This window comes from Nitrospirota bacterium (assembly GCA_016214845.1).
GTDB lineage: Bacteria > Nitrospirota > Thermodesulfovibrionia > UBA6902 > UBA6902 > SURF-23.
This window is the reverse complement of record JACRMS010000030.1, coordinates 1-55253: the sequence shown is the minus strand read 5'-3', so window position 1 is coordinate 55253 and position 55253 is coordinate 1. Positions and strand designations below refer to the sequence as shown.

The 55253-nt window shown below is 45.7% G+C and carries 70 protein-coding genes (1 of these 70 running past the window's edge); 34 read left to right on the top strand and 36 right to left on the bottom strand.

Features of this window, described 5'->3' with window-relative positions; all coding sequences use genetic code 11:
• The 10 genes from HZB61_10255 to HZB61_10210 all read right to left on the bottom strand — a co-directional run.
• Positions 1-144, bottom strand: partial view of a hypothetical protein gene (locus HZB61_10255; protein ID MBI5056983.1) — the beginning only. It extends 156 nt beyond the left edge of the window; 144 of the gene's 300 nt are visible here — the first part of the coding sequence; it begins with the start codon at positions 142-144; the stop codon falls past the left edge of the window.
• Positions 145-176: 32 nt separating this feature from the next.
• Positions 177-332 carry a hypothetical protein gene (locus HZB61_10250; GenBank protein MBI5056982.1) on the bottom strand — a complete coding sequence of 52 codons (156 nt, stop codon included), beginning with the start codon at positions 330-332 and terminating at the stop codon, positions 177-179.
• The gene (locus tag HZB61_10245; GenBank protein MBI5056981.1) at positions 325-567 is read right to left on the bottom strand and encodes a hypothetical protein; all 243 of its coding nucleotides are present in this window, start codon (positions 565-567) and stop codon (positions 325-327) included. Before HZB61_10245 ends, HZB61_10250 begins: the two co-directional genes overlap by 8 nt.
• 53 nt (positions 568-620) lie before the next feature.
• Positions 621-794 (bottom strand): hypothetical protein, encoded by a 174-nt coding sequence (locus HZB61_10240; GenBank protein ID MBI5056980.1) that lies wholly within the window; start codon positions 792-794, stop codon positions 621-623.
• 4 nt (positions 795-798) lie between these two features.
• The gene (locus HZB61_10235; protein ID MBI5056979.1) at positions 799-1059 is read right to left on the bottom strand and encodes a hypothetical protein; all 261 of its coding nucleotides are present in this window, start codon (positions 1057-1059) and stop codon (positions 799-801) included.
• Positions 1060-1201: 142 nt separating this feature from the next.
• The gene (locus HZB61_10230; GenBank protein ID MBI5056978.1) at positions 1202-1486 is read right to left on the bottom strand and encodes a hypothetical protein; all 285 of its coding nucleotides are present in this window, start codon (positions 1484-1486) and stop codon (positions 1202-1204) included.
• Between the two features lie 57 nt (positions 1487-1543).
• Positions 1544-2185, bottom strand: coding sequence for a hypothetical protein (locus HZB61_10225; protein MBI5056977.1), 642 nt, complete (start codon positions 2183-2185; stop codon positions 1544-1546).
• Positions 2175-2849 carry a hypothetical protein gene (locus HZB61_10220; GenBank protein ID MBI5056976.1) on the bottom strand — a complete coding sequence of 225 codons (675 nt, stop codon included), beginning with the start codon at positions 2847-2849 and terminating at the stop codon, positions 2175-2177. Before HZB61_10220 ends, HZB61_10225 begins: the two co-directional genes overlap by 11 nt.
• Complete coding sequence (locus tag HZB61_10215) at positions 2833-3504, bottom strand: hypothetical protein (GenBank protein MBI5056975.1); 672 nt, start codon at positions 3502-3504, stop codon at positions 2833-2835. The genes HZB61_10220 and HZB61_10215 overlap by 17 nt, the downstream gene beginning before the upstream one ends.
• The gene (locus HZB61_10210) at positions 3486-4712 is read right to left on the bottom strand and encodes a hypothetical protein (protein ID MBI5056974.1); all 1227 of its coding nucleotides are present in this window, start codon (positions 4710-4712) and stop codon (positions 3486-3488) included. The genes HZB61_10215 and HZB61_10210 overlap by 19 nt, the downstream gene beginning before the upstream one ends.
• A gap of 208 nt (positions 4713-4920) precedes the next feature.
• Here HZB61_10210 and HZB61_10205 point away from each other — a divergent pair, with 208 nt between their 5' ends.
• Entirely contained in the window at positions 4921-5184 is a 264-nt protein-coding gene (locus tag HZB61_10205) for a hypothetical protein (protein ID MBI5056973.1), read from the top strand.
• Positions 5184-5324, top strand: coding sequence for a hypothetical protein (locus HZB61_10200; GenBank protein ID MBI5056972.1), 141 nt, complete (start codon positions 5184-5186; stop codon positions 5322-5324). The genes HZB61_10205 and HZB61_10200 overlap by 1 nt, the downstream gene beginning before the upstream one ends.
• 219 nt (positions 5325-5543) lie before the next feature.
• On the opposite strand, the gene HZB61_10195 is transcribed toward HZB61_10200, so the two are convergent.
• The 18 genes from HZB61_10195 to HZB61_10110 all read right to left on the bottom strand — a co-directional run bounded on the left by HZB61_10195 (position 5544) and on the right by HZB61_10110 (position 14355).
• Positions 5544-5762: an ORF6N domain-containing protein gene (locus tag HZB61_10195; protein ID MBI5056971.1), complete on the bottom strand. Its 219-nt coding sequence runs from the start codon at positions 5760-5762 to the stop codon at positions 5544-5546.
• Between the two features lie 24 nt (positions 5763-5786).
• Entirely contained in the window at positions 5787-6002 is a 216-nt protein-coding gene (locus HZB61_10190) for a hypothetical protein (GenBank protein ID MBI5056970.1), read from the bottom strand.
• Between the two features lie 4 nt (positions 6003-6006).
• Positions 6007-6318 carry a hypothetical protein gene (locus tag HZB61_10185; protein ID MBI5056969.1) on the bottom strand — a complete coding sequence of 104 codons (312 nt, stop codon included), beginning with the start codon at positions 6316-6318 and terminating at the stop codon, positions 6007-6009.
• 214 nt (positions 6319-6532) lie between these two features.
• The gene (locus tag HZB61_10180; protein ID MBI5056968.1) at positions 6533-6775 is read right to left on the bottom strand and encodes a hypothetical protein; all 243 of its coding nucleotides are present in this window, start codon (positions 6773-6775) and stop codon (positions 6533-6535) included.
• A 112-nt stretch (positions 6776-6887) separates the two neighbouring features.
• Positions 6888-7109, bottom strand: coding sequence for a hypothetical protein (locus HZB61_10175; GenBank protein ID MBI5056967.1), 222 nt, complete (start codon positions 7107-7109; stop codon positions 6888-6890).
• A gap of 46 nt (positions 7110-7155) precedes the next feature.
• Positions 7156-7509, bottom strand: a complete 354-nt coding sequence (locus tag HZB61_10170) for a fibronectin type III domain-containing protein (GenBank protein MBI5056966.1) — start codon at positions 7507-7509, stop codon at positions 7156-7158.
• A gap of 197 nt (positions 7510-7706) precedes the next feature.
• Entirely contained in the window at positions 7707-8246 is a 540-nt protein-coding gene (locus tag HZB61_10165) for a hypothetical protein (GenBank protein MBI5056965.1), read from the bottom strand.
• 167 nt (positions 8247-8413) lie between these two features.
• On the bottom strand, positions 8414-8581 hold the full coding sequence (locus HZB61_10160; protein ID MBI5056964.1) for a hypothetical protein: 168 nt from the start codon (positions 8579-8581) through the stop codon (positions 8414-8416).
• Complete coding sequence (locus HZB61_10155) at positions 8578-8802, bottom strand: hypothetical protein (protein ID MBI5056963.1); 225 nt, start codon at positions 8800-8802, stop codon at positions 8578-8580. The genes HZB61_10160 and HZB61_10155 overlap by 4 nt, the downstream gene beginning before the upstream one ends.
• Before the next feature lie 111 nt (positions 8803-8913).
• Positions 8914-9498, bottom strand: coding sequence for a DUF1018 domain-containing protein (locus tag HZB61_10150; GenBank protein ID MBI5056962.1), 585 nt, complete (start codon positions 9496-9498; stop codon positions 8914-8916).
• 2 nt (positions 9499-9500) lie between these two features.
• Positions 9501-9824 (bottom strand): hypothetical protein, encoded by a 324-nt coding sequence (locus HZB61_10145; protein ID MBI5056961.1) that lies wholly within the window; start codon positions 9822-9824, stop codon positions 9501-9503.
• Positions 9808-10128 carry a hypothetical protein gene (locus tag HZB61_10140; protein MBI5056960.1) on the bottom strand — a complete coding sequence of 107 codons (321 nt, stop codon included), beginning with the start codon at positions 10126-10128 and terminating at the stop codon, positions 9808-9810. The genes HZB61_10145 and HZB61_10140 overlap by 17 nt, the downstream gene beginning before the upstream one ends.
• Positions 10125-10817 carry an ATP-binding protein gene (locus tag HZB61_10135; GenBank protein ID MBI5056959.1) on the bottom strand — a complete coding sequence of 231 codons (693 nt, stop codon included), beginning with the start codon at positions 10815-10817 and terminating at the stop codon, positions 10125-10127. The genes HZB61_10140 and HZB61_10135 overlap by 4 nt, the downstream gene beginning before the upstream one ends.
• Before the next feature lie 65 nt (positions 10818-10882).
• Positions 10883-12913, bottom strand: coding sequence for a Mu transposase C-terminal domain-containing protein (locus HZB61_10130; GenBank protein MBI5056958.1), 2031 nt, complete (start codon positions 12911-12913; stop codon positions 10883-10885).
• Positions 12910-13680, bottom strand: a complete 771-nt coding sequence (locus HZB61_10125) for a hypothetical protein (GenBank protein ID MBI5056957.1) — start codon at positions 13678-13680, stop codon at positions 12910-12912. Before HZB61_10125 ends, HZB61_10130 begins: the two co-directional genes overlap by 4 nt.
• A gap of 18 nt (positions 13681-13698) precedes the next feature.
• A complete protein-coding gene (locus HZB61_10120; protein MBI5056956.1) occupies positions 13699-13917 on the bottom strand; it encodes a hypothetical protein in 219 nt (72 codons plus the stop codon).
• A complete protein-coding gene (locus tag HZB61_10115; protein MBI5056955.1) occupies positions 13917-14147 on the bottom strand; it encodes a hypothetical protein in 231 nt (76 codons plus the stop codon). Before HZB61_10115 ends, HZB61_10120 begins: the two co-directional genes overlap by 1 nt.
• A gap of 4 nt (positions 14148-14151) precedes the next feature.
• The gene (locus HZB61_10110; protein MBI5056954.1) at positions 14152-14355 is read right to left on the bottom strand and encodes a hypothetical protein; all 204 of its coding nucleotides are present in this window, start codon (positions 14353-14355) and stop codon (positions 14152-14154) included.
• A 308-nt stretch (positions 14356-14663) separates the two neighbouring features.
• Between HZB61_10110 and HZB61_10105 the strand changes: the two genes are divergently transcribed.
• Together HZB61_10105 and HZB61_10100 are read left to right on the top strand one after the other, a co-directional pair.
• Entirely contained in the window at positions 14664-15041 is a 378-nt protein-coding gene (locus HZB61_10105) for a helix-turn-helix transcriptional regulator (GenBank protein MBI5056953.1), read from the top strand.
• A complete protein-coding gene (locus HZB61_10100; GenBank protein ID MBI5056952.1) occupies positions 15038-15526 on the top strand; it encodes a hypothetical protein in 489 nt (162 codons plus the stop codon). Before HZB61_10105 ends, HZB61_10100 begins: the two co-directional genes overlap by 4 nt.
• A gap of 153 nt (positions 15527-15679) precedes the next feature.
• On the opposite strand, the gene HZB61_10095 is transcribed toward HZB61_10100, so the two are convergent.
• Entirely contained in the window at positions 15680-15850 is a 171-nt protein-coding gene (locus HZB61_10095) for a hypothetical protein (GenBank protein ID MBI5056951.1), read from the bottom strand.
• A gap of 188 nt (positions 15851-16038) precedes the next feature.
• Here HZB61_10095 and HZB61_10090 point away from each other — a divergent pair, with 188 nt between their 5' ends.
• The 10 genes from HZB61_10090 to HZB61_10045 all read left to right on the top strand — a co-directional run bounded on the left by HZB61_10090 (position 16039) and on the right by HZB61_10045 (position 26873).
• On the top strand, positions 16039-17349 hold the full coding sequence (locus tag HZB61_10090; GenBank protein ID MBI5056950.1) for a GGDEF domain-containing protein: 1311 nt from the start codon (positions 16039-16041) through the stop codon (positions 17347-17349).
• Positions 17350-17498: 149 nt separating this feature from the next.
• Positions 17499-18917 (top strand): HEAT repeat domain-containing protein, encoded by a 1419-nt coding sequence (locus HZB61_10085; GenBank protein MBI5056949.1) that lies wholly within the window; start codon positions 17499-17501, stop codon positions 18915-18917.
• Positions 18911-19732: a protein-glutamate O-methyltransferase CheR gene (locus HZB61_10080; protein ID MBI5056948.1), complete on the top strand. Its 822-nt coding sequence runs from the start codon at positions 18911-18913 to the stop codon at positions 19730-19732. The genes HZB61_10085 and HZB61_10080 overlap by 7 nt, the downstream gene beginning before the upstream one ends.
• 82 nt (positions 19733-19814) lie before the next feature.
• Entirely contained in the window at positions 19815-20201 is a 387-nt protein-coding gene (locus tag HZB61_10075) for a response regulator (GenBank protein ID MBI5056947.1), read from the top strand.
• Between the two features lie 11 nt (positions 20202-20212).
• Entirely contained in the window at positions 20213-20593 is a 381-nt protein-coding gene (locus HZB61_10070) for a chemotaxis response regulator CheY (GenBank protein MBI5056946.1), read from the top strand.
• Positions 20594-20683: 90 nt separating this feature from the next.
• Complete coding sequence (locus HZB61_10065; GenBank protein ID MBI5056945.1) at positions 20684-22564, top strand: chemotaxis protein CheA; 1881 nt, start codon at positions 20684-20686, stop codon at positions 22562-22564.
• Positions 22565-22627: 63 nt separating this feature from the next.
• A complete protein-coding gene (locus HZB61_10060; GenBank protein MBI5056944.1) occupies positions 22628-24070 on the top strand; it encodes a hypothetical protein in 1443 nt (480 codons plus the stop codon).
• Positions 24071-24090: 20 nt separating this feature from the next.
• Positions 24091-25326, top strand: coding sequence for a protein phosphatase CheZ (locus tag HZB61_10055; GenBank protein MBI5056943.1), 1236 nt, complete (start codon positions 24091-24093; stop codon positions 25324-25326).
• 24 nt (positions 25327-25350) lie between these two features.
• Positions 25351-25818: a chemotaxis protein CheW gene (locus tag HZB61_10050; GenBank protein ID MBI5056942.1), complete on the top strand. Its 468-nt coding sequence runs from the start codon at positions 25351-25353 to the stop codon at positions 25816-25818.
• A 14-nt stretch (positions 25819-25832) separates the two neighbouring features.
• Complete coding sequence (locus HZB61_10045; protein MBI5056941.1) at positions 25833-26873, top strand: chemotaxis response regulator protein-glutamate methylesterase; 1041 nt, start codon at positions 25833-25835, stop codon at positions 26871-26873.
• A 79-nt stretch (positions 26874-26952) separates the two neighbouring features.
• On the opposite strand, the gene HZB61_10040 is transcribed toward HZB61_10045, so the two are convergent.
• From HZB61_10040 to HZB61_10030, 3 genes are read right to left on the bottom strand one after another with little or no spacing between them, the layout of a single operon-like run.
• On the bottom strand, positions 26953-28230 hold the full coding sequence (locus HZB61_10040) for a flagellar hook protein FlgE (GenBank protein MBI5056940.1): 1278 nt from the start codon (positions 28228-28230) through the stop codon (positions 26953-26955).
• A gap of 54 nt (positions 28231-28284) precedes the next feature.
• Positions 28285-28929, bottom strand: a complete 645-nt coding sequence (locus tag HZB61_10035) for a hypothetical protein (protein ID MBI5056939.1) — start codon at positions 28927-28929, stop codon at positions 28285-28287.
• A gap of 12 nt (positions 28930-28941) precedes the next feature.
• Positions 28942-30453, bottom strand: a complete 1512-nt coding sequence (locus HZB61_10030) for a flagellar hook-length control protein FliK (protein MBI5056938.1) — start codon at positions 30451-30453, stop codon at positions 28942-28944.
• 311 nt (positions 30454-30764) lie between these two features.
• Between HZB61_10030 and pyrR the strand changes: the two genes are divergently transcribed.
• The 7 genes from pyrR (at position 30765) to rpsU (ending at position 38921) form a co-directional block, all read left to right on the top strand.
• The gene (pyrR, locus tag HZB61_10025) at positions 30765-31298 is read left to right on the top strand and encodes a bifunctional pyr operon transcriptional regulator/uracil phosphoribosyltransferase PyrR (GenBank protein MBI5056937.1); all 534 of its coding nucleotides are present in this window, start codon (positions 30765-30767) and stop codon (positions 31296-31298) included.
• Between the two features lie 59 nt (positions 31299-31357).
• Entirely contained in the window at positions 31358-32278 is a 921-nt protein-coding gene (locus tag HZB61_10020; protein MBI5056936.1) for an aspartate carbamoyltransferase catalytic subunit, read from the top strand.
• The gene (locus HZB61_10015; GenBank protein ID MBI5056935.1) at positions 32275-33549 is read left to right on the top strand and encodes a dihydroorotase; all 1275 of its coding nucleotides are present in this window, start codon (positions 32275-32277) and stop codon (positions 33547-33549) included. Before HZB61_10020 ends, HZB61_10015 begins: the two co-directional genes overlap by 4 nt.
• A 166-nt stretch (positions 33550-33715) precedes the next feature.
• Positions 33716-34843, top strand: coding sequence for a glutamine-hydrolyzing carbamoyl-phosphate synthase small subunit (carA, locus tag HZB61_10010; GenBank protein MBI5056934.1), 1128 nt, complete (start codon positions 33716-33718; stop codon positions 34841-34843).
• A gap of 2 nt (positions 34844-34845) precedes the next feature.
• Positions 34846-38160, top strand: a complete 3315-nt coding sequence (gene carB, locus HZB61_10005) for a carbamoyl-phosphate synthase large subunit (GenBank protein MBI5056933.1) — start codon at positions 34846-34848, stop codon at positions 38158-38160.
• Positions 38161-38330: 170 nt separating this feature from the next.
• Positions 38331-38714, top strand: coding sequence for an RNA-binding protein (locus HZB61_10000; protein MBI5056932.1), 384 nt, complete (start codon positions 38331-38333; stop codon positions 38712-38714).
• A 6-nt stretch (positions 38715-38720) separates the two neighbouring features.
• Positions 38721-38921: a 30S ribosomal protein S21 gene (gene rpsU / locus HZB61_09995; GenBank protein MBI5056931.1), complete on the top strand. Its 201-nt coding sequence runs from the start codon at positions 38721-38723 to the stop codon at positions 38919-38921.
• Between the two features lie 11 nt (positions 38922-38932).
• On the opposite strand, the gene HZB61_09990 is transcribed toward rpsU, so the two are convergent.
• On the bottom strand, positions 38933-39322 hold the full coding sequence (locus HZB61_09990) for a hypothetical protein (GenBank protein ID MBI5056930.1): 390 nt from the start codon (positions 39320-39322) through the stop codon (positions 38933-38935).
• Positions 39323-39576: 254 nt separating this feature from the next.
• On the opposite strand from HZB61_09990, the gene greA reads away from it, so the two are divergent.
• Genes greA through HZB61_09965 form a run of 5 tightly spaced genes read left to right on the top strand, consistent with a single transcriptional unit; the run spans position 39577 to position 43560 of the window.
• On the top strand, positions 39577-40050 hold the full coding sequence (gene greA / locus HZB61_09985; protein ID MBI5056929.1) for a transcription elongation factor GreA: 474 nt from the start codon (positions 39577-39579) through the stop codon (positions 40048-40050).
• Positions 40043-40816, top strand: coding sequence for a dihydroorotate dehydrogenase electron transfer subunit (locus HZB61_09980; GenBank protein MBI5056928.1), 774 nt, complete (start codon positions 40043-40045; stop codon positions 40814-40816). The genes greA and HZB61_09980 overlap by 8 nt, the downstream gene beginning before the upstream one ends.
• A complete protein-coding gene (locus tag HZB61_09975) occupies positions 40813-41718 on the top strand; it encodes a dihydroorotate dehydrogenase (protein ID MBI5056927.1) in 906 nt (301 codons plus the stop codon). Before HZB61_09980 ends, HZB61_09975 begins: the two co-directional genes overlap by 4 nt.
• A gap of 8 nt (positions 41719-41726) precedes the next feature.
• Positions 41727-42524: an SAM-dependent chlorinase/fluorinase gene (locus tag HZB61_09970; protein MBI5056926.1), complete on the top strand. Its 798-nt coding sequence runs from the start codon at positions 41727-41729 to the stop codon at positions 42522-42524.
• A 1-nt stretch (position 42525) separates the two neighbouring features.
• Positions 42526-43560: a hypothetical protein gene (locus HZB61_09965; protein ID MBI5056925.1), complete on the top strand. Its 1035-nt coding sequence runs from the start codon at positions 42526-42528 to the stop codon at positions 43558-43560.
• Here HZB61_09965 and HZB61_09960 read toward each other — a convergent pair.
• Both HZB61_09960 and HZB61_09955 read right to left on the bottom strand, forming a co-directional pair.
• The gene (locus HZB61_09960; protein MBI5056924.1) at positions 43557-45140 is read right to left on the bottom strand and encodes a B12-binding domain-containing radical SAM protein; all 1584 of its coding nucleotides are present in this window, start codon (positions 45138-45140) and stop codon (positions 43557-43559) included. The genes HZB61_09965 and HZB61_09960 overlap by 4 nt on opposite strands.
• A gap of 91 nt (positions 45141-45231) precedes the next feature.
• Positions 45232-46812, bottom strand: coding sequence for a B12-binding domain-containing radical SAM protein (locus HZB61_09955; protein ID MBI5056923.1), 1581 nt, complete (start codon positions 46810-46812; stop codon positions 45232-45234).
• A 67-nt stretch (positions 46813-46879) separates the two neighbouring features.
• On the opposite strand from HZB61_09955, the gene HZB61_09950 reads away from it, so the two are divergent.
• The 7 genes from HZB61_09950 (at position 46880) to HZB61_09920 (ending at position 52749) form a co-directional block, all read left to right on the top strand.
• Positions 46880-47380 carry an Rrf2 family transcriptional regulator gene (locus HZB61_09950; GenBank protein ID MBI5056922.1) on the top strand — a complete coding sequence of 167 codons (501 nt, stop codon included), beginning with the start codon at positions 46880-46882 and terminating at the stop codon, positions 47378-47380.
• A gap of 30 nt (positions 47381-47410) precedes the next feature.
• Complete coding sequence (locus HZB61_09945) at positions 47411-47689, top strand: sulfurtransferase TusA family protein (protein ID MBI5056921.1); 279 nt, start codon at positions 47411-47413, stop codon at positions 47687-47689.
• Entirely contained in the window at positions 47686-48882 is a 1197-nt protein-coding gene (locus HZB61_09940; protein ID MBI5056920.1) for a cysteine desulfurase, read from the top strand. The genes HZB61_09945 and HZB61_09940 overlap by 4 nt, the downstream gene beginning before the upstream one ends.
• A complete protein-coding gene (nifU, locus tag HZB61_09935) occupies positions 48864-49235 on the top strand; it encodes a Fe-S cluster assembly scaffold protein NifU (protein ID MBI5056919.1) in 372 nt (123 codons plus the stop codon). The genes HZB61_09940 and nifU overlap by 19 nt, the downstream gene beginning before the upstream one ends.
• Positions 49236-49393: 158 nt before the next feature.
• On the top strand, positions 49394-50254 hold the full coding sequence (locus HZB61_09930) for a 1,4-dihydroxy-6-naphthoate synthase (protein ID MBI5056918.1): 861 nt from the start codon (positions 49394-49396) through the stop codon (positions 50252-50254).
• 168 nt (positions 50255-50422) lie between these two features.
• A complete protein-coding gene (locus HZB61_09925; GenBank protein ID MBI5056917.1) occupies positions 50423-51667 on the top strand; it encodes a hypothetical protein in 1245 nt (414 codons plus the stop codon).
• Positions 51668-51672: 5 nt separating this feature from the next.
• Positions 51673-52749, top strand: coding sequence for an SGNH/GDSL hydrolase family protein (locus tag HZB61_09920; GenBank protein MBI5056916.1), 1077 nt, complete (start codon positions 51673-51675; stop codon positions 52747-52749).
• 33 nt (positions 52750-52782) lie between these two features.
• On the opposite strand, the gene HZB61_09915 is transcribed toward HZB61_09920, so the two are convergent.
• A complete protein-coding gene (locus HZB61_09915) occupies positions 52783-53640 on the bottom strand; it encodes an HDOD domain-containing protein (protein ID MBI5056915.1) in 858 nt (285 codons plus the stop codon).
• Positions 53641-53921: 281 nt separating this feature from the next.
• On the opposite strand from HZB61_09915, the gene HZB61_09910 reads away from it, so the two are divergent.
• Positions 53922-54965 (top strand): hypothetical protein, encoded by a 1044-nt coding sequence (locus HZB61_09910; protein ID MBI5056914.1) that lies wholly within the window; start codon positions 53922-53924, stop codon positions 54963-54965.
• Positions 54966-55253: the final 288 nt, after the last annotated feature.

Here is a 55253-nt window from a genome sequence, read left to right as displayed (position 1 = left end):
ATCATGATCTACTATTGTCATCTCCCTCCGCAGCTCCGGCAGGATCGGAGGATAATCCGGGGCAGGAGACTCAAGCCGCTTTCGCTCCTTAGCCTCCCGCGCCGCCTTGAGTTTTCTACTGTATTTATCGCTCTTACGGTACATTCTTTACCTTGCACGGTTCGGATATTGTGTTGTTATGCGTTGCGTTTCTCTTGCTGATATTTCGCTCTTAGGCTGGCAGGATGATTTACTATGCTGCCGGTCGATGCCCTTAAATATTGCCGTGGTATTCTCTGTGATACATCACCATAGACCTTCTTTCTCAATGATCTTGCCTTACGTTCACTCATAGCCTCTCCTTATTTCTTTACTTAATTGTTTAGATTGTTCTGCGAGATTTTTTATTTCAATTCTTTGCTTTGCTACATCTTCTCCAAGATTCAATGCGATCAATGCCAAGACAATAATTATTATAAAAAGAATATGTGGCAAGAAACGCATAACAAGGCGCTCAAGATGAACGAGTGTCACACGACACTTTTTAGCCTTGTTTATGCCTTCTGTTTTTGATTGTTTATGCTGCATTGGTTATCCTCAAGTGACCCTCGTCACTTAGCTTTACGTTAGGCGAGGCCAGTTCATGACCCCGCCTTTGTTTCAACGTCAAACGGCATTTCCTTGACCGCTCCGCAATCCGGACATTCAATCTGATAGCTCCTGAGCACATGAAATAAGACGCTTCCGCATTTACATGTGTAGCATTCATCCATCAGCCTTGCCCGTTCCTTGAAGTCGTCAAGCGTAAAGTCCATTGAGTTACTTCCCTGCTGGACGCTTATCGAGGCCCTTTTCAGTCAGGATTGCCGCAAGGTCGTCCATGTGCAGGCAATCGCATAGACACGCCCCAACAACCGGACCGCCGATAATCGATGCAATACTTCCGTTGCAGTGGGCATTGCCGGGGACGGCATCAAATAAAATGCCTATGGCATTGATGTTTAAAGGGCTGCTGCCGTATCCTGCCAGAGATACAACCTTGTCACCATTCTTTGCTTCTCTTCCGTTTCTGTAATGCATTAGTCCTCCTAAAAAAACGCCTAACAATTAGATGGACGGTGAACGAGTACCACAGGCGTCATTATGGTTTCGTTCAGTTTTCTCCGTCAATCGGTTTATGTGCTTGTTCATACTCTTCAGGTACTCGTCAGTCATCATGATGTTATGTGCTTTCGCTTTCCGGTTGCTTTTCTTTAAGTTCCAATATTTCTTTTGCCTCGCGGTGATGCATTTCAAGATTAAAATGAATCAATACCGCTTCAATGATATCTTTAATTTGCTTCCCGGTATACGTATCAAATCCACATGCATTCTTGCCTGTGGGGATTGTGATTTCGGTTCTATTTTGAATTGCCCTCTCTGCGTCCCCCATGCGGCTTGAGAGGCGTTGAACATCTTTTTCTAACTCTGCTATCCTCTTTTCTAAATCGTTTTTGCTAACCCACATTCTGCCCTCCTTTTTAAAAAGTTAATAAGCCACGCACATAACAACTGGCGTTATGCATTAAATCTTTTCTTCAACCTCACAGCATCTTACCTTGCCGCAGTTGTTCCAATATGGCGGCCTCGGCCTCACGAGTCGGGGAGCATCGGCAAGCGGAAGCCAGCGCATTTTAACCCCGTCTTTTTCCATCGAGTAATCCTGCTCTATCGTTTCGACATCAATACTGATTACAGCCCCTTTTCCATAGACTCTTTTTTTGCCGAGGTAGCGCACATGCTTTTTGAGGATGTGTCTTACCCGCCCGGCATCGCCGACTGCAAAGGCTATCATGCTCTTGCAGAGTAATAGCGGCAGCGGCGTATTGTATTCGCGGTAGACGCCGTTTGTGAGGCTTGGAGATCCTTTTGTCAGTTCAATCTGGGACTGCCTAAATTTCTTCCGCCAGAATTGTAGTGCATCGGCAGTGTCGCCGTCCGGGAATAATGCGCTTGCCTTCCATCCCCATGTCCCGTTCATATGCCATTTTGCAAGAGGTAGAGGGATATCAAAAGGCTCTTCATCCCTGCCCGGCGGTTCGCCTTTGCAATGGAAGGGCGCAAGGCCCCAGGCGAGAAGCGCGTCAAGATGTATCGGCTCGGACGGGTCGTAATAGAGGCCGGTGCCGTCGAGGTGGAAAGTTATTTTCATGGGTTTATAGCTCATTGTCGTCACTCCATCTTTTCCGCATTTTAGCTGCGTTAGAACTGTTCATTAAATCCACAGCGCGTTCTGTATAGGAACCGGGCCGCGCGCCTGTGCTTGTTCTGACTTCAAGACCAAAGCGATGATAAGGCCGCAATAGCGGCAAATCATTAACAGCGATATAAGCGGCAAGATCATCTTGAGTCCACTTCCCCATAGGGTAACAACGCGCTATATTCCCCGTCTCAAAAATGCTATCATGCCCTGCCACCCTCACCGCTTGACTGCGGCCTTTACTTTCATAAGCGCAGAGGCCAATAAAAACGCCGTTAAAGTCCTTGTCTTTCACCCATTCAGTTATTGCAGCCCGTAGCACTTTTCCCCTCTGAAGTTCAATGTATTTAAGCGGGAATCGAGAGAGGAATAAGTTTTTTACCTCTTCAAAGTTCCCGATCAATTCAGCGTCCGGCCCCGTCCAATGAACGGCCTGGACATCCGCATTCACCGAGCGTACTAAATGCGCGAGGACAATACTCTGTTTCCCCCATGAAAGAGCTACATAACTGTGTGGATGCCGCTTAAGCATGTTAGAGATATCTAACCCTGCCTTTCTTACAAGGCCGCGCCATTGCGGTAATATCGCATGTATCCGCCCTTTTTTTAGTTGTTCATTCAGGATACTCATTTTTCAACTCCTCCTGACTCGGAAGTAAATAACAAAGAAAGCGATAAAGCGCGCCCTGGAAAAGTGGCCGTGCAAATCGCTCAAAATCTATCCAGCGGCCCGCGCCGATCTGCCTGAGAAGAAACGGCGGACAGAGAAGCGACTCGAGTACGCCCCGGCCTATGCCGCCTCTCAATTCCACATTGAGCCTATCCCATATCGCCATCAGTCGCGCATGGTCAGAGCAATCGACATCGCGCATTTCAAAACGCCAGACAATACGGTCACCGCTATTAACCTTTGCAAAAAGGCTTCCGTGTTTTTTATAGCTCGTAGTGGCATAGCCTGCCCACTGCGCACCGTATTCGGCATTCAATACCATAGTGCGCACGCCCTGACGGTCAAGCCGTTCAAATTTCTCTCCGTCACAATACCACGACGACATCCTTTCCCACTTATAGGTAAGCGCCAGATAGGCATCAATCCCAATGTGCGGAGATTCAGGCGCAGCGAGGAGGTCGCCGTTAGTAAAACTTTTGCCGAGCAGTTCCTTGCGCGGCAGGCAATCCCCTTTTTCCCCAGTCACACAGCAAATACCCTTAATGGTATCACAGGGCAATTCAGGACGTTTAAAAGGCACTTCAAGCGCAGCCGCTATCAGCTCAACAGTGTGCATTGTATCGCCCCCAGCTTTTCGAGATATTCGGCTATGTTGTTTTTTTGCTCAGACAGATATTTTTCATACGGCTCCGGGGTAGGCGCATTTTCTATATTCACGCTGACGCGGCCCATGCCTCTACGATTCTCCGCGCCGATATATCCGCGCTCCGCAAGTAACTTCAATGCCCGCCCCAATGCCGACCGCTCAAGCTCATTGGCGTGGACATCAAGATCGATGCCGCCATAAAGGACCGTGCCCGCCCGCAAGCATTCTGTATTTGCAATCATGCCGCTATGGTCCGCGTGTTCCTCATGGTCTTCGCGGCGAGTGAGATATAGCCACTCAAAAAGCTGAGCTGCGTCAACCTCTCCATTGCCCCACTGCTTACATGATGGTCGCAGGTCGGCAAACTTAGCGCGCCCGCAGAGGATGCGATTACCAAGAGCGCAGCCGAGCAATGAAAGCCCCGGCAGCGTATCGCGGAACTCATGGATGCCCTGGGCCTTAACAGTGCCGTCGCCGCCGAGTTCTTTTTTTAGCTTCTTTGCAGCTTCACTATTTTCCTCAAGCGCGCCGCCCGCATAGAGCGCATGGAAAAACCAGAGGGCTACAGGCGGCTTGTCTCGGCGAGGGACAAGTCCGAGGGACTTGATAAGATCATCCGCGAGTATGTCGCGTATCAGTCCACGCAGGGCATTCCCCGCGTAGAAGGGCAGCGACAATACCGCGCCCGTCGTGGACAGCACATGCATGCGGCGGAAGAGGGTTGCATTACCCGCCTTTGTGTCGGAGCCATGCGCAAGCGGGGAAAGGCAGGTCATCGAGATTTCTATCTCGTGTTTTCCTGCGGGAAGCGCAGTCCCGCTTTCACCGGCATCCTCCGGTAATTCAAGCGTGCTTATAGTGTCCTCATAATCTCCGGCTTTCAACATCGTGAGCATTGCGGCCACGCGGGGATATTCGCGGAGCCAGCGAAGGGCAGCGGCGGCATTGCCGTCACTGCATGCCTTTACAAACGCCGCAAGCGCAGGTTGATAGACTTCCCCCGGAGCAGCATTGATAAGCCCGGAAAGCCTCTCTATCGCAGAGAGCAGTGAGGGCTCGGCTGATGCTTGTACAATCTTATCAGCGAGGAAGTCTGTGAAGTTTCTTTTTGTTTTAACTTGTGAGGCCTGAGATATTGTCCTCACCATGTCCAGCGTTGCTTTTAATGTTTCGTTCATATTGCCTCCTTTAAAAAAAGATTCATAGAAATGTTGTTTTGCTTGTTCATGTTTTTCATGGCACTCGTCAGTTAGCTTGTGTGTTAGGGCCTCCCGCCCCAGATAATATTTTTTTTTGCATACCCAAAAAAAGACTTGACAAAACCCAAGCGGCTTTGGTAATATTAAATATAAGGTAATTAATAACCCTCAAAAAAGGAGAGGACAAATGAAAAAGATCACGCTCAGCAACGAGTTTCACAACACCGAAGCAACTGTAATCCCGCAAGAGATTACCGAAGGACGCTTTAAGGGCTTCCACATGATCAGCCGGGCGACGGCTCGCAAACTTAAGAATAAACTTTGTGGATCCACTGATTGTACTTGTGGTGATTCCTTCGGCTCTCGCGGTGGCGTCCATCTCGACGTAATCAACGAGGATTATGACCGCAGTTATATTATCGATCTGCGGTCCAGTGGAGGGTTGGAGTAATGGCACTCCCCAAGACCATAAGTAATTACATGCGTGAGATAGGCAAGAGAGGCGGGGGATCAACCTCCGCCTCAAAGGCCGAAGCAGCCCGCGCCAACGGCAAGAAAGGGGGACGCCCCAAAAAGAAAAAGAAGGAGTAAGTCCCGGCCCTAACAAAGCGCTGGACAGCGAACGAGCACCACACGGCTCATTTCCCTGTCCAGCGTTTTTTATTGTGTAATATTTATTTTGCATATCTAATGTCTTTTCTGTGCTCGTGGCCTTGAAATAGTGTTTCACCAAACCCCGCTGAATCGTCCAGCTCAGGTCATCGGTGAAAGACTTTGCAAGCATCAGGTAGCCGGAGAGAGTGAGGAAAATCATGTTCTCTCTGCTGCCGCCTTTTGACCGGGACAATGACCCCTTTGAGCGGGACAAATTGTCCCCCTCGGAATAAACCGGTTTTTGTTCCTGTTGAAGTTTCTACGGGCGTTCCCTTCGGGTAGCTTATGCGCCCTGTCCACCATCGGCAGGCTTACGACTGCCTGCCCGTTCCAGTTCACTCTCAAATCGTCTTTATGCCAGTTATTATTTTTCATGCGCCTCGTCACTCAACTTGTGTGTTATAACTTCCGCCCGCATCTCGGACAAAACTTAATATTGACCAATATCACATTCTTACCCGGTGTGTAGATCGAGATATTCGGGAGCCCGTGTTTTTTCATCTCCATAAAAACCTTGCAGCACCAGTCCCCGTCCGCCTGCCGGAATAAATCCCATAGTGGATCGGTCGCAGGAGTGGACGGCGTTTCTTTCTTAAAAGGATTTTTAAAGAACATTTAACTACTCCTTAAATTCGATCCTGCCCTGGTTAAAAACATCTTCAAGAGACTGCTTTTTAATTCTTGAGGCTCTATATAAGATTAAGATTCCGCGATGTCTGAGTGATTCGCAGACTTCATCAACTTCTTTGGGATCAACTATTTGATAATAGCCCCGGCTGTAACTGCCGATAAGGCAGCCGTGCTGATTTATTAAATGCGAGATTGTCTGTCTGACATCATAATATGATATGCCGGTGAGAGTGGCGATTTTTGCCCCCAGCATTGCGGCCTCTTTGCCTTTGCAGGTCTGTAGTATATTTATAATTTTCATTTCTTCATTCGTCAGCTCAAAATTAAACTGTGTTTGGTCCATGGCAATTACATGGCTTCTCGATGCCGTCAGGATTGATGATCTAAGATCTCGCAGTTTGGGTCATGGCATTCTATTTTTTTTGTGCAATTTTCACAGAATAAAATCACTTCTCCTGCCTTATGATAATGCGGCGGGAGGTCCGCGCCGCACTTGCAGGATGATTTGCATTCACTCATATTAAATTCCCCTGTGTGTTCCTGCGCCATTTGTATTGACAATCGTCGTAAGACGCCGGGCATAGTCTGCGCTCGTCGCATTCGTTGTTTGTGATCCAGCATTTGATCGGGCGGCCTTTGACGCAATCGATGAGCTCCGCAACTCCGCGCGCATTGTGCAGCGGGCAGGCCGATAGAGACGCCATTAATGGCGTCTCTACAATTATTTCAATGCATCCACATTCGTATCTGTACGTCATTTCATCTCCCAAAAAGGACAAAAATCCATCATGCATTCATACGGGCAGATATCCGTGAAATTGCAATGTACGCTGAATGTGTCGAATGCGAGAGTGGAATAATTTAAAAGTATCATCCTAACGAGTCCTTTATTTTCCATAGCCACAATCTTTGTTTCTTTGTCATCAGCGACCAGGGCTCAGCTCCGCGTTTATAGGCGTGGACGAAAGAATACGCCTTCGCCCAGTACGGCTGATCGCTCGCGTTCATTTTCTTCTCAAGCAACGCCAACTCCGCTTTTGTAAATATCGGGGATATCCCATCACCTGTCATTATGTTATTTAGGTTGTTCATGTTCCCTCTGTAGAGACGCCATTAATGGCGTCTCTACGTTTATATTTCAGTTCATATTCACCGGAGCTCCCGGCATTACTTCAGCACGTTTACAAACTTCGTTTGATACTCCACATGTGCCGGCGCCGACTGCGCCGTATGATTCCGCATTGACGCAGTAGACAGCGGGTTTTAATCCTGTCAGCGTGTAGGTCGTGACCTTACCAACGTCCACTGTCTGATAAGCGGTCTCACTCTCTAATCTGTAATTCAACTTGTATCCGCCGATGTCCTGGTCTGCTATTTGCTGATTAGTCCCGCATTCCATCGTGGGCGCGTCCCATTGCAGTTTCAATGATGCCGCGCACGCCGTCAGCGGCAGGAGTATCAATAACGCGATGCTTGTTATGATTGTCTTCATCGTCTATTCACCTCCCTTCTTTTTTAAAATCTTCGCACACAACAGACAATTTCCGCCTTCGGTTATGTGCCTCAGAACTTTATCAAATTGACAATAGACATGTGTTTTCCCGCAGAGAGAATATCTTCCTTCGTCAATAAAGCAATGCCATTTCGGACGCCCCGCCTTAAGCTCTATTCGTATCCATCCCGCAGTCTTCACGCCGCCTCCTCTTTATACTCTTCGCTCAGCTCCTCGATCTGCACTTTGATCAGCGAGTTGAGAATCTTCTGTACAGTCGTATCAATCGACTCGATGACAATGCGATCGTCTTTGTCGATGATAGCGACGTTGATTTTCACCATCTCCTTTTCGGTCAATTTTTTAATGACTGATTTTCTAAGTTCATACTTAGTTTCCAGGAGATATTCTTCCTGCTCCGGCAAATGCTTTTTGATGAGCTTAATTGTCAAGTCTTCATCCTCGACAAAGAGTTTTCCTTTCCCTTTCATTAAGCCGATCTTGATACCATCAAATATCTGAGTGCGAGGCTTCTCGAAAAGGTCTGTATTGTCACCTATGGCCCTATATAGCGCCTGATGTTTTTTTGCAATCTTACCCATTACGGCCTTGAGCTTCGGCGTAAATTCCCGTTTCAGTGTTTCTGTCCTCTCGCTGATCTCCGACACGAGTTCATCAAACTCGCGCTTTGCTGCTGCATAATCGTCCGTTGTTTTTTCAATCTCCTGTAATGTCATTACACTCCTCTCCTCACCGGCAGCAGCAGGCACGTGCTGCAGAGCTGCCCTTCGTTATTATGCTGTTGCTGGCAGATTACGCATATTTTCATCATTGCTTCCCCGCGGCGCAAATCGCTAAGATCATAAATCCGAAAATCCCTCCGATAACAAACCCGATCAAAAAATTAATCATGACCGTACCCTCCCTTATTTTCGTTGAATGTCTGGATTCCCGCCTGCGCGGGAATGACGCTTTGATATTTCCTCTCCGCTATCATACCGCCGCAGAGAACGCCGAGCGCGAATGCTGCGACGATGATAAATACAAAAACCGTCTCCTCTTTTATTTTCATCCCTTCACCTCCAATGCCTTCATGCCCTCCGCTGTCAATTCAACCGTGCAATCAAAATCTTCCGGGTTTGCGATGCTGTCGATGTACGCCTTCATCGTCACGCACATCTTTTCACCGCACTGCGGGCAGACACCTTTGCCGTATACCTCTTCAATTGCAACGTGGTGGATATGTCCGCAGTTGATACATATCTGCGCGTCTTTGAAATCTATAGTGAGCATGCGGCCTCCTTTTCTTCCCCTCTAATAAGAGGGGATTCAGGGGTGTGTTTACTTTCTTTCTTCTCTGCCTCATTCATCGTCGGGATGATGCCCGACAACAGCATCGTTGATTTACTCCCGCACTCCGGGCATTGCGTCATGTCCTTTATCCCGCAGATCAGGCTGCGGAGCTGGTCGAAGATCGTCTCGCAGCCAACACATAATCTTGCTGTTGTTAATTTCACTCTTCCCTCCTTTTTTCATTGATTCGATTGATTTGATTAACTTCGATGCGTCTCGTGATTCTAAAAATGTCAGATCATCCCTTTTTGTGATCCTGAAACAGTAATGCCGCAAGGCCTGCGCTCTCTGCGCAGGGTCATGCAGAAAGCTCTTTTGCGCCCACATAAATTCAATCAGCCGGAGCTGTGCGGGTGAGGCCATGCCGGGGCGATGACCGAGGTTGTCGTATTTTTTCTTTTTGTCCCCTCTATCAAGAGGGGATTCAGGGGTGTGTTTCGTCCACACGCCTCTTTCAACCGCCTCTTTCTCCATGTCTTTTGTGAGGGCGGCGGCTTCAGCATAGGACAAGCTAAGGGATGATCCATCAAAGCCGCTGCTATGCCCCATCACGCGGGAGCGATAGTCTTCGTCAGATAGTTTCAGCGCGCCCTTGAGGCAATGGATTATTTTTATTTGAGCTTTTGTGATCTGCATTATTAATTCCTTCTTACACTGCAATTAAGGCACTTTTTATAGAGCTTTAACGTCTCCGGATTGCTGGCTTTCATACCGATCTTTTTAGCCTTGTTCCATGTCTCCGCGCAGCGCAGCGGGGTGATGATCTCAAGCACCGGGCAGAGGACGTTGCCGTCATGGCCGTAGACCTTTTTCACGCGCTCGATGACCTTATCCGTGCTCGCCTGGTATTTGTCCTGGCATACAAGATCGACTGTTGTCCGGTTGATGCCGAGTTCCTGCGCAACGACTTTCGGGCCTTTTGCGTCCACCTCACGTTTTAATATCTCAATCCACTGGGACACAGTCTTTCACCTCCGTAAGCGTATTGAGATTTGGGTCGAGCAGGCAGCGGCGAAGCAGCGGCGCTTTCGGTCCGGTATTTTTTATAAGCCGCCAGACTTTTGAGCGTGGGGCAAATCCCGGGCAATCTTTTCGGAGGCCGACACGCCTGATATATTCAGCCCGCGAAAGTGAGGAGACATAAACGCTAATGCTCCCACGAGGAAGCCCTGTGATTATTTGAATATCGTGAATCGTGAAATCGCGGACAATGCGGATAGTTTTCCAGATTACATCCTGAGCAGTGGTTTTCTTCTCTGTGCTCATTTCCGCCTCCATGCCTGCAGGTGTGCCCCGGTAATTTCTTTCAGGCTGTTTCGCTTGGCTATTGCCTCGCAGCGGTATAGCTGGATCACGATCTTTCTAAACCGGCTGCCTTGTGAATGGATGTATCTGATAGCATCGTCAGTCACTTTCACGTCGCACATTTCATCCGCGATAGTGCGGACGTCAAGCTCTGTGAGGTCCTGGAATTTTACGATCTCGGAAAACCTGTCGTATAGATGTCTGTACCTCGACAGCTTTTTTTCCGCCTCTGCCATGCCTACCAGCACAATAGGCGTCCCTGTATCGTCATGCAGATCTCTGAGTGTCTCTATTACACGCGCATCGTGACAGAGATAATCAACCTCATCGAAAAATACGGTGCACTGTTTCTCCATTAAAATATTCCGCGCCTGTCTGTAGAGATCAGGGACGCGCTTATCAGCCTGTTCGCCAAGCTCGGAGACCAGCTCTTCAAGCAGCCACCTGCCTGTCATCAGTTTTTTGGTACGGATAAAAAAAGAGTTATTGACATTCTGCGCGCACCATGATGCAACTGCTTTTGTTTTCCCAAGTCCAGGCTCGCCGTAGATCAGCGCCATGCCGGGCACCTGCTCTTCCCTGCTCTGTAAACGATCAATGGCAGCCTTGAACTTCTTAACGTTGTCTGTATTGACAAATCCTCTTTTCAAAAGTTATCCTCCCTCTTAGATATGTTTTTAATTGTTATGGCTGCCCTTGCCCGGCAGCCGTTTTTTTATCCTGCCGCGTTCTCCTGCTTGCCGTAGATACTCTTGTATTCATTGGATGCCTTGTAATCCTCAAGCCACTGCATTTCTTCCGGGGTCATTTCATCCTGCTGCATCAGATGTTCATACCGCTGCCATGCTTCGTCAAATATCTGCGGGGTATCTTCTGGATTCCCGCCTTCGCGGGAATGACAGTCAACCATTTCCTCCGGGATATGGATCTCTGTCTCCATTGTGCCGTTGCGCTCAGCCTGCACTTCGCTGATCTTGTCTTCAAGCCTCTTGAGTCTGCCCTGTGCCCTGCGCTCTCTGGCTTGCTCGATGACTGAGACGGGGAAATAGCTGCGCTTGTTGGCCTCGAAAACTGCCTCGCAGATCAGCCGCTGCTGCCGGTCCCTGACCCATACGAGTTTTGGATCGTGTATGTCGTAATTCACACACACCTGGTCGCCGTGATAGTGCTCAAGTATTTTGTTGTAGTAGATATTGCCGAAGACGCGGACCATGCCATTGCGCGCGATGCAGGTTATCTGCGGCTTAAAGAGGTCCCTGATCTCATCATCATTCAGGGTTGTCGCCTGCCAGCCGTCCCCAACGAATCTGCCCCACATCTCAAGCGGCGTCATGTGCCTGCGAAAGCCCTGCTCGCTCGTGATTTTTGGTAATGCGGAATGAGGGCGGTTGTTATATGCGTCAACGGTCTGCTGGCAGAACTCTAAAAATTGCGGCCATGAGAGCATTTGATTAGGGATACGATTTTCTTTGATGTCTTTCTCTACGAGCCGGATGGTTTTGCGATATGAGAGGTTGTCCATGTTCGCGCCGGTGAATGTCGGCAGCATACGGGCGGCGCGCACCCACATTGTCTTTTGAAGTACCTCGATAATGCCCCGGCCCATCGGGTTGCCGGGAATGCCGATCTTTAGCTGTGTGCCTATGCGCGCGAGGATGCCAGTGACCTCGGCGGAGATCATCTTTGCCTTGTTCCCCGCGCCGCCGTCTGTGTAGAGGATCGCCATGACCCCGCCGTGGAGCTTGCGCTCATTGACCGTCACCGCGTGCCGTAATGCGTCGGCGACGATCTGCGCGGACTCTGCAAGCCCTGCGGACCAGCCGAGGCACACGCGCGTGCGCACGTCTATAATGCCCTCAACCTCAGGGTTGAACGGCTTACCGTGGGCCGGGTGCGCGACTTTCGCTTTTAAGGAATGTCCGTCTGCAACTATAACGTCGAGAGGCAGTAAATTGCTTTTATCCCGGATGCAATAACTGCCGATGGAGCGCAATTCACTGCCGGTCATTCGCCCGCGCTGCGCGTCTATGCGGGAGAATTTTTTCATAAACCTCACCGCCTGCCCGTAGCTGGGAGCGTCCGCGCCCATCATCTCAAGCACCTGCGGGACCGAAGGCTTACCGGGTAAACGATAGAGCGACAGAAACCTGTCCGCCCACGCGGGGACAATGAGTTTTTCCGTGTCCTCCGGGGCGAGGCCGAGAATTCCGTATTTTTTAAACAGACTGAACCAGCGATAAATCGATTTATCGCTAATGGTCCTGTTTTTCCCGTCGCGGTGATTTGCGAGGGTGATTAGTCTCTTGTATTGGTCAGCCACATTTATGAGCTCAAGAAAGCGCGATATTGACCTGTGAACAGATAGTGACTGCTCCGCGCTGATGCCCTCTATCGCCCGTATGATCGCAATACGCGCATTCATACAGTCTCTCTGCCACTCCTTTAGATCAGAGACGAAGACAACGCTGTCTTTTCTTTGCCGGGAAGGGAGAGACGCAGGGAGGGTCATCACTTCTCCCTGCGTCTCTGGGGGGAAAGTCCCTGCCGGTTCCGCAGGGACTGTGGGATTAAAATAACGGTCCTTTGCCTGCGTTGATATCGCAGGGTCAATGATCCGTATAAACGGCTGATCGCCGTCAATCTGTACGAGGCTGTAAGCCTGCCGCTGATAGGCCTTTTTAATAGTATCGTATGGCACGCCCTCAAGCCCTGCGAGCTGCTGTAAGGTCACAAGGTCGCCTCTCACGATAAGGCCTCCCGCATTATGGCCAGACAGCCCTTCATTTTCTTTTCAAAGAGGTTCGCCATGTTGGTGTATTTTTTGAGGGTCTTTTCATCGTCCAGGACATTTGCCACCGCTGGTGAGCTATTGGCGTCATTGAGCAGCCTGACCGCCTGATCGAGTAGTTCATCCGCCATTTTATATGCGTCCTGAAAAGCAGAATGGCTCTTATCGGCGAGCCGCAATTGTAAATGGAGTTTTTTAATCTCTTCATGGAGATTTTTGTTTTCAGAGGTCAGTTTCGAGACCTGTTTCCCCTCGCCTTTGTCCCTGAGTTTTTTGACCATTAAACGTAGCTCTTTGACGGACATGCGCTCAATCTCATCGACGTCTTTTCCGGCAAAGAGTCCGAGCTGCTCAAACTTTTTTAGCTCCTCCTCAGGAGCCTCAAGGAGAGCGTAAGTTTTCCCAACGTGGGAAAAGTTTTTAAAGTTAATGGAGGGGAATTTTTCGGATTTAATAGCCGCATTCATAAACCTATATGCTGTGGTGTGAGGAATGCCAATTTCCTTCTCTACAATCCGGGCAAATTGCCCGTATCCCTCTTTATCTTGAATAACAAGGAGACGCTTCCCTATTTCAAGGATCGTCTCTGCGGTATGTTTCATGAGGTACCGGACCTCATTGATATATAGCGTCCGCTCATAGGGCAAATCGCCCTCTATAGCCTTGATCGCGTCAGCCCTTTCAATATCATCAATCACTACTGCATTCTTTCCGTTATTTCCCACTTATCCCTCCCTTAAAATTTAAAATCTCAGTCCCGTTTCCCTGATCCCGAACCTCTCAAGATCCTTTAAAATATGGTTTACGCATTTCTCAATGGTCTCGTTATTGGTTATCTGCGCCTGCGCAAGGATCGGTGTGAGCGAATTTGCGATGTGATGGTGTATCGTGTTCTTTGTGTGTGGAGACAACCCCCTGGTCTCCTTAATTACATCATCTTCATTGTCTATGATTTCTCCCATTATTCTCCCTCCAGAAAATCTTCTTCTCTAAAAAGTGAATCATGCGCGGCCTTGGCCATGACTCTCATTATCCGATGGTTCATGCTCTTCCTCTGTGTGTCATCAAGCTCATCAACGTGCAACTTCAGCTTCATCGGGATGCGAAGCGAAAATATTGCCTCCCGCTTCTCGATCTTAATCTGATGCGGAGTTGTCCCTTTCAATCCCTTAACCCTCCTCTTTTTTTTCATTTGTTTAATAGGTCCACTTTGTATACTTTTTGAAACAAAAAAAACATTGCGCTATTAATCCCTGAAAAGTTACAATCAAAGCATCCAAAATCGAAGCGCCGGAAGCGGCGAGCGAGCCTGCCTTGCCAGAAGTTGACTCGCTGCACCGAACATCCGACGCCCCGGAGGTGATGTTGTCTGTAGCGTTCTGTATTTTTAGATATTCCATTTATGCGGCCCTATCCAGTGCATTCCAAATTTTCATAGGTAACCCGGTTGCCTTGCAGATCGCGCGGCGGAGTTTATATGAGCGGCTACGCCCGGCGAGGACGTGGTATATTGCTGTACGATCTACTCCCGCTCTTCTGGCGATCTCCGCGCCGGTGATTCCCTTCTTAAGCATCTTGATTTTTATTTTTGTCTCTAATTTCATCATGATGATGAAGTATATTAAGTCACTTAATCTTTTGTCAAGTGAAAATGAAGTCACTTAACTTTAAAAATAAAGGTATAAGAATTACTTATATAAGAGGGACCATGTCGAAAGCCGCTTTTGCGAGAGAATTAGGTGTTTCTCCTTCTTATATAGGAATGCTTGAGGAAGGAAAAAATGAGCCGAGTGATACATTAAGTGAGTTAATATGCCTAAAATTCAACATTAATAAAGACTGGTTGCTCACCGGGGAAGGAGAGCCGGAGCGCAAAAAAGATGTTGTATCTGAGAGCGGCATACATTATAATAGATGCAGTGCTGATCCTGAGTTGTCTGAGATAGTGGATATTCTACAGCACGATCTCCCCGAAGCAAAAAAAATTATATTAAAACTGCTGAAAGGCAGGAAAGAGTTTAAAGAGGGTATTAATGCCCTTCAAACTGTGGATAATAACCTTTTAAAAGAGGAGGAGGGGACGTGAAAAAAATCATCGTTGTAATATTAAGCCTTTTGTTGTTGTGTGCTGTCGCTGAAGCTGCTGACGTGCAGGTTTGGTTTGCCGGTCATGTTTACACAAATGAAGACCTTGAAAAATATAGACGGGCTTCCGATAAAGAAAGCACTGGAACTCCATCTTATATTAACGAGGCTGATAGAGACAAAGGAACAGTAGATAGGCTTGTTGTAAGTATTACAGAGGAGAAAGATCAGGATTACTGGTGTAAAAATGGGGAGACGTTGCGGCGTAATATTGAAGATGCTGAAAGAGAGGTTATTGACGCTGAGGAGAATCTTAAACTTATAATCTCTTCTATCGCAAATGAAATTAAATTAGATAAGGCTCGTGATAGGGTATTCCAGGCAAAAAGGGATATTGAAGATACTAAGAAAAGGCTGGTAGAATTCGAGGATAAAGCCTACCGTCAGAACATCCCGGCAACGTGGTATCGATGTCAATATAATTAAAAACGGGGTTAAAAGGTAAAAATAGACAACTTATTGAAAAATAAGAATAGTGAATGTCCCCCTGAGAGGCCCCTCGGCGGCGGTTGTAAAAAGGCATCCGATGACGGCTTCTAATCTCGGGAAAACACGATTATATAAGCAGTTGAATTGTTTTTAATGAGGATTTAAAAAGACCGGGGAAAAGAAGAACTTTCTCAATCTGAATGTAAATTCAGCTTTAAAAGCATACTTTTTCTCATTTAGCCTCTTTTGCCCTTTTAAAGCCTTAACTTCTTGATATTCCCCACCTTTTCCCGCCTTTTCCCGCCCACTCCCCTTTCTCATTCTCTACACATTATTACAGTAACGGCTAAAGAAGCCTGAACAATATTCCGATACTCAGTTGTAATCAGAATCTGAGTTTTGAGGAGATAGAGTTTTTTGATGCAGTCTTTCAGTATGTATCAGGGGCACTGCGGCCCGGCTGAATTTCTATTTTCCAAATCATACAAATATTTTGGAGGGAAATTGTTATGAATCAGGAAATCGATCTTAAAGAGCTGGACCTGGCTGCCTTTGAAGAAAAAGTCTATGTCATCGCCGATGAAGTCCTCGTCATCCTCAAGGAATTGTCCCGTGAAAATCAGAAACAGATAAGCAGCAAACTGATAGCTGAAAAAATGTTCAGCAAAGACAGCGTAAAATGCGTCCTGGTAAATAACGGCGTCGCTTCATCAAATACTGAGATTGACCGCCTGAAGGAAATAGCCAACGTAATTTTAGACAGGTTTACCGAACTTGTGCCCTCTCATATGACAGATAAATTTGACACCCTTAAGAACATGTTCAATAACAACGATGCAGCAATGAACGCAAAGGACTGGCTCGATTCACCGATCGATGTTCTCAGGAAATATATCGGGTCCCTATCCGACAGAAATAAGGAGGTGGAAGAATTTTTAAAACAGACCATGCAATATCTCGGCGCTATTGAACAGCCTCTGACCGGTGAACTGGCTTCGCAGCAGCAAAAATTCAGGGACGAGAGGGCTTTTGAGGAAGACATAACAAGCTATATAAACATGATGCGGCAAGACTGCAATTATCATGATGACATCAACGCCCTCAAAACGGCTTTTTTGAACAAAATAGAAAACATCAACAAAGGGATCGAGAAAAAAAGGGAGCAGGACATACTGAGACTGAAAGACGCGGAGAAGACGCTCGGAGAAATGTGGGAGCGGATGAATGAGATCAAACACGAGGCAGAGGAAATAAAAAAGAAATCCCAGGAGATGGAATTTGAGTCCTATCATGACGCCCTTACAGGCATCCATAACCGCCGGGCATATGATGAAAAAGTTGAGGAAATCCTGGCCCATGTCCAGCGGTACAAAATACCGGCAGCGCTGATGATCTGCGATATAGACTTTTTCAAGAAAATCAACGACAAGTTCGGGCATAAGATCGGGGACCTCGCGCTTAAGAAACTGGCCGGCCTCCTGAAAGAAAGATTAAGGAAAAACGATTTCATTGCAAGATACGGCGGGGAGGAGTTTTCGATCATCCTGCCGCATACGGACCTGAACGGCGCAAAAATAGCAGGTGAGAGCGTCAGGTCTTATATTGACAAGTCCGTGTTCTCTTACAAAGGACAAAAAATTCCCTTTACGATAAGCGTAGGTATCAGCTCCTTCAGAAAAGACGATGACATAACTACGGTATTTGAAAGGGCTGACCAGGCCCTTTACCTTGCCAAAAAGTCGGGAAGGAACCTTGTAAGGACTGATGAAGATGCGCTTATTGAATCAGTCGTGCCAGATCAAAATTCGTCTGTCAGATAGTGTCCTGCTCCTGTGCGTGATTAATTTCACTCATCCTCTAAAGTAATATCAATTAAGTTCCGATAATTATGCATAAGAATTACAGTGCTTGAGTTTTTAGTAGCCGGAATACAGGTAAAGATTTAAAAAGCAATAATCGAGGTTGGATAATGCATAACTCAAAATTTACAAAACTCATGGAAAGTCTCAGTCATCATGACGCCTCAAAAAGACGGGCGGCAGCCGAGTCGCTGTCGCAAGGAGATGAAAGGGCCATCTATCCTTTGATTAAAGCATTGAGGGATGAAAACTTCGGCGTGCAGGACGCGGCGATGCGTTCTCTAATGGCGATAAAAAGTGAAGCCACGGCATATATGGTGCTTCCCCTTCTCAGGGAGGATTCGTTCCTGAGAAATACCGCGATAATTATTTTGAAAGAAATGGGCGCAATCACCATTCCTCTGCTTGTTGTACTTCTGAAGGACAAAGACGACGACGTGAGGAAATTTGCCATTGACCTTATCCACGATATTCAGTACTGTGATTACCCGGAGAAATTAATTGAAATTCTTAAATGCGATCCAAACGCCAATGTCAGGGCCGCAGCGGCAAAAACTTTGGGTGTATTGCAATGTACAGAGTCGGTCCCTCAGTTAGTAAATGCCTTGAAAGATGAAGAATGGGTATGTTTTTCAGCGCTTGAAGCGCTTACGAATTTGAAAGACGCAAACTCAGTGGAGCATATCGTGACCCTTCTGGACAGCCCTTCCGAGGCGATCAGGTTCGCCGCTATAGAGACGCTCGGCAACATAAGCTCCCCTGCCGCCCAGGACCAGTTGATCGAACATATATTGAAAACAGAGGGCTTTGAAAAAAGGGCCACAATCATAAGCCTTGTTAAGATAGGCGCGGTCCCCCCTGACATATCGGACGAACTCATTGAGATGTTGGTGGATGGCGACTGGGACGAAAAAGTCGTCGCAATCAAGGGGCTGATCATGCTTAAGGAATTGAAGGCCGTCCGGCATATGCTTGATATTGCGGGGTCTCTTGATTTGTCCGACCCCGATAACGATGAAAAACTGTATTTGATAAAAACCGCTATTCAAAGCTTCGGCTGTGAAGATACGCTGATAGATATCCTCGCTGATCCATCAGTCAAATACAAGGGCAAAGTCGCCGCGATAGAAATAGCCGGGGAATTAAAATGTGCGAAAGCTGTTCCGGCCCTCATCGATTTGCTGAAAAGCACTTATAGAGACGTAAGAAGATCGAGCATTACATCCCTCGGCCAGATAGACAGCGATGAAGCTAAAGAATATCTGATAGAGGCCATCGACGATCATGACAGCCACGTAAGAAAATCAGCGGTCATCGCCCTTGGAAAGATAGGGGACATGTCTTCCTTTGAGCCTTTGCTGAAGTTACTCCATAACGAAAAGTACAATGACGTTATCGATGAAGCAGTCCAGGCTGTTATTAACATCAATTCAACGCTATTCCTTTCACGCATTAATGATTTCAGCACAACTATCCGTCAGATCGCCCAGAGACATTCCTCATCATCTAATGCGGAGGCCAGATGCTGACCATCCCTTTGCCGGATTCAACTTTTAAGGATTTAAGAGATTATATATATGAAAAAAGCGGCATATATATAGCCGATACCAAAAAGTATCTTATCGAGAACAGGCTTGCAAGGATATTGCAGGAAAAAAATTTAAAAAGTTTTGAGGATTATTACAAACTCATAAAATGCAGCATTAACGGAAACGAGCTTACCAGGCTTTTTGACGCAGTCACCACAAACGAAACTTATTTCTTCCGAGAGCCTGAGCAGCTCAATGTTTTTGCAAATGAAATAGCTTCAAAGATATTCAGCCAGAACAAAGGCGCGAAGATCAGGATCTGGTCTGCCGCTTCCTCTACGGGAGAGGAACCCTATACCCTTTCAATGATGCTCCTTGAAAAAGGTTTCAGCGCCAGGCAGTTTGAAATATACGGCTCGGATTTGAGCGAGGGGGTCTTAAGCTCCGCAAAGAGGGCGGTATACAATTCATATTCCGTGAGGAACATCCCGGAAAACTACCTTAAAAAATATTTTTTAAGCAACGGGCAATCGCATGAGCTCAATCCTTTGATTAAAAACACGGTCAAGTTCATGAAGGTAAATCTTATTGACGATAAGAACACAAAACTGCTGCGGAATGTGGATGTTATCTTCTGCCGCAACGTCCTTATTTATTTTGACGTAAAAGCAAAACAGAAAGTGGTGTCAAATCTCTACGACAGCCTGAATCACGGGGGTTATCTTTTCATCGGGTCTTCCGAAAGCCTCCACAATATTACGAGGGCCTTCAGGCCTAACGTCTCAAATAAAGCAATTATATATCAGAAGGCATAAACATGAAAAACTGGAAATGCAAAATAAGGAATTCAAATTTTATGACAGAAGATCAGAATTCTGTTGGGGTGAAACCATGAATATGAAGATAATGATCGTAGACGACTGCCAGACTACGAGGAAGCTGTTGGGACATTATCTGAAGTCAAGGGGATACGCCGTTGTGTTCGCGGAAAACGGCCTTGACGCCCTTGAAAAACTCGGCACGGACAACGTGAACCTGATAATGACAGACCTGAATATGCCTTACATGGACGGCATGGAGCTGATAAAGACCCTGAAGTCGGACCCGAGATTTTCGGAAATCCCTATCTTAATGGTCACAACTGAAAATGATGAAGCAGAACGGGAGAGGGCTTTTAATTACGGCGCAAACGGTTACGTAGTAAAGCCGGTCACTGGAGAGGCCATTGCCCAGAACATAAAAGCCATTTTAAAAGAAATATTTGCTCAAGGAGGAATAGCATGACCGATTTAAAGATGAAAATCCTTGTTGTCGATGATTTTTCCACTATGAGAAGGATCGTTAAAAATCTGCTCCGGCAACTTGGATATGAAAATATCGAGGAAGCAGAAGACGGCGCCCAGGCTTATTCAAAGCTTAAAAACGGCGGATTCGGTTTTGTCGTCACCGACTGGAACATGCCGAATATGGACGGACTTGAAATGCTGAAGAAAGTGCGCAGCGATCCGGAAATAAAAGATGTACCGATTCTTATGGTCACCGCGGAGGCCGAAAAAGATAAAGTCATAACCGCCATACAGGCAGGCGTCAACAATTACATTGTTAAACCGTTTACGGGAGAAATCCTGAAAGAAAAGATGGACAAGATACTGGAAAGGCTGCAGGCTGCAAAATGATACTGAATGAAAATGGAAGGCCAAAGGCCCCCCAACCCTGGGTATGGGCGGCTTCGGTCGCCCATTTTTCAGGTAAATGGAGACATGACCATGAACGATGAAATGGAAGAAATAATACTTGAGTTTCTTACAGAGGCCGAAGAGTCCCTTGACAAGATAGAGCCTTCATTCCTTGAACTTGAGCAAAAAGGGGAGGACAAAGAGCTCCTTAATAATATATTCAGGTCAATGCACACGATCAAAGGCGCCGCTGGATTCCTGGGTTTTCAGTCCATAGTGGACGTTGCGCATTCTTCGGAGAATATCATGAAGAAGCTCAGGGAAGGCGAGATTTCTTTATCAAAATCTCTAATGGACGCAATTCTCAAGTCCGTTGATATGCTCCGGCTTCTTCTCGGTCACTTGAAAGAAAAGGACGGCATTGTCGAAGATGTTGCCCATCTGGTGCAGGAATTAGGTGACGCATTAAAGGCTTCCATGTCGGGGACCGGCGAGGTAAAAGCCCCTGTCACTGCGGAAGCTGCGGCGGCCCCCGAAATAAAAAAACCGGAACCTGTCCCTGTCGCAGAAACAGTAAAACAGAATCCGGAGGTCGTATCACAACCGGCTGCGGAACCTGTGAAAATGACAGAGCCGCTAAAGTCGCCGCAAGATGCAGCGCATAAGACTGCTGAGACGGCAAAGCCTTCGGCTGAGATACTTGATGCAGAGCAGAAACAGAATGAGGCCGCTCCGGAGTCCAAGGACCCTGCGGCCCAGAAGCCGAAAGAAACAGCCCAGAATTTAAGAGTTGACGTTAACAGGATTGACAAGGTCATGGACCTCGCAGGTGAAGTGGTGCTGGTAAGAAACAGGCTTTTAAACATTTCAAACTATTTTGATTTCAAATACGCCGAGGACCCCATGGCGGAAATTCTCATGGAGACCGTCTCTTTCCTGGACAGGGTGACTTCCGATATGCAGCTTGCCGTCATGAAGATGAGGATGCAGCCCATCCAGAAGGTATTCAGCAAATTCCCGCGCCTTGTAAGAGACATTTCCGCTAATGTTAAAAAAGATGTTGAGCTGCAAATATTCGGCGAAGGCACCGAGGTTGACAAGACTGTAATAGAACACATCGGCGACCCCATGACTCATATATTGAGAAATTCCATTGATCACGGCATCGAATCCGCGGAAGAGAGACAGGCAAAAGGCAAACCCGCAAAAGGCAAAATTGTTATAAACACATACCAGAAAGGCACCCAGATCGTCATTGAGATAACGGATGACGGAAAAGGAATGGATGTTAACAGGCTGAAGAAAAAAGCCATTGAAAAGGGGCTCATAACTGAAGATGAAGCGCAGAAGATGACGGACGAAGCCGCCGTAGACCTGATATTTTTACCGGGATTTTCAACAAAGGAAGTTGCAACCGAGCTCAGCGGCAGGGGCGTGGGCATGGATGTTGTGAAAACCAATATATCTCTTTTAAACGGTTACGTCGAAGTTACAACCCAGAAAGACATCGGGACTACATTTAAAATAAGCATCCCGTTAACGCTGGCAATAATTCAGGCCTTAATGGTTGAAGTCGGGGGGGCCAAATACGCCATACCACTCTCGCCTATTGAAGAGACGCTGAAGGTTGCAAAGAAAGACATTAAAGACATCACCGGTCAGAATGTAATTGTAATACGCGACAAGGTCTGCCCGCTGTTTGAGCTGAACAGCCTGATCGGGATAGGTTCAAACGGCAACGGCGATTTAGATTATAAATATTTAATCGTCATCGCAATCGGAGACAAAAAGTTCTGCATAGCGGTTGATAAGCTTGTGGGGCAGGAAGAAGTCGTCATAAAAACAGTCGACGGGGTAGACACGACGTCTTCGTATATCCTCGGCGCCACCATAACAGGCGATGGAAAGGTTGTCTTTATTCTTGACGTTGCAAGCATGTCAAGAAACCTGCTCGGTATAACAAAGGGATAATAATGAAGGTTGCTTCAAGAGAAATGGAAGTCGTGCAGTGCATATATTACAACGGAGGTAATCATGAATTTTCGTGTCTCTAATATTGTTGATATTATAAAAATCATCATTCAGCAGCCGCGCATCCGTAACAAAGTCATTATAAGGATAATGCCATATGCCGTCACCTTCGCAGTCATAGTTATTTACTTCTTCCTACATCATGCAACCATATCATCGCATTTAGTCGATCTGTCGCATTTAACAACCCCTGATTCCGCGGGAAATATCATAAAACTGCCCGGCGACAGCGCTGAAGCAACAAAGTTAGTGGAAAACATCAAGTTAATAAAAAATGAAACGGACACTGAGGGCCTGTTCACCATTTTTATTGTTATTGCCATAACCGTAGTTTTGTTAGTTGAGACCATGTACGCAAGCATCGGCATTGCAATGATGGATGAACTGATTGACTTTGCCGACAGGATCGCAAAAGGGAACCTTACGCAGGCGGACATAGTGATCAATCACAAGCACATGAAGAAATTAGGCGGCGCGCTGAATAATATGAAACAGGAGCTTGCAGAAGTTACACAAAGAGTATCGTGCGCCACGCATAAAATAACCGACTTTTCAGATGACCTGTTTGCCTGTTCAGATGTCATAGCTAAAGACACCAAAGAGCAGATATCAAATACCGCCAAGGTGGCAAGTGCGGTTGAAATGATGAGCGTTGTGGTTTTTGATGTGACCAGGAATTCCAGTATGGCAGCACGCTCCGCAAAAGAAGCGTCTGAACTGGCCGCAAAAGGTGGAGGGGTTGTTGCCGAGACAATCAACGGCATGAACCGCATATCGCGTTCGGTCAATGAATCAGCGAATACTATTGAAGCGCTCGGCAAAAGGTCCCGGCAGATTGGTGAGATTATTAAAGTCATTGACGACATTGCAAACCAGACCAATCTCCTCGCGTTAAACGCGGCAATTGAAGCGGCGCGCGCCGGAGAACAGGGAAGAGGTTTTGCTGTTGTCGCGGATGAAGTCAGAAAGCTTGCCGAGAGGACAACGTCCGCTACGGGCGAGATAAGCGGAATGATCAAGAGTATCCAGCAGGAAACCCAGAACGCCGTTTCATCAATGCATTCCGCGACAAAAGAAGTGGAGTCGGGAGTTAACATGGCAAACCAGGCTGATGACTCCCTGAAACAGATAGTCGCTTCGGTCCAGGATGTGATGGATATGGTGCAGCAGATCGATGTGGCAGCCAAACAGCAAAGTTCTACGGGTGAAGACGTGTCCACAAACCTGCAGGAGATCTCCAACGAAAACCAGCGGACCGCAGAGGTTGCCCAGAAATATCACGGCATGACAAAGGCGCTGGGCGATATATCACAAGAGTTGCAGACACTGATCAGTCACTTTAACATCTGCAGGGGAACGAGCGAAGTGCAAGCCGTTAACTGCCGCAAAAAAACAACTAATATCGCAATGTTCAATGAACGTAAATCATATATAAATCCGTCATGAGACTAAAGGAGGTTTTATAAGTGCAACAATACATAGGATTCCAACTTAATTCAAGCGAATATATGATCCCCATCCTGAAGGTCCGTGAAATAATCACTATGCCTTCAATAACCGCCCTGCCGCAGTTGCCGTCATATATAAAAGGGGTCACCAATCTCAGGGGATCGGTCATTCCAATAATTAATCTCAAAAATCTGCTTGGCTCATTCAACAATGATGAAGCCGGCGGAACGGTGATTGTTCTTGCAGCCGGCAAAGTTACATTCGGCGTCGTCGTAGACGGTATTACAGGCGTTGTCAAGGTGGATGAATCCGAAATAGAACCGCCTGAGAGGTTCATCAATAACGCGGACCATATCGAGGGCGTCGCAAAACTCGACAACAGGCTGATCGTCCTTTTGAATATAAAGAAACTTCTTCCTCTTGATGATATTAATTTACTTGAAGACGCCATTGTCAACGTTACTAACTCAGCCGACGGGAACAATGTGGAAGTGACGAAAGAAGTTGATACGATCGGCGGGAAAATCACAGTAAAGGAATTGCGCAACGCAAAAGAGTTCATGGCCGGCAAAATTGATGCAAATGATCCCCGCCACAATATATTCGACCTGATGTTGAATTTCATGGACGCATTGGCGGTGCATGATTATCAGAAAATGGAGACCATAGTTGAACAACTGGTCAAGGCGACAGACAGCGATCTCTTTAAAGAAATCGGGAGGATAACAAGAAAGCTCCATGATTCGCTTGAAGAATTCAAGGGCGCTGTGAATACAGGAATTCAAAAACTCACGCAAAATGATGTTCCCAATGCCGTTGACAACCTGCAGTTTGTAATCAAAAAGACTGAAGAGGCCGCTAACAAGACAATGGGAATTGTGGAAAGGTATTTTGAGGAATCCAATGATTTCTCAAAACATGTCGGGAGCATAAAAGACAATGACGAGGCGGTGAATTATCTCAAGTCTTTCAAGGAATCATTGGACAATGACATGACGATGATCCTTACCGCTCAGCAGTTTCAGGACATCACGGGGCAAACAATCAAAAAGGTCATGGACCTTGTAAACAATGTCGAGGTCGAACTGTTGAGGCTGATAACTAAATTCGGGATGTTGCTTAAGACCGAATCAGAGAAAGTCGAGGCAGGCGTCGCTATCAACAGCGGCCACGGGCCTGAAACTGCGGAAAAGCCGGCAGAGAAGGTCAGCCAGTCTGACGTTGAAGGTCTTTTAAATGACTTTGGTTTTTGATTTAGAAATAAAGGAGGAAAAATTATGGGAATCACAGCCGTAAACGAACATGTATCACAGCGGGTGCTGCAACTGGTGACATTCACACTCGGAAATGAAGAATACGCGGTAGACATTTTGAAGGTGCAGGAAATAAACAGGATAACGGAGATCACAAAGATACCGAATGCGCCTGATTATATAGAGGGTGTTATAAACCTGAGGGGCAAAGTCATACCGGTAATAAACCTCAGGAAGAAATTCGGGGTCTATGATAAAAATTCCGATGAGAACTCAAGAGTGATAATCATGGACATCCAGGGTATCACAAACGGCCTCATTGTAGACTCAGTGTCGGAAGTCTTGAGAATACCGTCGGATATAGTGGAACCAGCGCCGCCTATGGCTTCAACCATGAGCAGCAGGTTCATTCAAGGCATAGCGAAACTTGAAAACAGGCTCATCATACTCATTGATATAGACAAGCTGATCGGAGAAGGTTTTGCGGCGTAATTAAGACTAAGCAAATGGTCAAGGTCCTGATTGTAGACGATTCAGCCTTCATGCGGAACACCCTTTCCAACATGATTTCCTCTGATCCGGAAATCAAGGTGGTGGGAATCGCGCGTGACGGCATTGATGCCGTCGAAAAAGTTATTCAGCTCAAGCCTGATATAGTCACAATGGATGTTGAGATGCCGAGAATGAACGGCATTGAAGCATTAAAACTGATAATGGAGAAAAATCCCGTCCCCGTCCTGATGGTAAGTTCCCTGACCACGGAAGGTGCAAAGGTCACACTTGATGCGCTCGACATCGGAGCAGTGGACTTCATACCGAAAAACCTGTCTGATCTTTCGATCAACATAGTCAAAATTAAAGATATCCTTATAGATAAAATCAAGAATATCGCCAAGCGCGGTGTGGTCTCCCTGAAAAAACGCAAAGTGTCCGCGCAGCCGCTTCAGATGCCTAAGGCGGACTATTCTTCTCACCGGCGGATAAGCATTGTAGCCATTGGCTCATCAACCGGCGGCCCCAAGGCACTGCAAAATATAATCAGCAAATTACCGAAAGATTTTCCGGTCCCTATTGTCATAGCCCAGCATATGCCAGCGAGCTTTACCGGCCCTTTTGCTGAGAGACTGAACCAGCTAAGCGCCATTGAGGTCAAAGAAGCTGAAGAAGGTGAACAGATCAAAAAAGGAGTAGTTTACATAGCGCCCGGCAGCGGGCACATGGGCGTTACACGCAAAAAAATCACAGAGACTGTGATTGCCATATCAGGAAACAAAAAAGAGCTTATATACAGGCCTTCCGTTGACGTGCTCATGCAGTCGGTTGTGGAATGCTTCTCAGGCCACGTGCTTGGGGTAATCCTCACCGGACTCGGAAATGACGGCGAAAAGGGAATGAAGGCCATAAAAGACAACGGCGGCAAGACCATCGCAGAGAGCGAGCAAACCTGCGTTGTCTACGGAATGCCGAAGGCAGTTGTAACCGCAGGTCTTGCGGACAAGATCGTCCCGCAGGATGAAATCGCCGGTGAGATAATTAATATGGTGTAAAAAAAACAGGGGCGTTTTATAAATCGCCCCTGCATCCCGTTTTTATCTTTTGCTCTGCGCCCTATGCCCTATGCTTTTCTTACCTCTTCAGATTAACAAGCTCCTGCATCAACTCGTCTGACGTTGATACTATTCGTGAGTTCGCCTGAAATCCTCTTTGAGATATGATCATCTTAACAAATTCCTCGGCAAGGTCCACGTTGCTGAGTTCAAGTGTGTTTGACATTACCTGTCCTGTGCCTGATGAACCGGGTGTGCTGATGACCGGCTGGCCTGAATCAGTAGACTCTGCGTAAAGGTTTTTCCCCATCTTGGTCAGCTCTGTCGGCGCGAGGAACTTGGCTAACGCAACCTGTCCTACTCCTCTTGTCTGACCGTTGGTGAAAATACCTGTCATGACCCCGTCCTGACTTATGGTTATGCTCCTCAGTGAACCGGAAGAATATCCATCCTGGTTCTGAAACACCGTTGAAGATAGCGACCCGAACTGAGTAGTTCCGTCACCAGTGCCACCGTCCGTTGTTATAGAATCGCCAAAATCAAAGGCTATGGTCTGGTTTGCCGCTGCCCCGCCGTTAAAATCAAAGCCCCCGGTAGGATATGTAATAGCGCTTTCCGTATCGAGGGCGCCGTTGGTGTCAAAGCCAAGCGTGCCGTTTGCCTGTATCTCAGTAGTACCGCTTGCGGAATCAGCGCCGTTTACAACAGCAAACCATTGCCAGGAATTGCCTGTGGCCGCTTCAACAGACTTCCTGAAATATACGTCTACGACATGACCGTTCCCGAGAGAGTCGTATACCGTGATTGAGCTTGAAAAGTTGGAAGTGGTATTGGGGTCTGTTACATCAAATGCGCCGGGGATTACCGATCTTGAATCAAGGTTCGCGGATATTGTTACATCCTCTGTATGGTTCGGTGCGCTGTTCAGCGCTGAAAGATTAATATCACCCAAACCGCTCGATGCAGTGCCTGAGGCGGAATACAGATAACCTTTCAGCTTCATCCCGTTGGGATTGACGATATAGCCATCCTTGTCAAGGTTGAACTGCCCTGCCCTTGTATAAAACGTCCCGCTTGCATCGCCCACAATAAATAAACCGTCTCCGTCAACCGCAAGGTCAAGGACGTTTGCCGAGTTTTCAAAGGAGCCTTGCGTGAACTGGGGGGTCACGGCGCTTACCTCCACGCCTCTGCCTATCTGTGAAGTGCCAAGCTGCTGGCTGAGTATATCGCCGAACGATGCCTTGCTCGTTTTAAAACCTGTGGTGTTCATGTTGGCAACGTTGTCACCGATGACCGAAAGCGCGGTTCCGTTTACGTTCATTCCGCTGACTGCTGTGAATAGAGAAGTTAACATTTTTATTTCCTCCTTATTAAGCTGACAGCTATCGGCCGCCAGCTATTAGCTTTTTTATTGTATTGATTCAATCTCGCTAAGGTTGATTTTCCTGCCGCTGTCTAACGCAAGATAAGTGACGCCGTCCTCGAAAATAACGCCGGTCACTTTTCCGGTTGAATTCGCCGCGGTTGAAACATCGTTGCCTGAGGCGTCCTTTGCCTTAATTTCAAAAGTGTAATTGCCTTCCGTCATCTGACTGCCCTGCGCGTCTTTGCCGTCCCAGACAAAACTATTTTCACCTTTTGTCTGGGCGCCCAGGTTTTTCGTAACCACGGGGTTTCCTGATCCGTCATATATCGAGATCTCCACAGTTGCGGCATCTCCTGAAAGCTCATAACCGATGTCCGCCGTGCTGCCTAAATATGTGCTGTCTCCGGGCACTTTCACTGTCCTTCCTATAAGATTCGCAACCGACGCGTTCTGCATCGAATGCTGAAATGAAAGCACGTCGTTCAGGGTAGTGTTGATATTACTGAGCTGTTCAAGTGAGCTGAACTGGGTCAGCTGGGATGTAAATTGAGTGCTGTCCATGGGATTCAAAGGGTCCTGATAGCCCAACTGCTTTATCAGGAGGTTTAAAAATTCCTGTTTCCCGAGGGTCTTTCCACCAACTGTCTGGATTGCGCTTTGAATACTGTTTACACCTGATACTTCCATTTTGTCTCCTTTCTATGCGAACACACTTACAAGTCCGCTGACCGGGCTTATTTTTGCTTCCCTCTTTATGACTTCTCCGTCATCATGGCCCTGTTTATTATTTATAACAAAAACATTCTGCTCATTGTCCCTGTTGTCTTTCAGCGCCACTGAAAAACCCCCGACGCTGACGCCGTCTTTTGCGAGGGAGTCGACAATATACTGGATATTGTTTTCGATATAATCCCTCACTACCCTTTCAGATGTATTGATCTGGACATTCACCACGCCCTTTTCCATGCTGAGATTTATATCGAGCTTTCCGAGGTTGTCATGTTTAAGGGTAACGCCGAGCTTATTGCCTTTTACAACATAGACCACTTTGTCCAGTATTTGATTTAATTCCGCCTGCCTTGCTGCATTGGCGGGCATGGCCCCTTCAACCGGTTTGCCTGCCTCAATTTTCACGTTCGATTGATTTAAAAGATTAACGCTGTCAGCCGGCAATTCAACTTTTATGGTCTTGGCAGAGTTGTCAGCATTATGTTTTGGACCGTCTGCATTATTTAATCCCCCGGTGATTTCAAGCAAGGTCTTCGCGGAATTGTCAGCATTATGTTTTGGACCGCCTTCGTTATTTAATCCCCTGACGATCTCAAGCTGAGTCTTGTTTTGAAAATCCTCAGGACCTTTCCTGCCGCCCTGAGAATTCAGGTCCGCGGAACCATCCTGCGAATTTGCGGGTCTTTGAGAATTAATTTCAGTATCACATTTATCAGCGTGTTCCGCAGCCTGTTTTAATAACTTATTAACATCTGTATCAGCAGGCTCTTTTTTATCACCTTGTGTCAAAGCCGCCAAAAGGTCCCCCGCGTTTTTGATATCGCCCGTTGCCTTTTTATTTTCGCTGCCCCCTTCCTCACCTTTATTTGCCGCTTCACTGCTGCTCTGGGCGATTGGATCACCATTGGGATCTTTTGCAGACGCGGCAATTGCAGCTTTCATTAAATCAGACAATAAAGCGCCCATCTTCAAACCGCTTTCAGCGGAAACCTCCGGCCCGGTAATACTTTCTAAAGGATGGGCCTGTTCACCTGTCACATTGCTATCTTCAGTTTTATTCACCAAATTGATCTGTGAGTCATCCGGACTTATGGCAACTGTTGCCGCAATGTTGAGTACGTCCATAAGTATTTCGCCTATTTTTAATCCATTCTCAGATCCATTTTTCAATACGGGATCTTCCCCTGACTCAACTGATTCATCTTTATTATTCAATTTGTCCCCGGATTGAACGCACTGACATGGAGCCTTGTCCGGTTTGTCAGGGTTGGCATCTGATGCTTCTTTTGTTTGAGCATTATTACTTGAATCTGCAGGGGCGTTAGTTGTTTCATGATTACTGATGATTGCCTCATGACTTTTGATTTCTTTATTCACGAGGGAAGCAAATTTGGAATCTGTTAATTGATTGTCTCCCTGGGGAGCTGCGGCAGATGGTGTATTGAACTGCTGGACCGCGTTTACGTCCGGTAAATTTGTCATCATCATTTCCATGCCGGTTTGAAAAGCAATCGATATGCCAGGAAGAGCTGACCTGCCAATTAACTGATTTTATTTAAAACTGGGGCACTTTTGAACGTCATTTGCATAGAAAAATTTTCTCGACCGGGAAAGTTTTTCCGCCATTGACAACTGTTTTGATCTTATATTATTATGTCTTCAGTTTATTAACCTTTAAACCGGTACCGAGAGACTGGAAAGGAAACAAAGATTGGACCTCACAGCTTACAACAAACTCCAGCACAACGCCCGCTTCAATGCCTTTTCTCTCTTTGAAGCAGAAGGTATGTTTCATGACTAAAAAGATATTGGACAATGACGACATCATCCGCGCCATTAGAAGAATGGCACATGAGATCGTCGAAAAAAATAAGGGTATTGAGAATATCTGCCTTGTCGGGATACAAAAAGGCGGCGTGGTCCTCGCCAGGAGGCTTGCCTCTGAAGTCGAAACGATTGAAGACACCCACATAGATGTAGGGGCGCTCGATATCACCTTTTACAGGGACGACCTCAACACCAAAGAAGAACAGCCCATAGTAAAAAAGACCGACATCCCCTGCACTATTAATAATAAGACTGTCGTCCTTGTTGATGATGTCTTATATACCGGCAGGAGCATCAGGGCCGCGATGGATGCGCTTATTGATTTCGGAAGGCCCGCGCAGATCCAGTTGGCGGTATTGATCGACAGGGGACACAGGGAGCTCCCGATCAGGGCTGATTATGTCGGCAAAAATATCCCTACATCGTTTAATGATAGGGTTGAAGTATTCCTTGAAGAAAAAGGCAAGAAGGACAAGGTTGTTTTGGTGAGCGGACAATAAGAATCGTAAGGGCAGGTTTTAAACCCGCCCTTGATAAGATAACAATTAAAATACTAACTATGTTTAAAGCAAAAGACCTTTTAGGCATAAAAGAACTTACACCTGAAGAGATCTATCATATCCTCGACACGGCATCCAATTTCAAAGACGTTCTTAAAAGAGACATAAAGAAAGTCCCGCCGTTGAGAGGCAGGACCGTTGTCAATCTCTTTTTCGAGCCGTCAACAAGGACCAGGATTTCCTTTGAACTTGCAGCCAAGAGATTGAGCGCGGACGTTATAAACTTTTCCATCACGACAAGCAGCGTTGTAAAAGGCGAAACACTAAAGGACACCGCACTTACGATCAAGGCATTAGGCGCTGACTTTGTAGTGATCCGGCATGCCTCGGCAGGCGTCCCGCATTTCCTGAGCAGGCTTCTTGATATTTCAGTGATCAACGCGGGCGACGGCGCAAATGAACATCCCACTCAGGCCCTGCTTGATTTATTCACGGTGCTGTCTTACAAGAGAAAGATCAAAGGACTCACTATCGCGATCATTGGAGACATAACTCACAGCAGGGTCGCGCGCTCCAATATATATGCCTTTACAAAACTCGGCGCAAAGGTCAGACTGATCTGCCCTCCTACCCTGCTTCCATCGGAAGTCAACAACCTCGAGGTTGAGGTCTTTGATAATCTGGAAGAAGGTTTGAAGAAGGCAGACGTTGTCATGGCGCTCAGGCTTCAATTAGAACGTCAAAGCAAGGGTTTCTTCCCGACGCTTGAGGAGTATTTTAATCTTTACGGCCTCACATCCGAGCGGTTAAAACTCGCAAAGGACGATGCTATTGTCATGCATCCCGGCCCCATGAACAGGGGAGTTGAAATTGAATCGGATGTCGCTGACGGGACGCAGTCGGTGATTCTTGAACAGGTGACCAACGGTCTCGCTGTCAGAATGGCTGTTTTATATCTTCTTGCAGGAGTGAAAAAATGAAAATCTTAATAAAGAACGGCCGCGTAATCGACCCTTCCAATAATTTAGACGGCCCTCATGAAGTTTTTATAGAGGGGACCAAAATCAAGGGTTTATTTCCAAAGGGCAAAGGGCCTAAAGCAGACAGGACCATTGACGCCTCGGACTGCATTGTCATCCCCGGACTTGTTGACATGCACACGCATCTGCGTGAACCCGGTTTTGAATATAAGGAAACGATCATGACAGGGACGAAGGCCGCTGTAAGAGGCGGATTCACAACCGTTTGCTGTATGCCGAACACAAATCCTGTAAACGATACAATCTCGGTAACGGAATTCATTATAGAAAAGTCATTGAAAGAAGGTTCATGCACTGTCTATCCGATAGGGGCAATAACGAAGGCGCAAAAGAGCGAAGAGCTTGCCGAACTTGAAGCAATGAAACGTTCAGGCTGCGTGGCATTCTCAGACGACGGCAGGCCTGTGACAAACAGCCTCATAATGAGACGCGCCCTCGAATACTCAAAGATATTTGATGTACCCATAATCTCGCACTGTGAAGATATTTATTTATCTGAAGGCGGTGTGATGAATGAAGGCTTTGTTTCAACAATACTCGGCCTGAAAGGTATCCCTAAGGCCGCCGAGGAGATAATGGTGGCGCGGGACATCGCCCTCTGCGAGCTTACCGGGGGACGCCTGCATATTGCGCATGTGTCGTCGGAAGGTTCCGTAAACTTGATCAGAGACGCTAAGGCACGGGGCACAAATGTGACCGCGGAGACATGCCCGCATTATTTCAGCCTGACAGATGAGGCGCTGATGGGATACGACACAAACATGAAGGTCAACCCTCCGGTCAGGACAAAGAAGGACGTCGAAGCTATTAAGCAGGGTTTAAGAGACGGCACTATTGATGTAATCGCCACAGACCATGCCCCGCATCATGCCGATGACAAGATCGGGGAATTTGATTCAGCGGCCTTTGGGATCTCGGGACTTGAAACTGCGCTTGCATTAGGTCTTCAGCTCGTCGCTGAAGGAACTCTGGACTTAAAGCATCTCATCGCGAAAATGACAACAGCCCCTTCAAAGATCATGGGAATTCCAAAAGGCGCCCTGTCAGCGGACTCTGATGCCGACATCGCGGTAATAAATCTATCAAATTCATTTGTTGTTGATTCATCAAAATTTCTGTCAAAAGGAAAAAACTCTCCTTTTAACGGATGGACATTAAAGGGCACTGTTGAAAAAACTGTTTCAATGGGGAGAATCTTCGACTGGATATAATTTTTTATGCATCGCATAAGCTGTCAAAAAAGTAAAAAACAGTGTAAAATAAAAACCTGTTATATTTGCAATTTGTGTCCTTAAAGTTATCTTTTTTTAATTTCCTCTTTAAGTCAGGAAATTTTCATGGAGCTTACATACAAATGGAGAAATTATGTCTAAACAGATAAAGGCCCTTCTGGTGCTCGCTGACGGAACTGTCTTTGAAGGATTGAATTTCGGCGCTGAGGGAGAGACCATCGGCGAGGTTGTCTTCAACACCTCGATGACCGGCTACCAGGAGATACTCACCGACCCGTCCTACAAAGGACAGATAGTTGCCATGACATATTCGCAGATAGGAAACTACGGCATAAATGAAGAGGACATCGAATCATGTATGCCGAACGTTGAGGGTTTTATTGCCAAGGAATTTTATGATTTCCCAAGCAACTGGCGTTCGGAAAAAAATCTTGATCAATACCTGAAGGAAAATAAAAAAATCGGCATCCAGGGCCTCGACACAAGGGCGCTGACAAAACACATCAGGGACAACGGCGTGCAGATGGGGATAATCTCAACAACCGACCTAAACCCTCAAAGCCTTCTGGAGAAAGTACGACAGCATCCGGGAATTTCAGCATTAGACCTTGTTAAAGAGGTGTCCACAAAACAGGCGTACAAGTGGACAACCGGACTGTGGAAATTACAGAAGTCAGAAGTCAGAAGTCAGAAGTCAGAAGGGAAAAGCAACTCGTCACCTTCTGTTGTTGTTTACGACTTTGGAATTAAGATGAACATACTCCGCCATCTTTTTAACGCGGGGTTTGATGTCACTATCATTCCCGCTCAAACGCCTGCGGAAGAAGCGCTTAACATGGACCCTGACGGAATTGTTTTAAGCAACGGCCCCGGAGATCCGCAAGTTGTTACATACGCTATTGATGCGGCAAAGAAACTCATCGGCAAAAAACCCATCCTCGGCATCTGCCTGGGTCATCAGATATTGGGCCTTGCGCTCGGAGGGACAACGTACAAACTTAAGTTCGGCCATCACGGAGGAAATCATCCGGTGATGGACCTGTCAACAAGGAAAGTCGAGATCACTTCCCAGAACCACAACTACTGCGTAGACGTGAAAAGCCTCGGAGGACAAGTGGAACTGACTCACAAAAATCTCTATGACGGGACCGAGGAAGGAATGCGGCATGTTGAACTGCCGATATTTTCCGTGCAGCATCATCCCGAAGCCGGGCCCGGCCCGAATGATTCGGGTTACATATTTAAGAGATTCCGGAACTTGATAGGAAAATAGTTATGCCAAAAAGAACAGACATAAAAAGTATCCTGCTCATAGGTTCAGGCCCCATAATCATCGGTCAGGCGTGCGAGTTTGATTATTCAGGAACGCAGGCCTGCAAGGCCCTGCGCGAAGAAGGTTACAAAGTAATGCTTGTCAACTCTAATCCTGCCACGATTATGACTGACCCGGAAACGGCAGATATAACTTACATCGAACCGCTTACAGTTGATATCCTTGAGAAAATAATCGAGAAAGAGCGTCCCGACGCGATTCTTCCGACAATGGGCGGACAGACCGCGCTGAACCTTGCGGTCGAGCTTTATGAAAAAGGCATACTTGATAAATACAAGGTTGAGTTGATCGGCGCGAAAATCCCTGCTATTAAAAAAGGCGAGGACAGGGAATTATTCAAAGAGGCCATGTCAAAGATCGGTCTGGAAACCCCGAAGAGCAGGCATGTTAATTCCATTGAAGACGGCATAAAGGCGACCGAATACCTCGGTTTTCCGTTGATACTGAGGCCTTCATTTACGCTGGGCGGCACAGGTGGAAGCATAGCCTACAACATGGATGAATTCAAGGACAATCTCTACAAAGCCTTGCAGCTCAGTCCCGTGCATCAGGTGCTCGTGGAAGAATCCGTTCTCGGCTGGAAAGAATACGAGCTTGAGGTCATGCGCGACAACAAAGACAATGTCGTGATCATCTGCTCGATAGAAAATTTTGACCCGATGGGCGTTCACACAGGCGATTCCATTACTGTCGCGCCTGCGCAGACACTGACCGACAAGGAATACCAGATCATGCGTGACGCCTCGATAGCCATCATCCGTGAGATAGGAGTTGACACCGGGGGGTCCAACATCCAGTTTGCAGTCAATCCTGACAACGGCCGGATGATCGTTATTGAAATGAACCCGAGGGTGTCCAGAAGCTCGGCGCTTGCGTCAAAGGCAACAGGGTTCCCTATCGCAAAAATTGCTGCAAAACTCGCAATCGGCTTAACGCTCGATGAGATACCGAATGACATTACCAAGGAAACACCCGCGTCTTTCGAGCCTACGCTGGATTATGTAGTTGTTAAATTCCCCCGTTTCGCGTTTGAGAAATTTCCCGAAGCTGACGCTACACTTACTACACAGATGAAGTCTGTCGGCGAGGCGATGTCAATAGGAAGGACCTTTAAAGAATCTCTTCATAAAGCGATCCGCAGTCTTGAGATCGACAGTTATGGATTCGAGCCGTTAAATGCGGACATGGATGAAACGAAAAAGAAATTAAAGGTCCCCGGTTGGGACCGCATATGGTACATCACTCACGCCTTGCGCAAGGGAATGAGCATTGAAGAAATATTCGAACTGACGCAGATTGACCCCTGGTTTTTATTCAATGTTAAACAGATTGTGGAGTTTGAAGAACACTTCAGCGCGGAAGTACAAAAGAGCAAAAGCGCAGAAGGCGAAAAGAAACTCCCCGCCCTTTTGCGGCAGGCAAAAGAATACGGCTTCTCTGACCGCAGGCTTGCAAAAATGCTTGGCATGGATGAAGTTGCTTTGAGAAAATACCGGATAGAAAACGGGATAATTCCTGTATACAAAATGGTTGACACCTGCGCCGCTGAATTCAAGGCATACACCCCGTACCTTTATTCGACATATGAAAAACCGTTCATAAGAGGGATTGGGAATCAGGGATTAGGGGTTAGTGAAAAGACCCCCAACCCCCAACCCCTAACCCCTAACCCCTCTGTAGAGTGCGAGGCCAATCCTACGGACAGGAAAAAGGTTGTTATCCTCGGTTCGGGTCCGAACAGGATCGGGCAGGGGATTGAATTTGACTACTGCTGCGTCCACGCTGTTTTTGCCTTAAGAGAACTCGGCTACGAAACGATAATGGTCAACTGCAATCCCGAAACAGTCAGCACTGACTATGATACTGCTGACAGGTTGTACTTCGAGCCGCTTACTTTTGAGGACGTTCTCAATATTGTTGAGATTGAAAAACCCATAGGAGTGATCGTACAGTTCGGCGGACAAACGCCTCTGAAGCTTGCCGTTCCGCTTGAAAAAGCAGGCGTGAAAATCCTCGGCACATCCCCGGATTCTATAGACATGGCCGAAGACAGAAAGAGATTCAAACAAATACTGCACAAGCTCGATCTCCGCCAGCCTGAAAGCGGGACCGCCATGTGTGTTGATGAAGCCATTGACGTGGCGCATATCATAGGTTACCCGGTCATGGTCAGGCCTTCTTATGTCCTTGGCGGGAGGGCCATGGAGATCGTTTATGACGAAGAGAGCCTCAAGGGTTATATGAAGAGGGCTGTCACCGCTTCTCCTGAACATCCGATCCTTATAGATAAATACCTTGAAGACGCGATAGAGATTGACGTTGACGCCATCTCCGACGGAAACAGTGTAATTATCGGCGGCATCATGGAGCACATAGAAGAGGCAGGCATCCACTCTGGAGACTCCGCGTGTTCAATGCCCCCCTATTCTCTCACACAGGATATTACTGAGAACATTAAAACCTTCACAAAGGCGCTTGCCATGGAGCTGAAAGTTATCGGCCTTATGAATATACAGTTTGCCGTGAAAGGCAAAGATATCTATATACTTGAAGTAAACCCGAGAGCCTCACGCACAATCCCTTACGTAAGTAAATCTATCGGCGTCCCGCTTGCGAAAATGGCGGCAAAGGCCATGGTGGGAAAATCACTCGCTGAAATGGGTTTTACGTCTGAGGTGAAAATATCACACTTTACGGTTAAAGAGGCGGTCTTCCCCTTTGACAGATTTAAGGGAGTCGATCCGTTATTGGGACCTGAAATGAAATCAACCGGCGAGGTCATGGGCATTGACCAGGATTTCGGAAGGGCTTATGCAAAGGCGCAGGCTTCAGCAAGCAATACAATGCCTGTAAGCGGTAAGGTCTTCATCAGCGTTAAAGATAAAGACAAGCAGCATATTGCTCCCATGGCGGGCAAACTCGCTTCTCTCGGTTTTTCGATCATTGCCACAAAGGGGACAGCAGACTATCTCAAGAAGCACGGACTAAGCGTTGAGAGGGTCAGCAAGGTCGGTGAAGGACGCCCTGATATCGTTGATTACATAAAGAACAACGAGATAAATTTCATAATAAACACCGTTACCGGCACAAAGGCACAGAAGGATTCATTCACTCTCAGAGAAAGCGCGCTTCAATATAAGGTCCCTTACACAACCACGATTGCCGGCGCGCGCGCAACTATAAACGCAATTGAGATGCTGCTGAAAGAGCGGATCAATATAAAGTCCCTGCAGGAATATCATCATATTAAGTTGTGATTTATTTTCAGGAAATGGATGCAATATTAATTTTAATAACCGTCCTTGCAGCTAATATGTTTTTTTTAATTTTTATGCTATAGTATTATCAACTTTTAAAGTTGATAAAGCCTCTCAGCTTTAAAGACTGTGAGGCTTTAAATTTTTTTTTACTAAGGAGAAGTTTAGACATGGGAAAAAAATTGTATGTAGGAAGCATTCCGTTTCAGGCTTCAGAGGACGCTCTTCACGAGCTCTTCTCAACAGTCGGTGAAGTTGAATCAGTAAAAATCATCACTGACGCACAGACCGGCCAGTCAAAAGGCTTCGGCTTTGTTGAAATGGTTTCGGAAGAAGATGCAGGCAAAGCTATTACAAGCCTGAACGGAACAACCTTTATGGAACGGACCATCGTTGTTAACGAAGCGCGTCCCCAGGCCCCGAGGGAAAGAAGAGGCGGTTTTGGCGGCGGCGGCAGAGGCGGTAACGACAGAGGCAGAGGCGGCTTTGGCGGCGGCCCTGGTGGCGGCAGCAGAGGTAAAGGTGGAGCAGGACAGAGAAGAGGGAGAAGATAACCCATCTTGGAAATAAAAGTCTATGGGAAAAATATAGAAAAAGCTATAAAAGATTTAAAAATCAGTCTTCAGAAAGAAGGACTATTCAAAGAGCTTAAAAGGCGGAGATCTTATGAAAAGCCTTCTGAAAAAGAAAAGCGAAAACGTATTGAAGCCCGAAAGAAAAAGAGTAAAGCACTAAGGTTTAAAAGATTTGGACGGGATTGATAATTTAAATTCTATATAGAGTGTTTATTGTTATACTTTATGCTGATTTCATATGAAACATTAGCATGATGTGATGAATAATCACCTATTTTGCCCCTGCAATTCATATCCCCTTTTGCCATCTTTTTATGTTGTTTGATCAGCTTGGAAATAACAGGTGTTAAATCAAAGCCACCGCTGTCACATCCTCTGATCATGCATTCCATTTTAAAATCCGCGATGCTTGTAGGAAAGACATTTATTGTACGCTCCATAAGGACCGGATTTTCAGCTTCGTGGAAGTACGTCATATGAATAACGATATTGGAAACTCCGGGATAGCGGTCAGAAACTATGCCTGCTTCAACCCTCCGAAGCTTTTTCAATTCCATTTTTTTTACATAATCCTGTTTTGGCGTCATGTTTATTACGTGCTCCAAGTCTTTATATTAACTATTTTATTAAACAAACAAAAAAAATCGCAAAGTTAAAAGAATTGCGGCAATCTTTTGCGTTGCAAGAACTTTTGAAACTTTGGTTTTATATAATGACAGCTTATGTTAATTAAGTCAATAGACGGGTTTTTAAAGGATTATTTTAATAAACTGAACAAAACCCTCTCTATTTTTATATATTGCCTTTACTTTATTAAATACATATTGTTAAAATTTTCATCATGCAAAAATTTCCGATGACACCGGGCGGGCACCAAAAACTCAAGGACGAGCTTGACAGGCTTATTAAAATAGAACGCCCGCAAAATATTAAGGCAATTGCAGAGGCCCGGGCGCACGGTGACCTGTCTGAAAATGCGGAATATCATGCCGCAAAAGAAAAACAATCCTTCCTGGAGGGCAGGATACAGGAACTCCAGTCGAAAATCGCCCTTGCCGAAGTTATTGACCCGTCAAAAATTACCCAGTCAAAGGTCGCCTTTGGCGCGAAGGTGAAAGTCCTGGACGTAGACGCTGATGAAGAATATGAGTTTATTCTCGTCGGCACCGAAGAAGCAAACATCAAGGAGCGTAAGATATCCATTACATCACCTGTGGGCAGGGCGCTGATCGGAAAAGAACCCGGCGACATCGCAGTGGTAAAAGCGCCGGCAAGAACTATTGAGTACGAAATCTTAGAGATAACATTTGAGTAGATTATTTAAAGCATCTGTCATAGAAAACCGGCAGGTCATAAAAAATCACTTCCTTTTAACGCTTCACCCCCTTGTGAAAATCGGGAAACCGAAACCGGGCAATTTTTTTATGATCTCGGTAGACAACTGCCTTGACCCTCTGCTGAAGAGACCGTTCAGCATTCACCGCTGGCTCGGGAGGGACTTCCAGGTCCTCTATAGAGTTACCGGCAAAGGCACCAGTATTTTAAGCAACAGAAAACCCGGAGACATCCTGGAAATTATCGGCCCTCTCGGCAACGCCTTTCCTTCACTGCGCTCTGATAACAAAATAATAATGGTGGCCGGAGGACTTGGAATAGCGCCCATTTTAGGGCTTGCTGAAACAATTAATAAATACCGCCCTCTTTGTTTCTATGGCGCGCGGACACATGAGGAACTCCTGTGCATTGATGAATTAATATCCCTTGGCATTGAACCAGTGATTTCCACTGACGACGGGTCGTTGGGCGAAAAGGGAAATATCGTAGATGTCCTCAACAAGTATATATCTTCTCAATCATTCAAGGCCCTGCCCTGCCTTTATGCGTGCGGGCCGGAGCCTATGCTTATCGCGCTGTCTGATCTCGCAAAAAAATCCAATCTTAAAGGTTATATCGCCCTTGAACAAAATATGGCGTGCGGTCTGGGCACATGTCTCGGCTGCGTAGTCAATACAACGGACGGGTACAAAAGAGTTTGCAGGGAGGGCCCTGTGTTTCCGATAAATGAGGTCATATGGGAATGAACTTAACAACTAACTTAGGCAAACTGAAACTAACGAATCCCGTTATGACCGCCTCCGGGACATTCGGTTACGGCAAGGAATACTCCGAATTTATTGATCTGAACCAACTCGGAGCAATTGTTGTAAAGGGCATATCCCTGAAACCGATGAAGGGCAATCCCGGACCGCGCATCTGTGAGACGCCCTGTGGAATGTTGAATGCCATTGGCCTGCAGAATGCGGGGCTGAAAGAGTTTATCAAACAGCAGCTACCCTATTTGAGGAATTTCAATACAAAGATAATAGTGAATATCCTCGGCACCTCCATTAATGAATACATTGAACTTGCGGAGGACCTGGAAGCCGCTGGAGTCGACGCCATTGAGCTGAATGTCTCCTGTCCGAATGTTAAAAAGGGAGGCATCGTCTTCGGAACGGACATTAAAATCTTTGAAGAATTGATACGGGACGTAAGACGCAGGACCCGTCTGCCGTTGATTACTAAACTTTCGCCAAATACAGCCGATATAAAGTTATTTGCAAAGGCTGCGGAAGATGCGGGGAGCGACATCATATCATTAATTAATACAATTACCGGAATGAGCATCAATATAAAAACAAGACGGTCCCGTCTCGCAAATATAACTGGAGGGTTATCAGGCCCTGCCATCAGGCCTGTTGCCGTCAGGATGGTTTGGGAATGTTTCAAAACGGTTAACGTCCCGATTATCGGCATGGGCGGGATAATCTCTGCAGAAGACGCCCTTGAATTTGTTCTCGCAGGCGCGAGCGCTGTCGCTGTGGGCACCGCGAATTTTGTCAACCCGAGAGCTACAATGGATATACTTGAGGGAATAAAATCTTTTATGACGGAAAACAAGATCAATTCACTAAAAGAATTAACAGGGACAGTTAAATGTTAGAAAGACCAATGATAACTTTAATAACGGACTACGGGCTGAAAGATTCCTTTGTGGGAATGGTGAAGGGTGTAATACTTGGAATAAATTCGCAGGCAAAGATAATAGACATTACTCATAATATAGAACGGCATAACATATATGAGGCCTCACAGGTAATCGGTATGTGCTATAAATATTTCCCGCCAGCCACAATCCATCTGGTTGTCGTAGACCCCGGAGTAGGCGGAGATAGAAGGCCGCTGCTTGTCATCACTGAAGATCATTATTTCATCGGCCCTGATAACGGCATATTCACTCAAATTTTTGAACAGGAGGATTCTAATTTTTTTAAGGTCATTCATTTGAACTCAGCGCATTATTTTCTGCCCGTTAAGGGCTCAACGTTTCACGGCAGAGATATATTTGCTCCGGTTGCGGCATGGCTTTCCAAAGGGGTGGATTCTCATAAATTCGGAGAACGTATTCATGATTATATTAAAATCTCCCTGCCGAAACCTGTACTTTCAAACAGCAGCGCCATCAGCGGCGAGGTGGTTTCCATGGACCATTTCGGCAATGCCATAACCAACATCACGATTGACACTATAGCGCAATTGGCCCCTGTAGATTCAAAACACAAATTTAAGGTAATCTATCAGGACAAGCAGTTGCCGTTTGTAAGTTATTACGCTGAATCTCAAGACCAGACTTTGTCCGCGACCATAAACGGCTTCGGACATCTTGAGCTTTTTATCAAACAGAACAATGCCGCTGAACTCTTCAATATTAAGATAGGCGACCCTGCAAGCATAATGCTTATCGATTGAAATGAAAACACTGTTCATCGGGAACTTCGCTCCCCCTTACGAAGAAGAGAGCCTTCATAACCTGACCTTGCTTAATCACCTTCAACAGGAAGGCCACCGCTGTGTTGTCCTGAACATTTCCGAAAATCCCTCAATCGAAAAAGAATTTGTCGATATTAAAAACTATTCCGACTTCATCATGAAATTGATGCGCTACGGCCTCAACTGCAATGTTATCCACTTTCTCACAAAAGGCTACACCCGTCCAGGATTGATGAAGCTGGTGACAGCGGTCGCATTCGGGAGGATGTTGTTCAAAAGAATTTTGATAACAATGCACCCTGAGCTTTTTTCTGTTTTCGGACAGTTAAGGAGCAAGATGGGGGGACAGCAGCTGCTCAACCTTTCCTATTCATGGGCGGACAGGATCATCTGCGGCGATAAACATACATATGATGTTGCAGCAACCCATTACAAAGGGAAAGACAAATTTGAGATAATGCCTTCGTTAGTAGGCGTCCCGGAAGATTTGAAGGAAAATGAAGTTTTGATCTTAAAGAAATTGCAAAATAAAAATAAGATTATTTTCTTTACAAACCTCCGGTTCCCTTCGCTGTCATTTGAAGTCCTCAATGCCTTCTTATTAAAATATTTCACTGATGACATAGGCATAGTGGTTTCCTTTTCCGAAAAATTCTCATCCAAACTTCAGCACGCCATATTGGAGATAAGAGAACATCTGAACGACAATTTAATTTTCATAGATCCGGCAGACACCCGCCTCCTTTCAATTGCATACGCAAAGTCAGACCTTATACTGAGAAACCTGAGCTGCGACGGCAAACCCTTATTTGACGACATAGCCTTCTGCGCCAGGCGGTCTGTACAGTCGGGAAATTACGTCTACTTTCCTATCAGCCTTACACTCGTAAAAGAAGGCGATGTGTCGGATTTGTGCGCGTATGTTTTTAATAATATCCTGATGGAAAGAACAGAGGCGCTGCCTGTTGGACAAGAAGATTTTTACGGGAAGATAAAAGAGATTTACGCTAATTAATTCTCAAACAGCGCCGGCATGTTTTTCCTGGCCCATTCCATCTTCTGATCATATTTGAGATCGCCTTTGCCGAGGAAATTAAAGATGACTCTTGATATTGCAGATCTCCACCCGCCGCGGACTGTCCTTATTGTCCAGCTTATGTTGTAATCCAAGGCCCGTGTGGTAATGAAAAAATATACAGCCGGTTCAATGGTCCTCTTTATAACGGGAACTAAACTGTTTAAAAGTATCCGGTGCATCACTCTTCTTGATGCCTCCGGCTTATTGAGGAACTTTACAACCGCCTTTGGAATGTAGGGAGTAATATCAAGCAGCTTGTTTAAATATGTCTTGTCTATTTTGACTATGTACCTGTACAGGTACGCATCAGGGGAGACGATATTGTCTTTCACTGCCCTTTCCGCAAGGGGAGTGCCCGGAAAGAAAGTCAGATGGGCCAATGAGGCAGTGTAAGGTTTATTTAATTGTGAAACAGCAGTAATGGTCTCCCTTTTTTCATCCTCCGTCTCGTATGGATTATCTACAATCAGTTCATAGAACGGCGCGGCCCTTGTTTCGGCAATTATACCTGCCGCCTTCTCAACTGATGTGAATTTAATCTTTCTGTTGTAGACTTCAAAATTGACCCTGTCGCTGCCGCTCTGAATTCCCATGACGATCCAGCTTAACCCCGCGCCTCTGAGCATGAACAATTTTTCCCTGTCCATCATCGTGGGTATCACACGCACAAGGAACGGGAGGTTTATATGCTTTTTGTATTCCGTACAGAATTCTTTGATCCATTCGCGGTTGTGCGCGAAGAAGCAGTCGTCCTGAATATTTATGTAAAGCACATAAGGATTCTTCTTCACCTCTTTCAGCTCCGCGATTACATTTGCAACAGACCTCTCCCTGACGTTCTTGCCGTAAATTGACATGAAGGCGGAGTTGCCGCAATACGCGCATTTAAAAGGACACCCTCTGGTCGTCAGCATCATGTGGCATGTGCCGCCGTACAACGCAAACTTGCGGAAGAGGCGCTGGTTCTGCGCGAAATTATATATCCCATCTTTATGAAATCCGTAGAAGTAGTCCGGCAGATATTCCTGGAAAGGAAGCGAGTCGAGATTCTTCTCCGGCGGAGCAATAGGTTGTTTTGATATTTGCCCGTTTATCCTGGCCCACACATTGGGAATTTCCGGGACAACATCCCGCCCTTTTGTCCTTAAATGTTCAAGCAAAGAAACAACCGCCCTCTCGCCATCGGCGCAGCATGTGTAGTCGGCATATTTCAAACATTCATCAGGGTTCAAAATTACATGCACCCCGCCCCATATTACCGGAATGTTAAACTTCTCTTTTAAAAGACGGGTAAGGTTTTTCGCGGGATAAAATTCAATTGACATCAGTCCCACGCCGATCAGATCGGGACTGTAATCTAAAATAAAATCCTCGATCGCAGGACTCAGTTTGTTTTCAAGATATCCGGGAAGAAGCAATACGCGGACATTATGCCCGTGAGCGCGCGCATTCGCGGCGATGTATTTCAGCCCCGTAACATATGCGTTAGATTGTAATGAAATAAGCAGTAATCTCATCGGCGTTCTATATTATCTTTTTATCACAAAAGCTTCAATCAATAAATAGAATATTAGTGTTTTTAATATCTTTAGTCTGACATAAAGCTGCCTATTTTTCAAAAAGCTCCGGCATTTCTTTTTTTACCAACTCTAATCTCTTGTCAAACTTCATGTCGCTCTTACCCAGGAAGTTAAACAGTAGCTTTGCCAACGCTGACTTCCAGTTGCCTAAAACCGTCCGCGCCGTCCAGTTAAAGTTATACTTCAAGCCTCTTGTCAGGACAAAGAAGAACACCGCCGGCTCTATGGTCCTTTTCACAAAAAAGAAAAAGCAATTTGTAAGCAACCGATGTATGAAATTCCTTGAGGCTTCCGGTTTGTTTAGAAATTTAATTAAAAAACGCGGGATATACGGGGTCATGTAAAGTAATTTATTAAAATAAGTCTTGTCGATCTTGACCATATATCTTGTGAGATACGCGTCAGGATCAACGATCTTTTCCTTGACCGCTCTCTCAGTTAAAAGTGTTCCGGGAAAGAAGGTCAGATGCGCAAGAGAGATCGTGTACGGCCTTTTCAGTTTGGCCATCGAGTCAATGCAATCCATCTGGTCTTTTTCCGTCTCATACGGATTGTCCACGATCATTTCATAATACGGAGCGACCTTGCTTTCAGAGATCAACTCCGCAGCCTTTATTACCGATGAGAAACGGACCTTCCTGTTATAGATCTCAAAATTGACCCTGTCACTGCCGGTCTGTACCCCCATAATAACGAGACTCAATCCAGCGTCTTTCAGCATGAATAACTTTTCCCGGTCCAGCACTCCGGGGAACACCCGGACCATAAACGGCAGGTTGATGTGTTCCTTATATTCCTCGCAAAACCTTTTCATCCACTCGCGGTCATGGGAGAAGAACCAGTCGTCTTCAAAATTGATATAAATGACATAGGGGTCTTTTTTGACCAGCTTCAATTCCTCTATGCAATTCTCAACCGATCTCTTCCTGATCTTTTTGCCGAACACCGTCATCGTGTAGGCATTGGCGCAGTACCCGCAGTAAAAAGGACATCCACGCGTCGTTATCATCATATGACAGGTGCCGCCGTAAAGAGAATAACTGCGGAACAGTTTCGGGTGTTGAGCAAAACTAATTATCTGTCCGTTATGAAAGACATAATAGTAATCCGGCAGGTATTCAATTATCGGCAGCCTGTCGAGGTCCACTTCCGGCGCTGCTTCTTTTTTAATAATGCTGCCGTTATCATTTACCCAGATATTTGAAATATCAGGAACAACATTCCTCCCTTTGTCTCTGAGATGCTCTAACAATGCAACAACAGCATTCTCCCCTTCCCCGCCGCAAACATAATCCGCGTATTTGATACATTCATCAGGTTTCAAAATCACATGAAGCCCTCCCCAGATCACAGGGATATCAAACTTCTCCTTCAAAAGACGGGTAAGGTTTTTTGCGGGGTAAAACTCGATTGACATCAGCCCTATTCCGATAAGATCAGGATTGTAATTACGGACAAATGTCTCGATCTCGGGATGCAGTGTGCTTTCCAGATAACCGGGCAGCAGCAATATCCTGACCTCGTGCCTCTGAGAGCGGACATTGGCGGCTATGTATTTAATGCCCACCAGAGAGGCGTTTGATTGTAAGGAAATGAGAAGTAATTTCATATCTTGCGAATCTATTATAAAGAAGCCCGGCAAAGCAGTCAAAAAACAGTTGTAATGCTAACTTATTTTGAAGGCTTTTCATATAGCCCTTGTGCTGAAAACAATACTTGACAGGTTTAGTAAACTATTATATTCTATTTTCATGCTCAGGCTATCTACAAAGTCTCAATACGGGGTAAGGGCCATGTTTGAGCTGGCCAAAAATTATGATAATGGCCCCTTGACAATTAAGGAGATTGCCGAAAAGCAGGATGTTTCCGTCGCGTATCTTGAACAACTGTTGAACAAGCTGCGCAGGTCAAAGCTTATTTCAAGCCGGAAAGGGCCGGGCGGCGGTTATTCAATAAGCAAAAAACCTGAAGAGATAAGCATCAATATGATCCTGAACGCACTTGAAGGGCCGGTCACCATCACACAGTGCCTCGGCCCCTCTGCCAAAGGCTGTAATCGCATTGAGAAGTGTGTGACGCGGCTGCTCTGGAAATCTCTCGGCGAGAAGATAGAAGACTTTCTTGAGACGATAAGCCTTAATGACTTGCTGAAAGAAGAGGCAAAAAAGACGAGGTGAACATTGGGACCAACGGAGGCGGTATTCAAATTGGAAGATAAAGCGCAGCTCAAATTTCTTGATGAGCCGATGATCGCTGATGCCACAACCGATATCATTTACATGATGTGCCCGATGCATCTGCTTACTATCGAGGAAAAAATAAAAGAAATAACATCCGGGCAGGTGCTATCAATACTGACAGACTATGACGGCGCCCTTGAAGATATTCCCGATTGGTGCAATAAAACCGGGAACGAATTCATAGGGATCTATGAAGATACTGACCATTACAAGTTTTATATCAAGAAGCTGAAGGAGTCAAAATGAAAACAATATATCTCGACCATGTAGCAACTAATCCGTTGCATCCCGATGTCCTTGACGCGATGCTTCCTTATTTCAAGGAGCATTATGGAAATCCGTTAAGCGTATACGAGTCCGGCGTGAAGGCGCGTGAGGCCATTGAAGACGCAAGAGAACGCACAGCTTCACTGGTCAATGCCAAGGCAAAAGAGATAATCTTTACGGCAAGCGGCGCCGAGGCCAATAATTTTGCGTTGAAAGGCATTGCCTATGCCAACCAGAGCAAGGGCAAGCACATCATTATTTCCAGGATCGAACATCATTCAATTTTAAACACTGCGCGTTTCCTTGAGAAATCGGGATTCGCGGTAACCTATATTCCGGTTGACAAGAACGGGATTGTAAATCCGGCGGACGTTGAAAAGGCGATCATAAAAGAGACCATACTGATCTCCATCATTCACGCAAGCCCTGAGATCGGCACAATACAACCTATTGCCGAGATCGGCAAGATCGCAAAAAAGAAGGGTGTAATTTTTCATACGGATGCGGTTGCATCAGTCGGCAACATCCCTGTTGACGTCCAGTCACTCGGCGTAGATATGCTCACATTTGCGGCCCACCAGTTTTACGGGCCCAAAGGAGCAGCCGCACTTTACGTGAAAGAAGGTATCCGGATAGTGCCTTTGATCTACGGTGGAATACAGGAAGGCGGACGCAGGGCAGGCACTGAAAATGTCCCCGCAATAGTCGGAATGGGCAAGGCAGCGGAACTTGCAAAAAGAGACCTGCAAAAAAGGACCGACCACGTGAGGCCCCTTCGGGACAAATTGATCGAAAATACCCTCAAGGTAGATAAAGTAATACTCACGGGACACCCTGAGAACCGCCTGCCTAACCATGCAAGTTTTGTGGTGGAATATATTGAAGGCGAAGCCATGATGCTGCTCCTGGCGGCTAAAGGCATTTACGCGGCAAGCGGCTCTGCCTGCAGTTCAAAGGCCTTAAAGGCCTCGCCGGTCATAATTTCGATCGGCATCCCGGCGCACCTTGCCCAGGGCTCTGTAGTATTTACGCTCGGGGAAGGAACTACGGAAGACGACATAAATTATTTCAATGAAACATTCTCTCAAGTCATAAAACGGTTAAGAGAAATTTCCCCCTTTGCCAAGGGATGGGAAGGATTGGAGGATTCTACATGTACAGCGCGAAAGTAATGGACCACTTTACAAACCCGAGAAACGTAGGTGAAATGCCCGACGCAGACGGCATTGGAACAGAGGGCAATCCTGTCTGCGGCGACGTAATGAAGATATACATAAAGGTAAAAGACGAAAAAATAGTTGACGCGAAATTTCAGACCTTCGGCTGCGGCGCAGCCATTGCCGTATCAAGCATGGTAACGGAAATGACAAAGGGCATGACCCTTGACGAGGCCCTGAAAATTACAAAGGCCTCTCTTGCGGAAGCTCTGGATGGCCTGCCGCCCCAGAAAATGCATTGCTCAAACCTCGGCGCGGACGCATTGCACAAAGCTATCGAGGATTACAAAAACAAACAGCAGAAATAAATATTCTAAGCCACGGATTTTCACTGATTACGCAGATTAAGAACAAACTGAATTTAGTCTGTAGTAAGTTAAAATTTAACCTCAGATAATTACGTTAATCAATGTATTTTTTATCTGTTGTGATAATCTGCGCAATCCGCGGCTAAAAACAATTTAATATGAACACTCTTTCACTCGGTTACTCCCCCTGCCCTAACGACACCTTTATCTTCTATGCCTTGATTCACGGCAGGATTAATACAAATGATATTAAATTCAAAGAGGTCCTCCTTGACGTTGAAACCCTGAATCAAAAAGCGCTGAATGCCGAACTCGATCTGACTAAAGTCTCCTGCCATGCATTCGGTCACCTGAGAGATAAATATAGACTCCTGCGAGCTGGAGGCGCGCTTGGAAGAAGCTGCGGCCCCCTCGTAGTGGTGAAACACGATTACACAATGAAAGAACTGCTCGGCAAAAAGATCGCCATCCCCGGAAAATTGACTACCGCCTTTTTGTTGCTGCAACTTTATGACCCCGCTTTTTTTTCACCCTCTGCCCTCTGCCCTCTGCCCTCTGCCTTTGTTGAAATGCCTTTTCACAGAATAATGGACGCAGTTGCAAATGAAGAAGTTGACGCCGGCCTGATAATCCATGAAAGCAGGTTCACGTATCCTTCTTATGGGTTAAAGCAGGTGATCGATCTCGGCGAATGGTGGGAGGAAGAGACCGGCCTGCCCATTCCCCTTGGAGGCATTCTTGCGAAAAGGTCCCTTGGTGACATGATTATTGAAAAGCTTAATTCGTTAATCAAAAAAAGCGTTGAATACGCCTTTGGCAATCGCAGCGAACCGATGGAGTATATTAAAAAACATTCCCAGGAACTTTCATACGATGTCATCAATCAGCACATTAACCTGTACGTAAATGATTACTCTCTTGATATCGGCACTGAAGGTGAAAACGCCGTAACAGAACTCCTCTCAAGAGCGGAAGAAGCAGGAATTATTCCTAAAGCAACTACCTTGTATTTCAAATAATTTTGGACAGAATCTATCTTTACTGTTTTTCAAGAGATAACTTTACCAAAAAAAAAGATTGTCAGTATATCAATCTTTTGATTAATGTTTATATAATATCAAGAATTTTCGCTAACAACTATAAATTAAATTTTATCATTTTATGAAAAAATATAAGACCCATTTCATATGAAACTTAACGGAATCGTACTCAACCTGTGTTTGTTTTTTGCTGCAACTTTGCTGTGCCTGATGTTTCTTGAAGTTTCGTTAAGAGGCTATCACGCGGTAAAAAGGTTTTCTTATTCCGAGCAAACCGCTTCCGTTACCCCGAACAAGCAGGACCACCAGGTCCAGCCTGTTAATCAAACCAAGTTTTTCCCGCTGCATGTAGTGGTCGATGCGCCGTTTCTTTATGGTTTGAATCCGGAACACCCTGAAATCAGTTCTCAGGGATTGCGTGATGATAAATTTGTCATTCCAAAACCCGCAGGCACTTTAAGAATTCTTGTTCTTGGAGATTCAATCGCTTACGGGGTTGGAGTTTCAAAGGACCAGACATTTCCAAAACGCCTTCAAACAACATTGCGCAGACAGTTCAAAGCAGTTGATGTCATTAATTCCGGTGTCTCAGGATACTCTGCATATAATGAACTACAGTTCTACCTCTCAAAAGGCAGGGAGTTTGAAGCTGACATTGTAATTGTCGCTTTCTGTATGAACGATGTAGCAAATCCAAGGCTCCAGTGGTGGGGCTTTCACAAGGAACGACTTGTCAGCATTCCGGATGAGGCGATACCCAATATTGACTATGACAGAAACCATGCGATCCCAAGACTAAAAAAACTAAAAAGAGCGCAGCAGGCTGATCTCGTCGAAAATAAGCCCTCATTGCTTGAGCGCTCCGAGCTATATAACTCCGTAACAAGAGGAATTGATCTCCTATTCCTGGAAAAGACTGAGAACACCCCCGATGTTAAGTCAAAAGTGCCAACATACATAACAGGCGAAGATACCCTCAGCATAAAAGTACTGCTCGATGAAACTTCTCCGGAGTGGAAATGGCTTACATCTGTATATGATAAATTGCACAATGCAACTGAAGCGGATCATGCAAAACTGATAATCGCTGTCTTCCCGCTCGCTTATCAACTTGATAAGGACTACCCTTTCTTCCCACAGGAAAATATTGCCCGATATTGCAGGCAAAATTCCATTCCCTGCATTGATCTGCTGACACCGTTCAGGCAGCATCGCAAGGAAGATATTTTCTTTCTTAACAACTCAGGATTCTATGATGTTTGGCACCTTACAGAAAATGGTCATGAGATAAGCGCGGAGGCGATATCGCGTTTCCTGCTGGAGAACAATCTGCTCCAGGACGTGGGAGAGGAAAATAGTCCAAACATGAACAAAAGGAAGATCGCATATTAAATAATATGGGTAAGAAGAAGAGATTTCTTAGTGTTTTGCTGTATGTCATTTTCTTAATCATTGTAATTGAGGGTTCGGCAAGGATAGCTTTTTTAATGCCCGAAGTTTCTTCAGGACTTTGGGAAGATGAAGACTATTGGTGGCGTCGTATGTGGGTTCAAAGGCATCAAAATTCCGGCAATGAAATTTTCTATAAATTTGATATTTATGACCCCTCAAAAGGATGGATATCAAAGCCCAATCTTAGAGATATGAAAGTATTCGGCAACAAAGTATTAAATACCAACTCAAAAGGGTTCAGGGGGAAAAAGGATTATTCTTATGACAAGGACCAAAATAGAGTGCGGATATTGATTTTTGGAGACTCCTTTACATTCGGTGATGAAGTAAGCGATAACGAAACATATTCTTACTATCTCCAGGAGATGCTACCCAATATCGAGGTCATAAACATGGGCGTGCATGGCTACGGACATGATCAGATGCTGATTTTACTCAGGGAAGAAGGCATAAGATATAAACCGGATATTGTAATCATAGGCTTCCTTCCTATGGATATGTCAAGAAACCTCCTCAGATTCAGGGACTACGCAAAACCGAAATTCATTTTTGATGATGGAACACTCAAGACTGTAGGCGTTCCGGTCCCAAGCCCTGATTATATCCTGAAGTGGGACTGGGCTACTCTTAAAATTTTCCATATATATTCTATTTTTCGCCACCGATATATGGAATCAACCGGGTTGCTCAAAAAAGAACAAGAAGAGATTACAGCGGCTATATTGAACGAAATCATAAAAGTAACAGATAATATTAATGCGGTTCCAGTTTTCGTATATCTACCGTCTGGAAACGAAATTACCGATAAAACCAGACTGACGCAGGACGAGAGGTTTTTTTTCTCTATGTGCCAGACAAACAATAAAGCCAAATGCTTCTCCCTCAGGCCATACTTCTCAGAAAAAATTACAAAAGGAGCGGCTTTCAATGTTCATGGACACTGGGGGCCTGAAGGTCATCTTGCTGCAGCCGATGCAATCAAACGTTATCTGATTGAGGGGGGATACGTTGTTTTACCGTAATTATCCTTTTAGGTCAAAAAACCAAGGACTGTTTCACTCAAAGATGGCTTTTTCTGTATTATAAGTATCTTCAATATTATTAACTAAAGTATTCAGCCTGTCTTTATGCAAATTAAGAAAAACTGCTGAAGGAAGTTTATACAGTTCGATCGTATCGTCAGGGTCCCTGTATCCTATTCCCAGGAACTTGCAAATATAGTCAGCAAGGTTTGCAATAGCGATGCCTTTTGCAATTAAGGGGTCTTTAATACCCGGAAGTTTTATGCCCTTCAAATGGTGGTTTTTCAGAATTTCCACAAGAAGAGGCGAGAACCCCCACTTCTCCACAACTCCTGCGCCGATCTCGGCATGGTTATATCCATAAATCTCTTCTTCGGCGGCTACCGAGTCAGCTCCTTCATTGTAAATTTTCATTATCACCTCGGCAAAGATATCCGGCGTCTCGTTATTCATCACAACTTTTCCGAAATCATGCATGAGACCGCCTATGAAGGAAACCTCTACTATTTCAGAGCCGAAGCCGGCAGAGATCGTTTTAGCGGCAATGGCCGCGCCGACCGAATGGTCCCATAATATTTTTTCTTTCATTCCGAAATTTTTATAAAGCGACCTTGTCGAAACAGACAGGACCAGGCTTCTGATGGTTTTAAATCCAAGGATCAGGATAGCCTGATGAAGGCTGGTGACTTCCTGTCTTAAGCCGTACATCGCGCTGTTTGATATTTTTAAAACTCTTGCCGCGATTGTCTGGTCCTTCTCTATAATATTGGTAAGATCATCAATGGTACAGCTTTCATCTTTCAGGGTCTCAAGCACCTTTCTTGCCACAAAGGGAAGGACCTTCAGGTCGCCAACCTTTTTAATAAGTTCGTCTTTTGAAATAATATCCATTCCAGCCTCCGTAATAATTTTACTACATATCAAAGTTACTATCTTTCCGATTAAAAATCAACGGAATTTTTTCAGTATCGATATCCACAGAATTAGGTAGCAGGTCAGTGACCCACTATCTGAATTATATGATTTGCCTTTTAGACGCGAGATTAAATATAATAAAACTCTCAAATGTATCTCAATATCAATCAATAATTATTATCTCTTGCTGATAGAAAATATTCTAAATAGCAAGCCATACGTGGACAAAAAATATGTCCTTCGGAAAGAGCACTAAATTGAAGAAGCTTGTAAAGTCAGTTATTTTTTTATTGTTCTTAACTCTTTTTATCTTTATAATAATTGAAGGCTTATCCAGTGTTATAATATTCACAATTGATATTTTCACCCCTCAACAGCTTCGCGAGGCTTTGCATATACGATATGATGAATTATTAGGATGGGTCAATAAACCAAATGTATATATTAAGGACTTGTATGGACCGGGTATTTACTTCAGGACCAATTCTCAATCATTTCGCAATAATAATGACTTTACTTTAAAAGTTCCATCGGGTAAAACACGAATTATCTGCTCCGGAGATTCACACACGCTTGGCGTTGATGTGGATAATGACAGTACATGGTGTCAACTCCTTACTTCTATAGATGATAGACTGGAAACTATTAACATGGGAGAAGGGGGCTATGGTGTTGATCAGGCATATCTTTGGTACATGCGTGACGGAAGGAAATTTGACCACGACATACATGTATTTGCTTTTATTGATGATGACTTCAGGCGTGCTAAAAAGCAAACTTTCTGGGGTTATCAAAAACCTGTTTTTAAATTACAAAATGACGCGCTTGTTCTTGAAAACGTGCCTGTGCCTCATTATGATACTTATACTCCAAAGCTTACAATAGCTACTCAGGCTATGAGGAGGTTTAAGGTATTTAATCTCCTAAAAAAAATCCAAAAGGACACCGGGGTAAAAATATTACCCAAGGAAGATGACGAGCAAATCCGTAAAATTGCTTTAAAGATTTTTGAATCGTTACGCCAGGCCAATATAGAAAGGGGCAGCACCCTTGTTGCTGTTTACATACCTACTCCCGATGATTATACTAAGGAAATTCCATGGAGAAAATTCTTGTCTGATGAATTGGCAAAAAAGGGTATTATATTTATAGATTTGACCGATGAGGTCAAAAAACAGCCGATGCACTTAATGTTTGATGGCCATTATTCAGTTTACGGCAACAAATATCTGGCCAACGCTCTTTACGAAAAATTACTTGCTTTCCCAGAAATTAAAAATAAATTATCAAAAACCCGCTGAGCCCCCTGTCGTTCGATAATTGCACATACAAATCATGTAGAGTATCCAGTTTGTTCACAACTCGGGGGGCTCCGTTACTTTCAGACGGGAATTTAATTAGAAGCAATTACATTGCCGTGACTTATAAACTGATAGTGTCAAGAATTATTCGCACTTTCTCTGATGACCTGAATCTGATTTCATGTTTTCAAGCTGCTTCTGATTCCCTTACCAATTCCTCAATACGGTCCATTTTCAAATATTGCTGTATTCCCCATTTTGTTCCAGCGATATGCCGGAGCCGGGCTG

Coding starts and splice junctions, on each gene's coding strand:
- HZB61_10155 (MBI5056963.1), bottom strand. CDS start 8,802: ATGCTCACTATAGATTTCAAAGACGCGCAGATATGTATCAACTGCGGA.
- HZB61_10245 (MBI5056981.1), bottom strand. CDS start 567: ATGCAGCATAAACAATCAAAAACAGAAGGCATAAACAAGGCTAAAAAG.
- HZB61_10095 (MBI5056951.1), bottom strand. CDS start 15,850: ATGAGAAAGGGGAGTGGGCGGGAAAAGGCGGGAAAAGGTGGGGAATAT.
- HZB61_10060 (MBI5056944.1), top strand. CDS start 22,628: ATGAATTTTCGTGTCTCTAATATTGTTGATATTATAAAAATCATCATT.
- HZB61_09970 (MBI5056926.1), top strand. CDS start 41,727: ATGATAACTTTAATAACGGACTACGGGCTGAAAGATTCCTTTGTGGGA.
- carB (MBI5056933.1), top strand. CDS start 34,846: ATGCCAAAAAGAACAGACATAAAAAGTATCCTGCTCATAGGTTCAGGC.
- HZB61_10075 (MBI5056947.1), top strand. CDS start 19,815: ATGAAGATAATGATCGTAGACGACTGCCAGACTACGAGGAAGCTGTTG.
- HZB61_10200 (MBI5056972.1), top strand. CDS start 5,184: ATGGCACTCCCCAAGACCATAAGTAATTACATGCGTGAGATAGGCAAG.
- HZB61_10080 (MBI5056948.1), top strand. CDS start 18,911: ATGCTGACCATCCCTTTGCCGGATTCAACTTTTAAGGATTTAAGAGAT.
- nifU (MBI5056919.1), top strand. CDS start 48,864: ATGTACAGCGCGAAAGTAATGGACCACTTTACAAACCCGAGAAACGTA.
- HZB61_10215 (MBI5056975.1), bottom strand. CDS start 3,504: ATGCACACTGTTGAGCTGATAGCGGCTGCGCTTGAAGTGCCTTTTAAA.
- HZB61_10175 (MBI5056967.1), bottom strand. CDS start 7,109: ATGAACAACCTAAATAACATAATGACAGGTGATGGGATATCCCCGATA.
- HZB61_10190 (MBI5056970.1), bottom strand. CDS start 6,002: ATGTTCTTTAAAAATCCTTTTAAGAAAGAAACGCCGTCCACTCCTGCG.
- HZB61_09925 (MBI5056917.1), top strand. CDS start 50,423: ATGAAACTTAACGGAATCGTACTCAACCTGTGTTTGTTTTTTGCTGCA.
- HZB61_10110 (MBI5056954.1), bottom strand. CDS start 14,355: ATGGAATATCTAAAAATACAGAACGCTACAGACAACATCACCTCCGGG.
- HZB61_10220 (MBI5056976.1), bottom strand. CDS start 2,849: ATGAGTATCCTGAATGAACAACTAAAAAAAGGGCGGATACATGCGATA.
- HZB61_10045 (MBI5056941.1), top strand. CDS start 25,833: ATGGTCAAGGTCCTGATTGTAGACGATTCAGCCTTCATGCGGAACACC.
- HZB61_10235 (MBI5056979.1), bottom strand. CDS start 1,059: ATGCATTACAGAAACGGAAGAGAAGCAAAGAATGGTGACAAGGTTGTA.
- HZB61_10160 (MBI5056964.1), bottom strand. CDS start 8,581: ATGAAAATAAAAGAGGAGACGGTTTTTGTATTTATCATCGTCGCAGCA.
- HZB61_09960 (MBI5056924.1), bottom strand. CDS start 45,140: ATGAGATTACTGCTTATTTCATTACAATCTAACGCATATGTTACGGGG.
- HZB61_10070 (MBI5056946.1), top strand. CDS start 20,213: ATGAAAATCCTTGTTGTCGATGATTTTTCCACTATGAGAAGGATCGTT.
- HZB61_10185 (MBI5056969.1), bottom strand. CDS start 6,318: ATGAAAATTATAAATATACTACAGACCTGCAAAGGCAAAGAGGCCGCA.
- HZB61_09920 (MBI5056916.1), top strand. CDS start 51,673: ATGGGTAAGAAGAAGAGATTTCTTAGTGTTTTGCTGTATGTCATTTTC.
- HZB61_10195 (MBI5056971.1), bottom strand. CDS start 5,762: ATGAAAAATAATAACTGGCATAAAGACGATTTGAGAGTGAACTGGAAC.
- HZB61_10040 (MBI5056940.1), bottom strand. CDS start 28,230: ATGTTAACTTCTCTATTCACAGCAGTCAGCGGAATGAACGTAAACGGA.
- HZB61_09990 (MBI5056930.1), bottom strand. CDS start 39,322: ATGACGCCAAAACAGGATTATGTAAAAAAAATGGAATTGAAAAAGCTT.
- HZB61_10210 (MBI5056974.1), bottom strand. CDS start 4,712: ATGAACGAAACATTAAAAGCAACGCTGGACATGGTGAGGACAATATCT.
- HZB61_10115 (MBI5056955.1), bottom strand. CDS start 14,147: ATGAAAAAAAAGAGGAGGGTTAAGGGATTGAAAGGGACAACTCCGCAT.
- HZB61_10050 (MBI5056942.1), top strand. CDS start 25,351: ATGGGAATCACAGCCGTAAACGAACATGTATCACAGCGGGTGCTGCAA.
- HZB61_10020 (MBI5056936.1), top strand. CDS start 31,358: ATGTTTAAAGCAAAAGACCTTTTAGGCATAAAAGAACTTACACCTGAA.
- HZB61_09940 (MBI5056920.1), top strand. CDS start 47,686: ATGAAAACAATATATCTCGACCATGTAGCAACTAATCCGTTGCATCCC.
- pyrR (MBI5056937.1), top strand. CDS start 30,765: ATGACTAAAAAGATATTGGACAATGACGACATCATCCGCGCCATTAGA.
- HZB61_10065 (MBI5056945.1), top strand. CDS start 20,684: ATGAACGATGAAATGGAAGAAATAATACTTGAGTTTCTTACAGAGGCC.
- HZB61_10030 (MBI5056938.1), bottom strand. CDS start 30,453: ATGACAAATTTACCGGACGTAAACGCGGTCCAGCAGTTCAATACACCA.
- HZB61_10000 (MBI5056932.1), top strand. CDS start 38,331: ATGGGAAAAAAATTGTATGTAGGAAGCATTCCGTTTCAGGCTTCAGAG.
- HZB61_09915 (MBI5056915.1), bottom strand. CDS start 53,640: ATGGATATTATTTCAAAAGACGAACTTATTAAAAAGGTTGGCGACCTG.
- HZB61_10240 (MBI5056980.1), bottom strand. CDS start 794: ATGGACTTTACGCTTGACGACTTCAAGGAACGGGCAAGGCTGATGGAT.
- HZB61_10250 (MBI5056982.1), bottom strand. CDS start 332: ATGAGTGAACGTAAGGCAAGATCATTGAGAAAGAAGGTCTATGGTGAT.
- HZB61_10165 (MBI5056965.1), bottom strand. CDS start 8,246: ATGACATTACAGGAGATTGAAAAAACAACGGACGATTATGCAGCAGCA.
- HZB61_09965 (MBI5056925.1), top strand. CDS start 42,526: ATGAAAACACTGTTCATCGGGAACTTCGCTCCCCCTTACGAAGAAGAG.
- HZB61_09955 (MBI5056923.1), bottom strand. CDS start 46,812: ATGAAATTACTTCTCATTTCCTTACAATCAAACGCCTCTCTGGTGGGC.
- HZB61_10225 (MBI5056977.1), bottom strand. CDS start 2,185: ATGAGCTATAAACCCATGAAAATAACTTTCCACCTCGACGGCACCGGC.
- HZB61_09975 (MBI5056927.1), top strand. CDS start 40,813: ATGAACTTAACAACTAACTTAGGCAAACTGAAACTAACGAATCCCGTT.
- HZB61_10105 (MBI5056953.1), top strand. CDS start 14,664: ATGTCGAAAGCCGCTTTTGCGAGAGAATTAGGTGTTTCTCCTTCTTAT.
- greA (MBI5056929.1), top strand. CDS start 39,577: ATGCAAAAATTTCCGATGACACCGGGCGGGCACCAAAAACTCAAGGAC.
- HZB61_10170 (MBI5056966.1), bottom strand. CDS start 7,509: ATGAAGACAATCATAACAAGCATCGCGTTATTGATACTCCTGCCGCTG.
- HZB61_10230 (MBI5056978.1), bottom strand. CDS start 1,486: ATGTGGGTTAGCAAAAACGATTTAGAAAAGAGGATAGCAGAGTTAGAA.
- HZB61_10015 (MBI5056935.1), top strand. CDS start 32,275: ATGAAAATCTTAATAAAGAACGGCCGCGTAATCGACCCTTCCAATAAT.
- HZB61_10120 (MBI5056956.1), bottom strand. CDS start 13,917: ATGGGAGAAATCATAGACAATGAAGATGATGTAATTAAGGAGACCAGG.
- HZB61_10205 (MBI5056973.1), top strand. CDS start 4,921: ATGAAAAAGATCACGCTCAGCAACGAGTTTCACAACACCGAAGCAACT.
- HZB61_09930 (MBI5056918.1), top strand. CDS start 49,394: ATGAACACTCTTTCACTCGGTTACTCCCCCTGCCCTAACGACACCTTT.
- HZB61_10140 (MBI5056960.1), bottom strand. CDS start 10,128: ATGAGCACAGAGAAGAAAACCACTGCTCAGGATGTAATCTGGAAAACT.
- HZB61_10085 (MBI5056949.1), top strand. CDS start 17,499: ATGCATAACTCAAAATTTACAAAACTCATGGAAAGTCTCAGTCATCAT.
- HZB61_10150 (MBI5056962.1), bottom strand. CDS start 9,498: ATGCAGATCACAAAAGCTCAAATAAAAATAATCCATTGCCTCAAGGGC.
- HZB61_10035 (MBI5056939.1), bottom strand. CDS start 28,929: ATGGAAGTATCAGGTGTAAACAGTATTCAAAGCGCAATCCAGACAGTT.
- HZB61_10090 (MBI5056950.1), top strand. CDS start 16,039: ATGAATCAGGAAATCGATCTTAAAGAGCTGGACCTGGCTGCCTTTGAA.
- HZB61_10180 (MBI5056968.1), bottom strand. CDS start 6,775: ATGACGTACAGATACGAATGTGGATGCATTGAAATAATTGTAGAGACG.